The sequence below is a fragment of the Capnocytophaga periodontitidis genome (assembly GCF_016126015.1).
GTDB lineage: Bacteria > Bacteroidota > Bacteroidia > Flavobacteriales > Flavobacteriaceae > Capnocytophaga > Capnocytophaga periodontitidis.
In genome coordinates this window covers 230,686-288,356 of record NZ_JAEFDB010000001.1, presented here as the reverse complement: position 1 = coordinate 288,356, position 57,671 = coordinate 230,686, and the positions used below count along the sequence as shown (strand labels likewise).

Annotated in this window: 53 protein-coding genes and 4 tRNA genes (2 of these 57 only partly in view); 31 read left to right on the top strand and 26 right to left on the bottom strand. The window is 36.6% G+C overall.

Going from position 1 to position 57,671, the window contains the following annotated elements:
* The 10 genes from I7X29_RS01365 to I7X29_RS01320 form a co-directional block, all read right to left on the bottom strand.
* On the bottom strand, nucleotides 1-439 hold the 5' end (the start) of the coding sequence (locus tag I7X29_RS01365; protein WP_088594393.1) for a TolC family protein. Its footprint begins 908 nt before the window's first position; the window shows 439 of its 1,347 coding nt (coding positions 1-439); the start codon lies at nucleotides 437-439; its stop codon lies off the left edge, out of view.
* A 44-nt stretch (nucleotides 440-483) separates the two neighbouring features.
* Complete coding sequence (locus tag I7X29_RS01360; protein WP_198467055.1) at nucleotides 484-1,098, bottom strand: TetR/AcrR family transcriptional regulator; 615 nt, start codon at nucleotides 1,096-1,098, stop codon at nucleotides 484-486.
* A gap of 112 nt (nucleotides 1,099-1,210) precedes the next feature.
* Nucleotides 1,211-2,095: a phospholipase A gene (locus I7X29_RS01355; RefSeq protein ID WP_288869333.1), complete on the bottom strand. Its 885-nt coding sequence runs from the start codon at nucleotides 2,093-2,095 to the stop codon at nucleotides 1,211-1,213.
* 217 nt (nucleotides 2,096-2,312) lie between these two features.
* Nucleotides 2,313-2,386 (bottom strand) — tRNA-Arg (locus I7X29_RS01350).
* 64 nt (nucleotides 2,387-2,450) lie between these two features.
* Nucleotides 2,451-2,525, bottom strand: a tRNA-Pro gene (locus I7X29_RS01345).
* Between the two features lie 30 nt (nucleotides 2,526-2,555).
* Nucleotides 2,556-2,639: transfer RNA gene (locus tag I7X29_RS01340), tRNA-Ser, on the bottom strand.
* Between the two features lie 319 nt (nucleotides 2,640-2,958).
* On the bottom strand, nucleotides 2,959-4,356 hold the full coding sequence (gene lpdA, locus I7X29_RS01335; protein WP_198467056.1) for a dihydrolipoyl dehydrogenase: 1,398 nt from the start codon (nucleotides 4,354-4,356) through the stop codon (nucleotides 2,959-2,961).
* A gap of 178 nt (nucleotides 4,357-4,534) precedes the next feature.
* Nucleotides 4,535-5,611, bottom strand: coding sequence for an AI-2E family transporter (locus I7X29_RS01330; RefSeq protein WP_198467057.1), 1,077 nt, complete (start codon nucleotides 5,609-5,611; stop codon nucleotides 4,535-4,537).
* A gap of 7 nt (nucleotides 5,612-5,618) precedes the next feature.
* Entirely contained in the window at nucleotides 5,619-5,975 is a 357-nt protein-coding gene (locus tag I7X29_RS01325; protein ID WP_198467058.1) for a hypothetical protein, read from the bottom strand.
* Nucleotides 5,976-5,977: 2 nt separating this feature from the next.
* Complete coding sequence (locus I7X29_RS01320; RefSeq protein ID WP_225879506.1) at nucleotides 5,978-6,292, bottom strand: hypothetical protein; 315 nt, start codon at nucleotides 6,290-6,292, stop codon at nucleotides 5,978-5,980.
* Nucleotides 6,293-6,438: 146 nt separating this feature from the next.
* Here I7X29_RS01320 and murB point away from each other — a divergent pair, with 146 nt between their 5' ends.
* From murB to I7X29_RS01300, 4 genes are all read left to right on the top strand, one after another.
* A complete protein-coding gene (murB, locus tag I7X29_RS01315) occupies nucleotides 6,439-7,422 on the top strand; it encodes a UDP-N-acetylmuramate dehydrogenase (RefSeq protein WP_198472536.1) in 984 nt (327 codons plus the stop codon).
* Nucleotides 7,422-8,372 carry a glycosyltransferase family 2 protein gene (locus I7X29_RS01310; protein WP_009412103.1) on the top strand — a complete coding sequence of 317 codons (951 nt, stop codon included), beginning with the start codon at nucleotides 7,422-7,424 and terminating at the stop codon, nucleotides 8,370-8,372. Before murB ends, I7X29_RS01310 begins: the two co-directional genes overlap by 1 nt.
* A 62-nt stretch (nucleotides 8,373-8,434) precedes the next feature.
* On the top strand, nucleotides 8,435-9,907 hold the full coding sequence (gene cysS, locus I7X29_RS01305; protein WP_198467060.1) for a cysteine--tRNA ligase: 1,473 nt from the start codon (nucleotides 8,435-8,437) through the stop codon (nucleotides 9,905-9,907).
* Nucleotides 9,908-9,930: 23 nt separating this feature from the next.
* Entirely contained in the window at nucleotides 9,931-10,959 is a 1,029-nt protein-coding gene (locus I7X29_RS01300) for a quinone-dependent dihydroorotate dehydrogenase (RefSeq protein WP_198467061.1), read from the top strand.
* A 63-nt stretch (nucleotides 10,960-11,022) separates the two neighbouring features.
* Here I7X29_RS01300 and mscL read toward each other — a convergent pair whose 3' ends face one another.
* The 4 genes from mscL to alaS all read right to left on the bottom strand — a co-directional run bounded on the left by mscL (nucleotide 11,023) and on the right by alaS (nucleotide 16,232).
* Nucleotides 11,023-11,400, bottom strand: coding sequence for a large conductance mechanosensitive channel protein MscL (gene mscL, locus I7X29_RS01295; RefSeq protein WP_198467062.1), 378 nt, complete (start codon nucleotides 11,398-11,400; stop codon nucleotides 11,023-11,025).
* A gap of 162 nt (nucleotides 11,401-11,562) precedes the next feature.
* Nucleotides 11,563-12,927 (bottom strand): oxygen-independent coproporphyrinogen III oxidase, encoded by a 1,365-nt coding sequence (hemN, locus tag I7X29_RS01290; RefSeq protein WP_198467063.1) that lies wholly within the window; start codon nucleotides 12,925-12,927, stop codon nucleotides 11,563-11,565.
* Between the two features lie 105 nt (nucleotides 12,928-13,032).
* Nucleotides 13,033-13,599 (bottom strand): acyl carrier protein phosphodiesterase, encoded by a 567-nt coding sequence (locus tag I7X29_RS01285; RefSeq protein ID WP_198467064.1) that lies wholly within the window; start codon nucleotides 13,597-13,599, stop codon nucleotides 13,033-13,035.
* A complete protein-coding gene (gene alaS, locus I7X29_RS01280; protein WP_198467065.1) occupies nucleotides 13,599-16,232 on the bottom strand; it encodes an alanine--tRNA ligase in 2,634 nt (877 codons plus the stop codon). The genes I7X29_RS01285 and alaS overlap by 1 nt, the downstream gene beginning before the upstream one ends.
* Nucleotides 16,233-16,342: 110 nt before the next feature.
* Here alaS and recG point away from each other — a divergent pair, with 110 nt between their 5' ends.
* From recG to I7X29_RS01250, 5 genes are all read left to right on the top strand, one after another.
* Nucleotides 16,343-18,457 (top strand): ATP-dependent DNA helicase RecG, encoded by a 2,115-nt coding sequence (gene recG, locus I7X29_RS01275; RefSeq protein WP_198467066.1) that lies wholly within the window; start codon nucleotides 16,343-16,345, stop codon nucleotides 18,455-18,457.
* 101 nt (nucleotides 18,458-18,558) lie between these two features.
* The gene (locus tag I7X29_RS01270) at nucleotides 18,559-18,906 is read left to right on the top strand and encodes an immunity 22 family protein (RefSeq protein ID WP_198467067.1); all 348 of its coding nucleotides are present in this window, start codon (nucleotides 18,559-18,561) and stop codon (nucleotides 18,904-18,906) included.
* Nucleotides 18,907-19,183: 277 nt separating this feature from the next.
* The gene (locus I7X29_RS01265) at nucleotides 19,184-19,885 is read left to right on the top strand and encodes a transposase (RefSeq protein ID WP_198472535.1); all 702 of its coding nucleotides are present in this window, start codon (nucleotides 19,184-19,186) and stop codon (nucleotides 19,883-19,885) included.
* 179 nt (nucleotides 19,886-20,064) lie between these two features.
* The gene (locus I7X29_RS01255) at nucleotides 20,065-20,373 is read left to right on the top strand and encodes a hypothetical protein (RefSeq protein ID WP_198466425.1); all 309 of its coding nucleotides are present in this window, start codon (nucleotides 20,065-20,067) and stop codon (nucleotides 20,371-20,373) included.
* Entirely contained in the window at nucleotides 20,351-20,785 is a 435-nt protein-coding gene (locus I7X29_RS01250; RefSeq protein ID WP_198466426.1) for a hypothetical protein, read from the top strand. Before I7X29_RS01255 ends, I7X29_RS01250 begins: the two co-directional genes overlap by 23 nt.
* Here the strand turns inward: I7X29_RS01250 and I7X29_RS01245 are convergent.
* Entirely contained in the window at nucleotides 20,760-21,452 is a 693-nt protein-coding gene (locus tag I7X29_RS01245) for an LrgB family protein (protein WP_009412115.1), read from the bottom strand. The genes I7X29_RS01250 and I7X29_RS01245 overlap by 26 nt on opposite strands.
* Nucleotide 21,453: 1 nt before the next feature.
* The gene (locus tag I7X29_RS01240; protein WP_009412116.1) at nucleotides 21,454-21,798 is read right to left on the bottom strand and encodes a CidA/LrgA family protein; all 345 of its coding nucleotides are present in this window, start codon (nucleotides 21,796-21,798) and stop codon (nucleotides 21,454-21,456) included.
* A gap of 127 nt (nucleotides 21,799-21,925) precedes the next feature.
* On the opposite strand from I7X29_RS01240, the gene I7X29_RS01235 reads away from it, so the two are divergent.
* Nucleotides 21,926-22,906 (top strand): hypothetical protein, encoded by a 981-nt coding sequence (locus tag I7X29_RS01235; RefSeq protein ID WP_009412117.1) that lies wholly within the window; start codon nucleotides 21,926-21,928, stop codon nucleotides 22,904-22,906.
* 18 nt (nucleotides 22,907-22,924) lie between these two features.
* Entirely contained in the window at nucleotides 22,925-25,345 is a 2,421-nt protein-coding gene (locus I7X29_RS01230; RefSeq protein ID WP_198466427.1) for a glycoside hydrolase family 95 protein, read from the top strand.
* 58 nt (nucleotides 25,346-25,403) lie between these two features.
* Here I7X29_RS01230 and I7X29_RS01225 read toward each other — a convergent pair whose 3' ends face one another.
* On the bottom strand, nucleotides 25,404-27,059 hold the full coding sequence (locus tag I7X29_RS01225; protein WP_002681210.1) for a ribonucleoside-diphosphate reductase subunit alpha: 1,656 nt from the start codon (nucleotides 27,057-27,059) through the stop codon (nucleotides 25,404-25,406).
* Nucleotides 27,060-27,222: 163 nt separating this feature from the next.
* On the opposite strand from I7X29_RS01225, the gene I7X29_RS01220 reads away from it, so the two are divergent.
* On the top strand, nucleotides 27,223-28,020 hold the full coding sequence (locus I7X29_RS01220; RefSeq protein WP_009412119.1) for an SAM hydrolase/SAM-dependent halogenase family protein: 798 nt from the start codon (nucleotides 27,223-27,225) through the stop codon (nucleotides 28,018-28,020).
* Between the two features lie 91 nt (nucleotides 28,021-28,111).
* On the top strand, nucleotides 28,112-29,164 hold the full coding sequence (locus tag I7X29_RS01215) for an efflux RND transporter periplasmic adaptor subunit (RefSeq protein ID WP_198472533.1): 1,053 nt from the start codon (nucleotides 28,112-28,114) through the stop codon (nucleotides 29,162-29,164).
* 8 nt (nucleotides 29,165-29,172) lie between these two features.
* Here the strand turns inward: I7X29_RS01215 and I7X29_RS01210 are convergent, their stop codons facing one another.
* Nucleotides 29,173-29,730, bottom strand: coding sequence for an L-threonylcarbamoyladenylate synthase (locus tag I7X29_RS01210; protein ID WP_198472532.1), 558 nt, complete (start codon nucleotides 29,728-29,730; stop codon nucleotides 29,173-29,175).
* Nucleotides 29,731-29,766: 36 nt separating this feature from the next.
* On the opposite strand from I7X29_RS01210, the gene I7X29_RS01205 reads away from it, so the two are divergent.
* Nucleotides 29,767-31,959: an FUSC family protein gene (locus tag I7X29_RS01205; RefSeq protein WP_198472531.1), complete on the top strand. Its 2,193-nt coding sequence runs from the start codon at nucleotides 29,767-29,769 to the stop codon at nucleotides 31,957-31,959.
* Between the two features lie 6 nt (nucleotides 31,960-31,965).
* Here the strand turns inward: I7X29_RS01205 and I7X29_RS01200 are convergent, their stop codons facing one another.
* Nucleotides 31,966-32,430, bottom strand: coding sequence for an energy transducer TonB (locus I7X29_RS01200; protein ID WP_198472530.1), 465 nt, complete (start codon nucleotides 32,428-32,430; stop codon nucleotides 31,966-31,968).
* Nucleotides 32,431-32,498: 68 nt separating this feature from the next.
* On the opposite strand from I7X29_RS01200, the gene recO reads away from it, so the two are divergent.
* Together recO and lipA are read left to right on the top strand one after the other, a co-directional pair.
* Nucleotides 32,499-33,215 (top strand): DNA repair protein RecO, encoded by a 717-nt coding sequence (gene recO / locus I7X29_RS01195; protein ID WP_198472529.1) that lies wholly within the window; start codon nucleotides 32,499-32,501, stop codon nucleotides 33,213-33,215.
* Between the two features lie 124 nt (nucleotides 33,216-33,339).
* A complete protein-coding gene (gene lipA / locus I7X29_RS01190) occupies nucleotides 33,340-34,230 on the top strand; it encodes a lipoyl synthase (RefSeq protein WP_009412125.1) in 891 nt (296 codons plus the stop codon).
* A gap of 77 nt (nucleotides 34,231-34,307) precedes the next feature.
* Here the strand turns inward: lipA and I7X29_RS01185 are convergent, their stop codons facing one another.
* The gene (locus I7X29_RS01185; protein WP_198472528.1) at nucleotides 34,308-35,912 is read right to left on the bottom strand and encodes a pyruvate dehydrogenase complex dihydrolipoamide acetyltransferase; all 1,605 of its coding nucleotides are present in this window, start codon (nucleotides 35,910-35,912) and stop codon (nucleotides 34,308-34,310) included.
* 36 nt (nucleotides 35,913-35,948) lie between these two features.
* Nucleotides 35,949-36,947, bottom strand: a complete 999-nt coding sequence (pdhA, locus tag I7X29_RS01180; RefSeq protein ID WP_009412127.1) for a pyruvate dehydrogenase (acetyl-transferring) E1 component subunit alpha — start codon at nucleotides 36,945-36,947, stop codon at nucleotides 35,949-35,951.
* Nucleotides 36,948-37,076: 129 nt separating this feature from the next.
* Between pdhA and I7X29_RS01175 the strand changes: the two genes are divergently transcribed.
* From I7X29_RS01175 to I7X29_RS01135, 9 genes are all read left to right on the top strand, one after another.
* Nucleotides 37,077-39,416 (top strand): beta-N-acetylhexosaminidase, encoded by a 2,340-nt coding sequence (locus tag I7X29_RS01175; protein ID WP_198472527.1) that lies wholly within the window; start codon nucleotides 37,077-37,079, stop codon nucleotides 39,414-39,416.
* 172 nt (nucleotides 39,417-39,588) lie between these two features.
* Nucleotides 39,589-40,590: an AAA family ATPase gene (locus tag I7X29_RS01170; RefSeq protein WP_198472526.1), complete on the top strand. Its 1,002-nt coding sequence runs from the start codon at nucleotides 39,589-39,591 to the stop codon at nucleotides 40,588-40,590.
* A gap of 23 nt (nucleotides 40,591-40,613) precedes the next feature.
* Nucleotides 40,614-41,309, top strand: coding sequence for a plasmid pRiA4b ORF-3 family protein (locus tag I7X29_RS01165; RefSeq protein WP_198472525.1), 696 nt, complete (start codon nucleotides 40,614-40,616; stop codon nucleotides 41,307-41,309).
* A gap of 28 nt (nucleotides 41,310-41,337) precedes the next feature.
* On the top strand, nucleotides 41,338-42,204 hold the full coding sequence (locus tag I7X29_RS01160; protein ID WP_009412131.1) for a DUF58 domain-containing protein: 867 nt from the start codon (nucleotides 41,338-41,340) through the stop codon (nucleotides 42,202-42,204).
* 26 nt (nucleotides 42,205-42,230) lie between these two features.
* Nucleotides 42,231-43,865 carry a hypothetical protein gene (locus I7X29_RS01155; protein WP_198472524.1) on the top strand — a complete coding sequence of 545 codons (1,635 nt, stop codon included), beginning with the start codon at nucleotides 42,231-42,233 and terminating at the stop codon, nucleotides 43,863-43,865.
* 1 nt (nucleotide 43,866) lies between these two features.
* Entirely contained in the window at nucleotides 43,867-44,868 is a 1,002-nt protein-coding gene (locus tag I7X29_RS01150) for a vWA domain-containing protein (protein WP_198472523.1), read from the top strand.
* 5 nt (nucleotides 44,869-44,873) lie between these two features.
* The gene (locus I7X29_RS01145) at nucleotides 44,874-45,503 is read left to right on the top strand and encodes an endonuclease III domain-containing protein (RefSeq protein ID WP_009412134.1); all 630 of its coding nucleotides are present in this window, start codon (nucleotides 44,874-44,876) and stop codon (nucleotides 45,501-45,503) included.
* The gene (bioA, locus tag I7X29_RS01140; RefSeq protein WP_198472522.1) at nucleotides 45,500-46,777 is read left to right on the top strand and encodes an adenosylmethionine--8-amino-7-oxononanoate transaminase; all 1,278 of its coding nucleotides are present in this window, start codon (nucleotides 45,500-45,502) and stop codon (nucleotides 46,775-46,777) included. Before I7X29_RS01145 ends, bioA begins: the two co-directional genes overlap by 4 nt.
* A gap of 136 nt (nucleotides 46,778-46,913) precedes the next feature.
* Nucleotides 46,914-48,605, top strand: a complete 1,692-nt coding sequence (locus I7X29_RS01135; RefSeq protein ID WP_198472521.1) for a L,D-transpeptidase family protein — start codon at nucleotides 46,914-46,916, stop codon at nucleotides 48,603-48,605.
* Here the strand turns inward: I7X29_RS01135 and dapA are convergent.
* Both dapA and I7X29_RS01125 read right to left on the bottom strand, forming a co-directional pair.
* Nucleotides 48,602-49,474, bottom strand: coding sequence for a 4-hydroxy-tetrahydrodipicolinate synthase (gene dapA / locus I7X29_RS01130; protein WP_198472520.1), 873 nt, complete (start codon nucleotides 49,472-49,474; stop codon nucleotides 48,602-48,604). The genes I7X29_RS01135 and dapA overlap by 4 nt on opposite strands.
* 6 nt (nucleotides 49,475-49,480) lie before the next feature.
* Complete coding sequence (locus tag I7X29_RS01125) at nucleotides 49,481-49,999, bottom strand: DUF6913 domain-containing protein (RefSeq protein ID WP_225879469.1); 519 nt, start codon at nucleotides 49,997-49,999, stop codon at nucleotides 49,481-49,483.
* A gap of 64 nt (nucleotides 50,000-50,063) precedes the next feature.
* On the opposite strand from I7X29_RS01125, the gene I7X29_RS01120 reads away from it, so the two are divergent.
* The 4 genes from I7X29_RS01120 to I7X29_RS01105 all read left to right on the top strand — a co-directional run bounded on the left by I7X29_RS01120 (nucleotide 50,064) and on the right by I7X29_RS01105 (nucleotide 52,756).
* The gene (locus tag I7X29_RS01120) at nucleotides 50,064-50,849 is read left to right on the top strand and encodes a 5'-nucleotidase C-terminal domain-containing protein (protein WP_009412139.1); all 786 of its coding nucleotides are present in this window, start codon (nucleotides 50,064-50,066) and stop codon (nucleotides 50,847-50,849) included.
* A 6-nt stretch (nucleotides 50,850-50,855) separates the two neighbouring features.
* Complete coding sequence (locus I7X29_RS01115) at nucleotides 50,856-51,770, top strand: bifunctional metallophosphatase/5'-nucleotidase (RefSeq protein ID WP_198472519.1); 915 nt, start codon at nucleotides 50,856-50,858, stop codon at nucleotides 51,768-51,770.
* An 88-nt stretch (nucleotides 51,771-51,858) separates the two neighbouring features.
* Nucleotides 51,859-51,938 (top strand) — tRNA-Leu (locus I7X29_RS01110).
* A gap of 59 nt (nucleotides 51,939-51,997) precedes the next feature.
* Nucleotides 51,998-52,756, top strand: coding sequence for a Mur ligase (locus I7X29_RS01105; protein ID WP_198472518.1), 759 nt, complete (start codon nucleotides 51,998-52,000; stop codon nucleotides 52,754-52,756).
* A gap of 2 nt (nucleotides 52,757-52,758) precedes the next feature.
* Here I7X29_RS01105 and I7X29_RS01100 read toward each other — a convergent pair whose 3' ends face one another.
* Nucleotides 52,759-53,484: a 16S rRNA (uracil(1498)-N(3))-methyltransferase gene (locus I7X29_RS01100; protein WP_198472517.1), complete on the bottom strand. Its 726-nt coding sequence runs from the start codon at nucleotides 53,482-53,484 to the stop codon at nucleotides 52,759-52,761.
* Between the two features lie 129 nt (nucleotides 53,485-53,613).
* Between I7X29_RS01100 and I7X29_RS01095 the strand changes: the two genes are divergently transcribed.
* Together I7X29_RS01095 and bshC are read left to right on the top strand one after the other, a co-directional pair.
* On the top strand, nucleotides 53,614-53,916 hold the full coding sequence (locus I7X29_RS01095) for a hypothetical protein (RefSeq protein WP_198472516.1): 303 nt from the start codon (nucleotides 53,614-53,616) through the stop codon (nucleotides 53,914-53,916).
* A 15-nt stretch (nucleotides 53,917-53,931) separates the two neighbouring features.
* Nucleotides 53,932-55,533 (top strand): bacillithiol biosynthesis cysteine-adding enzyme BshC, encoded by a 1,602-nt coding sequence (gene bshC / locus I7X29_RS01090; RefSeq protein ID WP_198472515.1) that lies wholly within the window; start codon nucleotides 53,932-53,934, stop codon nucleotides 55,531-55,533.
* A gap of 417 nt (nucleotides 55,534-55,950) precedes the next feature.
* Here the strand turns inward: bshC and I7X29_RS01085 are convergent, their stop codons facing one another.
* Nucleotides 55,951-56,574: a WbqC family protein gene (locus I7X29_RS01085; protein ID WP_198472514.1), complete on the bottom strand. Its 624-nt coding sequence runs from the start codon at nucleotides 56,572-56,574 to the stop codon at nucleotides 55,951-55,953.
* Nucleotides 56,575-57,671, bottom strand: the 3' portion of a protein-coding gene (gene lepB, locus I7X29_RS01080; protein WP_198472513.1) for a signal peptidase I. It continues 457 nt past the right edge of the window; 1,097 of the gene's 1,554 nt are visible here — the last part of the coding sequence; its start codon lies beyond the right edge, outside the window; it ends in the stop codon at nucleotides 56,575-56,577.

Below are 57,671 nucleotides of genomic sequence, written 5' to 3'. Positions count from 1 at the left end.
CATTTTCAGTAAGTTGTTGATTGAGCATATAGAACTCACGGGTAGTACGCGCTGCTTTTAGTCCCATAAATACCGATTGATTGAAGAGTACTTGGGTAAGTTTAGCTTCGGCATTAGCTGTCCATTTTTGTCCCATTTCCATTTTTAATGGTTCATCACTTGCGGGCATACCTGGAAAAGCAAAGGTACTAGCATCAATATAAGTAGCTTGTAGTTTATGATTATAGACCATACCTCCAGAAGCTGAAATATTAGGAAGTGCATTAGCACGTACTTCTTGTATTTGGTATTCGCTTTTCTTTACTTCTAAGCGAGCTTTTTCGGCATCAGCTTTATTTTCTAAAGCATAACGAATAGCATCTTTTAAAGTCAATTCTTTTTGTTGTGCAAAGCTCACAAAACTGAGGCACAACAAAGCACTCGTAATGATTTTTTTCATTGATATTTGTTTTTAGTCATTAGTTGTTAGCAACTGAAATTAGTTTATTTTTTTTGCTTTCTTTCTTGTTCTAATACCCGTTCTAATTCTTTAAGTCCTTTTTCATTGACGAGTATTCTGAAAAAGTACTCTATAATAGTATAGATAGTTTCCCAGAAGGGAAATTCTCTTTCAGGAAAAGTGCGGGTTATAGAACGAAGACGTTGTACACTAGTATAAAAAATCTTATAAAAGTCTACATTAATATCTTTTCTAAAAAGACCTTCTTTCCATCCTTTTTCTAAGAGTTTATCTATAAAAAGTGCATCAGATTTAGCGAACTCACTTTCCATACGTTCGTATGTTTTAGGATAGTATTTTTGTAGTTCCCAGATAGGGCGATCGCTATTGATGTTGAAAACTTCCTGAACCTTTTTTTGGTTGCGGTATACATTTTCTATCACTGAACCTTCTCCTTGTACAAAAGTATCTGCATTTTTACAACTCATCTCTAAAGCGTAATCTAATGTAGCTTCTACCAAGTCGCTTTTAGAGGGAAAATGTTCGTAAAGTGTCTTTTTAGACATCTCCATTTTGTTAGCCAAATCGTCCATTGTAAAGGTTTTAAACCCGTACTGCATAAAGTCGTTTAAGGCTCTTTTCACGATTTCTTCTTTCATACGCTGTTTTCTCTAATTCGGGGGCAAAGGTATAACAAAAAAACTTAATAAACAAAAAAAGTTTCCTTTATTTTAGATAAGAAGTAAGAGGTAAGAGATAAGATTGGTTTATTTAAAGGCTTAAGAAGGTAAATCCTACGCCTACAACTGTTTGTTTATAATTATAATCGATGAGGGAATCGCCATAACCGTGAGATGCTTGCAACAAAATACGCAGGTCGCGACTCAGCGGATATACCCAATTCAGCTCTATGTGTCCGCGATTATGATTAAAATTTAAATTATTTCTCACTCGCAAATTAAAAACATTTTTACGGAATGGATAAGCAATGCCCAATTCACAACGTCCTATATAATTCTCAATATCGGGATTGTCATCTTCTCTTGCTTTTTCTGAAAAACGCCACCAGAAACGGCTATTAATCATTAAATCATTCCATAGGAAAATACCTGATAAAATAATTCTGTTCCAACTGCGGGAATGTGCCGCTTCTTTACCATTAGATTGGTGATTTACGGATAAGCCTATCATTTTCATTTTTAGGTTACCTGCTGAGAAGTTTAGCGGATAGGTAAAGATGAGTTCAGGTTCGTAATTCAGTTCCCTAAACGGACGTGAAAGCTCACCGTTGTACATCTGCCAATACGATTGCTGGGTGAAAGCGACCCACACATCGCCTTTACCAAAAGCGTCTTGCATAATTTTAGCTTTTAGGCTGACTTGGAATTTTGTTTCTACGTGTTGATAATCTCTCCATTCGGGGATGGGGCGGTCGGGGTTAAGACTTATGGGTTGCTCGGTAGGGACATCGGTATAGCGGAAGGGCATTATATACATAGGGAGGTATTCTACGAGTTTAAAAGTACCGCGTTGGTCTTCGCGGTCGAGTTCCCACATTTTTGACAAAGTACGTTCTAATTGTGCTTTTCTATGAGCTTTCTGTTCTGCTTTAGGGAGTTCTTGTAGAGAATCATTTATTGCTTCTTGGGCAAAAATGAAAGGTTATGCTGCTAAAAATAGTATAAATAAGGAGTGTTTCATTATTCTGTTCTTTGTTTTGCGGGTGCAAAGGTATGGATAAAAACTTTATAAACAAAAAAAGTTTTCTTAAATAAAAAAGAAGGTCACTTACTTTTTAAAACAAAATAACGCAGAGCGGAAACTCTGCGTTATTTCGAACATAAATTTTAATACAAAATGAAACAAATTCTCGTGATCACGACAGGATTCGAACCTGTGACCGTCTGCTTAGAAGGCAGATGCTCTATCCAGCTGAGCTACGTGACCCTATATTTCAAAAAAAATATTTCAAAAATGCTACTTAAAGGAACATTAATGAAATATTTTATTGTCGGGGCGGCAGGATTCGAACCTGCGACCTCCTGGTCCCAAACCAGGCGCGATGACCGGACTACGCTACGCCCCGAGAAACTTATCTAATGAGTACATTTAGATGCGGAGAGACTGGGACTCGAACCCAGGCGACGGTTACCCGCCGACAGATTAGCAATCTGCTCCGTTACCACTCCGGCACCTCTCCGTTTATGTATATGAACTTATTATTTCTGTTTTGCGGTTGCAAAGGTATAACGATTTTTCATTTCTTGCAAGTTTTTTGCAAACTTTTTTTAATATTTTTTATAAAATATTTAGTAAACAGTTATTTATCAAACACATAGTATTTACATATTTTTATTTTAGAAAGAATATATCACTTATTTTTCTATACCTTTTCTCTTCCAAAATTGTACTTCGTCATTTATTTATACTAAATGTAACAATCAACAAAATATTAAAAAACTCCAAGCAATTGTATTACTTGGAGTTTTTAGATATTTGTTTAAATTTGTAAGTACTAATTAAATATCAATAGCTTCACCATAAGCAGCGGCTACAGCTTCTTTTACGCCTTCGCTCATAGTAGGGTGAGGGTGTACAGCTTTGATGATTTCGTGACCTGTAGTTTCTAATTTACGAGCTACTACAGCTTCAGCAATCATATCGGTAACACCAGCTCCAATCATATGACAGCCTAACCATTCACCATATTTAGCATCGAAGATTACTTTGATAAAGCCTTCGGTAGTACCAGCGGCATTAGCTTTACCAGAGGCTGTGAATGGGAATTTACCTACTTTTATTTCATAGCCTTTTTCTTTAGCTTGTTTTTCAGTCAGACCTACTGAAGCAATTTCAGGAGTGCAGTAAGTACAACCAGGGATATTACCATAGTTAAGTGGTTCTACGTGCATTCCTTTAATCTTTTCAACGCAAATAATACCTTCAGCAGAAGCTACGTGTGCTAAGGCTTGTCCTGGTACTATGTCACCAATAGCATAATAACCAGGAACGTTAGTTTGATAGAATTCGTTTACTTGAATTTTATCGCGTTCAGTTTTGATACCAACTGCTTCTAAACCAATATTTTCTATATTTGTTTTGATACCCACAGCAGAGAGTAAGATATCAGCTTCGAGTATTTCTTCACCTTTAGCGGTTTTTACGAATGCTTTTACTCCTTTACCTGAAGTATCTACTTTTGTTACCTCAGCAGAAGTCATAATATTAATACCTGATTTTTTGAGGCTCTTTTCGAGTTGTTTTGAAATATCCTCATCTTCTACAGGAACGATATTAGGCATAAACTCTACAATAGTTACTTCGGTACCCATAGCATTGTAGAAGTAAGCAAACTCAATACCAATAGCACCACTACCTACTACAATCATTTTTTTAGGTTGCTCAGGAAGAGTAAGTGCTTGACGATAACCGATGATTTTTTTACCGTCTTGAGGAAGTGCAGGTAACTCACGTGAACGAGCTCCAGTAGCGATAATGATATGGTCGGCACTATATTCAGTTACTTTACCGTCTTTATCTTTTACATCTACTTTTTTACCTGATTTAAGAGTTCCATAGCCCATAATCACGTCTATTTTGTTCTTTTTCATCAAGAACTGTACTCCTTTACTCATTGTAGAGGCTACATCGCGACTACGTTTAATAACAGCAGGAAAATCTTTGTCGAAAGAACCTTCTTTTACTTTGATACCATAGCTTTCAGCGTGTTTAAGATATTCAAACACTTGTGCTGATTTTAGCAAAGCTTTAGTAGGGATACAACCCCAGTTGAGGCAGATACCACCGAGGTTTTCTTTTTCGATTACAGCGGTTTTGAAACCTAATTGAGAAGCGCGAATGGCAGTGACATAACCACCAGGACCACTTCCTAATACAATAACGTCGTATTTACTCATTTCTTTTAAAATTTATCAATTTTGATATTTAGGATACAAAGTTACGAATAATATTTTGATTAGTTGCTATATAAAGTACTTTTTTCTTAGTTATTTTTTTTAGTTGTTTGAAAAATAGCAAATTAAAAGAGTTTTAGGTTTGGTAATTTTTAGAGTTATATTTATAGTTGTTTCATAACTATAGATTTTTAGTGAGTAACTCTACAATCTTATTATTAGGAAAAAATTCTTTTAAAACTACTTTCAGTACGGTGTAAGCTGGGATAGCCACTACCATTCCTACCATACCGAAAAGTGTGCCACTGATAAGCGTGATGAGAAATATCTCTAAGGCAGTAGATTTTACGGAGTTCGAAAATATAAGAGGTTGCGAGAAAACATTGTCTACTAACTGTCCTATTAAGAAACCTACCAATACATAAATAGTTGTAGGCAGACTTACACTCATAAAATCGTTTTGCAGATTACTGCTCATTGTGAGGAGTGCCATTAATACAAAGCCTATCATTGGTCCTACGTAAGGAATAAGGTTGAGCAATGCACAAAGTAGTGCGATAATAAAGGCATTCTCTACTCCAAAGATAAGTAATATAACAGTGTAAATCACAAAAAGTATGGTGATTTGAAGTATCAATCCTACAAAATAACGCGATAAGAGGTTGTTTATTTTGAAAATAGAGGTTTTGAGTTTTCGTTTTCTGTGAGTAGAAAAGGTAGAAAGAAGGGCTATAAGAATTTTTTCACCATCTTTCATAAAGAAAAAGCTGATAAAGAGTACTGAAAAGGCTCCCACTCCAAAATCACTAATGAAAGAGATAAAAGAATTAAGGAAATTAGGAATGTCAATGAAATTTAACATTTCTTGTACTCCAAAAGAATAATCTTCTTTTTGAAGACCTACCTTACTGAGGGTTTGTTGAATAAGGTTGTCTATATTAGTTTTGAGTAAATCGATATTAAGCCCTGATAGGTTCTTGCCTTGTGAAACAAGTAGTGGAATAAACAAGCTAAAAACACTCAAGGCTAACAAGATAAAAATTGTCATTGTAAGGATAACACAGAGGGTTTTGCTCTTTATTTTTAGCCTTTTATAGAAGAACTGAATAAGAGGTTTCCCCATTAGTGTCAGTACCAATGAGACAATAAGATAAACGATAATAGATTGTAGTAAATAAAGGGTGTACAGCCCTAATACTACTAAAACAATGATTGCTACGGCACGAAGTATGCCATTTGCTATTTCTTTTGAGTTCATAATTAATTTATTGATAACCAAAATCCTCTCCGTCTTCATCTTGAAAAACGATAGGGGTTTGCTTTCTTATCCAATTTAAAAATTGTGTAAGGGTTCTCTCTATACTTGGGGGATGTGCACTGATTTCTATAAAAATATAGTCCTCTTGATCTAAAAAGATACGTACACTATATGGCCAATCAGCTGGGGGAGGTTTACTCTCAATACCTTTTAGCCAATATTCACCTTCTTTTATTAGATAAGTGCCTATTAGCATTGGATGACGCACATAAGTATCTAATGAAATAATCTGTTCTTTAATTTCTTCTTTATGCTTTTGATACCAAGTAGTATCTTCAAATATTACATATCCTTCAGCTGCCATAGTTAATGTGTAAAAAATGAAAAACTTACAATTTCTTTATTTGCCCAAGCCGATAGAATATCTATTTGGCAAATGGTATCATTTTCTTCTTTCCAAAAAGAAGAACGTATCTCACTAATATCCTCATTGAGATAATTCTCAAATGATAATGCAATGATATTCTCAAAAAGGTACTTATGTACTGTGTTTTGATAGTCTTTTAATGCTAATTGTAAGGTTCCTTTCTGATAGGACACCTCTACTATTTGTGCATCACTCCAATTATTTTTGAGAATATCAAGCTCCATAATTGCTAATAAAACTATAATACGTTGCAAATATACTTCTTTTAGATTTATAGTTCCAAATTTTTAGTTAGTTTTTTATCTTTTACCATCTTAGCTAACAAGCGAAGAATCAATGTTAAATTTGCTAATTTGCTAATTATCTCTTACCTTTGCGCGGTGATTTTAGATAAGCCGTTATGCAAATACCTAACACTTTCAATATCAATGTCAAAGCAAACATTTACCTCCCTATACACAGCGAAGAGGCTTTAGTTGAGGCTTTGCAACAACACAAAAATCCTTTTGTTTTAGGTGGAGGGAGCAATATGTTACTCACCCAAGATATCACACAACCTGTATTACATATTCTTCTAAAGGGTATTAGCATTGTAAAAGAAAATAATGATAATGTATGGATTAAAGCACAAGCAGGTGAAAACTGGCATCAGTTTGTGCAATATACTTTATCTCAAGGTTATGGTGGACTTGAAAACCTCTCACTCATCTATGGAAATGTAGGAACTACCCCAGTGCAAAATATTGGAGCTTATGGGGTTGAAATCAAAGATGTAATGGAGAGTTGCGAGGCTATGAATATTCACACTTTACAAAAGCGAAATTTTACCAACGCCGAATGTAGTTTTGGCTATCGTGAATCTATCTTCAAAGGAAAAGAAAAAGGCAATTACATTATCTCAGCAGTTACTTTCAAACTCACCAAACGCAATCATCTTTTGCATACCGAATATGGGGCTATCCAACAGCTACTCACAGAAAGAGGGCTCTCCTCCCCTACTCCTAAACAACTCTCGGAAATAGTAATAAGCATACGCCAAAGCAAACTGCCTAATCCTGATACATTAGGGAACTGTGGTAGTTTTTTCAAAAATCCTATCATTTCAAAAACTAATTACGAAGAATTAAAAATTCAATATCCAGATATTCCTTCTTACCCTATTGATGAAACACAAGTGAAAGTGCCTGCAGGTTGGTTGATAGATCGCGCAGGGCTCAAAGGATATAGAAAGGGAGATGCAGGAGTACACAACTTGCAAGCCTTAGTGCTTGTGAACTATGGAAAAGCTACTGGCAAAGAAATTTTAGCTGTAGCTCATTATGTACAAGCAACTGTACTTAAGCAATTTGGCATCACCTTAGAATTTGAAGTAAATATTTTCTAATGAATATATCAATTGTCATACCACTACTCAATGAACAAGAATCATTGCCCGAACTTTATCAGTGGCTACATAAAGTACTTACTGAACATAGTTATTCCTACGAAATTATTTTTGTAGATGACGGTAGTACTGATAATTCTTGGCAGGTAATTGAAGAATTATCAGCTAAAGATAGTAACATAAAGGGTATTCGCTTTTTGCGCAACTACGGTAAATCACAAGCGCTACACGCTGGCTTTAAACAAGCACAAGGAGATGTGGTGATTACTATGGATGCCGACCTGCAGGACAGTCCTGATGAGATTCCTGCTCTTTACAATATGATTACCCAAGGAGGATATGACCTCGTATCAGGCTGGAAGAAAAAGCGTTACGATTCAGTTTTAACAAAGAACTTACCTTCTAAACTTTTCAACTGGGCAGCACGTAAAACCTCAGGTCTCACACTTCACGATTTTAATTGTGGGCTTAAAGCCTACAAACAAGAGGTTGTAAAGAATGTTGAAGTATCAGGAGAGATGCATCGCTATATTCCCGTATTAGCAAAGAATGCGGGGTTCAATCGTATTACTGAGAAAGTAGTGCAACATCAAGCTCGCAAATATGGTGTTACGAAATTTGGTATGAGTAGGTTTATCAACGGATTTTTAGACCTTATCACTATTAGTTTCTTGTCGCATTTTGGCAAACGACCAATGCACTTTTTTGGAGCATTGGGGGTACTGATGTTCTTTATAGGTTTCTTATTCTCAGCTTACCTTGGAATTGATAAATTATTTATCAACCCTAATGGTCGCCTTATTGCTGATAGACCTCAGTTTTATCTTGCACTTACTACTATGCTTATTGGTACACAGTTATTTATTGCAGGTTTTTTAGGAGAAATCATCTTAAAGACTAAAAGTAATGAAGAGAGGTATAAAATTAGAGAAAAGACAAATAACAAATAACGAATGACAAATTACAAGTTACAAAAAAATAGTAAATATAAATAAACTTAAATAACATCAGAATGAATCATCAATTAAAAATATTCAATTCCTTAACAGGAGAAAAAGAAGTATTTGTACCCTTACACGAAAATAATGTAGGGATGTACGTATGTGGACCTACCGTATATAGTAACGTCCACTTAGGTAATGTGCGTACCTTTATGTCGTTTGATTTTGTGTATCGCACACTTAAATTTTTAGGCTACAAAGTGCGTTACGTACGTAATATCACAGATGCCGGTCACCTTACTGATGATGGCGATGTGAACAACGACCGTTTTGTGAAACAATCTCGTCTTGAAAAACTTGAGCCTATGGAAATTGTACAAAAATACACCGTTGATTTTCATAAAGTTTTGGAGATATTCAACTTACTGCCTCCTACTATTGAACCTACTGCTACAGGACATATTTTAGAACAAATACAACTTACCGAAAAACTACTGAAAGACGGCTTTGCTTACGAAAGCAATGGTTCTGTATACTTTGATGTACTTGAATACAACAAACGAGGGCTCAACTATGGAGAACTTTCTCGTCGTAATATAGAAGAACTCTTTGCCAATACTCGAGATTTAGATGGACAAGGAGAAAAACGCAATCCTCAGGACTTTGCGCTTTGGAAAAAAGCTTCTCCAGCTCATATTATGCGTTGGGCATCGCCTTGGGGGGATGGTTTTCCAGGTTGGCACTTAGAATGTACAGTGATGAGCACTAAATATCTTGGCAATCAGTTTGATATTCACGGAGGAGGTATGGATTTGAAGTTCCCACACCACGAATGTGAAATCGCACAAGGAAAAGCAGGACACGGAGAAAGTCCCGTTCGTTATTGGATGCACGCTAATATGCTCACTATGAATGGACAACGTATGAGTAAATCTACTGGTAATTATATATTGCCAATGCAACTCATCAGTGGGGAGAATACTTTCTTTGAAAAACCTTTTGCTCCTGCTGTGATACGCTTCTGCTTTATGCAAGCCCACTACCGTAGTGTGCTTGACATTTCTAATGAGGCAATGCTTGCTGCTGAAAAAGGCTTCTCAAGGCTTATGGAAGCTATAAAAACATTGAATGAAATGTCTACCGATTTAGAACATCCAGGACCTCTTTCATATGAAATTGATCAATGGAAACAAAAATGCTATGATGCCCTTTTAGACGATTTCAATTCACCTATTCTCATAGCTCATCTTTTTGAAATGGTAAAATGGATAAATAGTGATGAGAAAATTTCGATAGATGAACTCAACGAACTGAAAACTCTAATGAATGCTTTTGTTTTTGATGTTTTAGGTCTACAAAGTGAGCAACAAACTGCTAATAACAACGACAAACTCGATGGAGTGCTCCAATTGCTTATTAATATGCGAATGGAAGCTCGTGCTAATAAAGATTGGGCGCTTTCTGACAGGATTAGAGATGAACTCCTTGCAATGGGTATCCAACTCAAAGACGGTAAGGAAGGAACAAGTTACATTGTAAATTAAAAAGAATCTTTAAGCTAACTGCTATGTACAAGTTATTCATACGTCCGTTACTTTTTAGTCTCGACCCCGAGAAGGCACATCATTTTACTTTCAAATATTTGAAGTTGATACACAAAATACCTTTTGTACCCTCTCTCATTCGGGCTATCTATCAAGTAGAACATCCTTCTTTGCACCGAGAGGTTTTTGGATTACACTTCAAAAACCCTGTGGGATTAGCAGCTGGGCTCGACAAGGACGCTACTTTATACCAAGAGCTATCCAACTTAGGTTTTGGTTTTATAGAAATAGGCACCATCACCCCTAAACCACAACCAGGAAACCCTAAAAAACGACTTTTTCGCCTTATAGACGATCAAGGTATTATCAATCGTATGGGGTTTAATAATGAAGGAGTAGCAGCGGCTGTAGAGAGGCTTAAAAAAAACAAAGGTGTATTGATAGGAGGCAACATAGGGAAGAATAAAATTACTCCTAATGAGGAAGCTGTAAATGATTATCTCATTTGTTTTGAACAACTTTTTGATTATGTGGATTATTTTGTAGTGAATGTGAGCTCTCCCAATACTCCTAACCTACGTTCGTTACAAGAGAAAGAACCTCTTAAACAGCTACTAAATACCCTCCAAGATAAGAATTTAGCCAAAGAAACCCCCAAACCTATTCTCCTAAAAATTGCTCCAGATCTCACTGATGAACAGTTGTTAGACATCATAGAAATTGTAAAAGAAACACATATTGCTGGAGTAATTGCTACTAACACTACTATCAGCAGAGAAGGATTACACTCCGATAACAAGAAAGAAACTGGAGGGCTTAGTGGGAAACCACTTTGCAAACGTGCTACGGAAGTAATTCGCTTTTTGAGTAAAAAAAGTGGTAAAGCCTTTCCTATCATAGGTGTAGGAGGTATTTTTAGTGAAGAGGATGCTCTTGAAAAATTAGAAGCAGGAGCTTCATTAGTACAACTTTACACTGGATTTATCTACGAAGGAGCAGGACTTATAAAGCGCATTAATAAAAAACTTATAAAAAAGAACCACGCCTTATAATGGGGCGTGGTTTTAATTAAACAATTGTTGAAGTGTGTAGTGTTGCGGTTACACGAAAATTTTCTATTTATTTTTCAATAAATCTCTAATTTCAGCCAATAGTTCTTCTTGAGTAGGACCTGCAGGAGTTGCTGGGGCTTCTTCTTCTTTTTTCTTCAATTTGTTAATACCTTTTACAAGCATAAACAATACAAAAGCTACAAACATGAAATTGATCACAGCAGCAAGGAACTTACCATAAGCAACCCCATTCCAAATTAGTTTTTCTAATTCTTGAACTTGAGCAGCTTTAAGTGCTGGAGTCAATAACAAAGGAGTAATTACATCAGATACTAATGATGATACAATAGCACCAAAAGCAGCCCCAATGATAACCCCAATGGCTAAATCTACTACGTTGCCTTTTACTGCAAACTCTTTAAATTCTTTTAAAAATCCCATAATAATTCAATTTTTAAGTTAAAAAAAAGATTTGTTTTTATTTCGGGGGCAAAAATAATATTTTTTTCTGAAATACAAAAAAGAAAAGGGACGAATTTCACAACTGTCCCTTTTCATCACTAACTAAAAAACTCAATCACTATGATGGTTAAGTATAACTTTTTAAACTGTCATACTAAATATTTTGGTGTTAGGCATTTTGCGCTGCAAATGCAAATCGAAAGCCATACAGATATTTCTAATAAAAGGTTTTCCTGCATCAGGGACTTCTATATGATTGCCTGCTATATGCAGTAAACCATCGTTTTGCATCTCCTGTAAGTGTGTTATTACTTCGTTTATTTCAGGAAATTGAAGTGCCTCATCACTCCAAGAGGTCTCAAACTGACACATTAGATTAAGAATGTGACGCCTGATAATCAAATCTTCTTTATTGAGAATATGCCCTTTACAAACAGGAATTTCATTCTTTTCAAGACGTGCATAATAGTCGTCTAAATCTTTTTCATTCTGAGCAAAACCATACCAACTATCACTGATAGATGACATTCCTAAACCTATCATCACTTGAGTTTTAGAGGCGGTATACCCCATAAAATTACGATGTAATTGTTTGTTTTTGAATGCGTGATACATACTATCAGTAGGTAAAGCAAAGTGATCCATCCCTATTTCTATATAGCCTGCCTCAAGTAGATGCTGTTTACCCACTTCATACAATTGACGTTTCACTTCTCCTGTAGGTACATCTTCATCTTTAAAACCACGTTGCCCACTACCTTTTATCCAAGGTACATGTGCATAACTATAGAAAGCTATACGATCTGGACGAAGGGTATTACTCTTATCAATAGTAAAGAGTACATCGTCTAAGGTTTGAAACGGCAAACCAAAGATCAAATCGTGGCTTACAGAGGTATAGCCGATAGTTCTGGCTTGTTCGGTAACACGCTGTACATTTTCAAAAGGTTGAATGCGGTGGATGGCTTTTTGTACCTTAGGCGAATAATCTTGTACACCATAACTCACACGTTTAAAACCTAAATTGTAAAGTGTTTGTAAATGAGCTTCAGTGGTATTATTAGGATGCCCTTCAAAGCTAAACTCATAGTTTTTCACTCTATCAGCACGCTCAAAAATACCTTCTATCAATCGGTGTAATTGATAGGGTTGAAAAAAGGTAGGTGTACCACCTCCTAAATGTATCTCTTTAATACGAGGGCGTTCTTTCAAAAAATCAGTATACAATTGCCACTCTTTGAGTACTGCTTCTATATAAGGTATTTCCATTTCGTGACGTTTGGTAATACGCTTATGACAACCACAAAAAGTACAAAGACTCTCACAAAAAGGTAAATGAATGTAGAGACTAATACCTTCAGTACTATTACTCTCAGAATATGATTTGGATAAACTCTCTAACCATTTTTCAGTGGAAAAAGTACTACTATCCCAATAAGGGACAGTAGGGTAGCTAGTATAGCGAGGACCTGCTACATTGTATTTTTGAATAAGAGATATTGGCATTTTTGTACAAAAAACGAGGCAAAGGTATAAAAAAAAGTGAAAAATGAAAAATGAAAAATGAAAAATAAATAGCATCAACAATATAATCTTCTGAAAACCAATACTTCATATAGATTTTTGTATTTCTCCAAAGAAGTTTCCAAACTCTTTTTCATATAACTTTTCGTTTTTACACAAATCGCTGGCAGCATATTGCATTTTGGAAATAAATCCCGTACGACTGTCCATTTGGTAAAGTATTGATGCAATTCCTTCTATAGTTTGATATTTTTCTAACCAATGTTCTGCTATGATATATTTGCTCAATTTCTGTGCTTTTTCACTTAGCAAGTGTTGATATTTTTGTAAAGAGTTGTAAAAACGTTGGGCATATTGTTCTAAAGATATAGTAGAATATTCTTTCCAATGCTTAGCAAGGAAGTAATCGTAGTAAATATCTACTAAAACTCCTGCGTAATGGTTGTAAGTAGGCACCAATCGGTGTTTACTTTTCCGGAAAATGGCGTGTGCATCAGTGAAAGTATCTATTCTGCGATGTAATAAAATACCCCGTTGCATTGCTTCGGGGTATTGTAAGTATTCTTTGCCTCGTACAGTATCAGCGATAAAGTTGCCAATAGTGAGCAGTTCATCGCCTTCGCCCGAAAGGTAAATATGAGCCAAAAAATTCATTATAAATAATCTTTTACCTTAGAAAGTGCTTCGGCAATACCTTCAGTTTTTTTACCTCCTGCAGTTGCGAAGAATGGTTGACCACCTCCACCTCCGTGAATGTATTTACCTAATTCGCGTACTATTTTGCCAGCATCTAATCCTTTGGCTTGTGCCAATTCTTTATTGATATAGCATAACAAGAGTGCTTTGCCTTCTTCGTGAGCTGATGCAAAGAAAACAAAAGCATTTTTTACCTCATTACCCAACTCGAAAGCAAGGTCTTTTAGAGTTGCCACTTCTGCATCTACTTGTTTTACGAGACACTGAACACCATTTACTTCTGTAAATTCAGCTTTTAAACTTGCTTTAAGTTGCTTAGCTTGCTCTTTTTTCAACTGTTCAAGCTCTTTGTGTAAAGCTGCATTTTCTTCTTGCAAGTGCGTAATCGCTTTTACAGGGTCTTGGGCGTTTTTCAGCGTTTCTTTTATTTGTTCTACCAGCTGTTCTTGTTCTGTAAAATACTTCATAGCTCCTCCACGGGTAATCGCTTCAATACGGCGAATACCTGCTGCTACTGCACCTTCTGAGATGATTTTGAAATACCAAATATCGCCTGTGTTCTTTACGTGAGTTCCCCCACAAAGCTCTTTGCTATCACCAAACTGAATCATACGCACACGGTCACCGTACTTTTCACCAAAGAGTGCCATAGCTCCTGATTCCACAGCTTGTTGCATAGGAATATTACGATGCTCTTGCAAAGGAATTTTCTCAAAAATACGTTTGTTTACCAATTGTTCTACCTTTTTGAGCTCTTCCTCAGTAAGTTTAGCAAAGTGAGAGAAGTCGAAGCGCAAAGTTTCAGGAGATACACGAGAGCCCTTTTGTTCAACGTGTGTACCCAACACTTCTCGTAGAGCTTGGTGTAATAGGTGGGTAGCACTGTGGTTAGCTTCTGCCATTTCACGTGATATTGAATGTACTTCTGCTTTGAAAGGGTCGTTTAAATTAGTAGGCAGGTGTTCTGAAATGTGAATGATAAGGTTATTTTCTTTTTTGGTATCTAAAATATAGATAAGCTCACCGTTAGCACTTTGGAGTGTACCTTTATCGCCTATTTGTCCACCTCCTTCCGGATAGAAAGGAGTAGTGTTGAATACTAGCTGAAAATGAGTACCGTCTTTCTGACTTTCCACTCTGCGGTATTTCACCAATCGCACCACGGCCTCTAAGGTATCATAACCTATAAACTCCTCTTCATCGTCGTCGCGAAGTATCACCCAGTCGCCAGCTTTTATTTGAGCTGCTGCACGTGAACGCTCTTTTTGTTTTTGTAATTGTTCTTCAAAACTGGCTTCGTCCATAGTGAGCCCTTTCTCCGAAAGAATGAGCGCTGTCAAATCTTTGGGGAAGCCGTAAGTGTCGTATAATTCAAAGGCTTTACCGCCCGATAGTTGCTTGCCAGGACTATTTTGTATCATCACATCAAGCATCAACAAACCTTGTTCAAGAGTACGCAAGAAAGAAGCCTCTTCCTCTTTTATCACACTCATAATCAAGAATTGTTGTTTCTCTAATTCGGGGAAAGTAGCCCCCATTTGAGCGGCAAGGGTTTCTACTAATTTATAAATAAATGGTTCTTTTTGGTTTAAGAAAGTAAAACCATAACGAATAGCACGACGCAAGATACGACGAATTACATAACCCGCTCCGTTGTTAGACGGTAACTGACCATCGGCTATAGCAAAAGCTACTGCTCTAATATGGTCTGAAATTACACGAATTGCAATATTTACCTGTTCTTGCTCAGGAGTTACACGACCATTACTATTATAATGACTTTTGGTAATCTCTTCTACTTTGTGAATAAGTGGAGTAAAAACATCGGTATCGTAGTTTGATTGTTTGTTTTGGAGTACCATACAGAGGCGCTCAAAGCCCATCCCCGTATCTACATTGCGTGAAGGAAGTTTTTCAAGACTACCGTCAGCCTTGCGGTTGAACTCCATAAACACATTATTCCAAATCTCAATGACTTGAGGGTGGTCGTTATTCACCAAATCACGCCCTGCTACTTTAGCTTTTTCCTCATCGGAACGGATATCTACGTGAATTTCGGTGCAAGGTCCACAAGGTCCTTGGTCACCCATTTCCCAAAAGTTATCCTTCTTATTCCCAAGCAAGATATGATCTTCAGCAATGCGTTCTTTCCAAATATCGAATGCTTCTTGGTCAAAAGGTACACCATCTTCTTCACTGCCTTCAAAAACGGTTACATAGAGATTTTCTTTAGGAATTTTATATATTTCAGTAAGCAATTCCCAAGCCCAGCTAATAGCTTCTTTTTTAAAGTAATCGCCAAACGACCAGTTGCCGAGCATCTCAAACATTGTATGGTGATATGTATCGCGACCTACCTCTTCCAAATCGTTATGTTTGCCCGATACACGTAAACATTTTTGAGTATCGGCTACACGTTTATGTTTAGGTTTTGCATGTCCTAAGAAAAACTCTTTAAACTGGTTCATACCTGCGTTAGTAAACATCAAGGTAGGGTCATTTTTGATTACCATAGGAGCTGAAGGAACAATAGTATGTCCTTTGCTTTCAAAGAATTTTAGGAATTGTTCTCTTATTTCTTGCGAAGTCATATATTTTCGATTAACAGTTGATAATTAACTTTTTCAGGGCGCAAAAGTAACAATATTTTTTTCAATTAGCAAATTTGCTCATTTACTAATTATTCACTACTTTTGCCCTTATGATTCCAGAAAATATCCTACATACTTCTATAAGTCATCTACACGGGGTGGGCACTCAGCGAGCTGAACTCCTGAAAACGGAACTCGGCATTTATGAGTATCAAGATTTGTTGAACCTCTTCCCCAATAGGTATATCGATCGAACTAAGTTCTACAAAATCAATGAACTACAAAACAATAATACTGAGGTACAACTTGTGGGTAAAATAGTAAATCTACGTACTGTAGAGTCAGCTCATCAAAAAGGCACCCGCCTTGTCGCTACCTTTGTAGACGAGACAGGGACTATGGAACTCGTGTGGTTCAAAGGGCTAAAATGGTTGCGTGATTCTCTAAAAATCAACGAGCCTTATGTTATTTTTGGCAAGTTGAATTTCTTTGGAGGAACTTTTTCTATGCCTCACCCCGAAATGGATTTACTCAGCGAGTTCAAAAAAACAGGACATAGCAGTATTCAGCCCGTTTATCCATCTACTGAAAAATTAGCTAAACGCAACATTACCAATAGAGTAATGCGACAATTAGTACAAACCGTTTTCGAAGAAATAGGGTATAATTTTAGTGAGAATCTACCTGACACAATACTCACTACTATGAATCTCATTTCTAAACGAGAGGCAATGCGTAACATTCATTTTCCTACCAACCAATCCTTGCTTACCAAAGCCTCTATACGATTGAAATTTGAAGAACTCTTTTATATACAAGTACAATTAGTACTCAAAAATCTGTTACACAAACAAAAATTTCAAGGGCAGCCTTTCAAAAAAGTAGGTGATGCTTTTATGAACTTCTACAACCATCACCTCCCTTTTCCTCTCACCAATGCCCAAAAGCGAGTACTGAAAGAAATACGTGCTGATGTAGGCTCCAATGCCCAAATGAACCGTTTGTTACAAGGCGATGTTGGGTCTGGAAAAACAATTGTTGCTCTAATGACGATGCTTTTGGCAGTAGATAATCGTTGTCAAGCTTGTTTAATGGCTCCTACCGAAATTCTCGCTAACCAGCATTATCAAACTATTAGTGAGTTACTAAAAAACACTGGGGTAACCGTTGCTCTACTCACGGGCTCCTCTAAAACAAAAGAACGCAGAATATTAGATGAACAATTACAATCTGGAGAACTTTCTATTCTCATAGGCACTCACGCTCTATTAGAAGAGAAGGTACAATTTCAGAATTTAGGACTTGCCATTATTGATGAACAACACCGTTTTGGGGTAGAACAAAGAGCAAAACTATGGCGTAAAAACACTATCCCTCCTCATATTTTGGTAATGACAGCTACTCCCATTCCACGTACTTTAGCAATGAGTGTGTATGGCGATTTAGATGTATCGGTTATTGATGAACTTCCTCCTGGGCGTAAACCTATCAAAACCTTACACCAATATGAAAACCGACGTGCAGAGACTTATGAATTTATCAAAAGAGAAATAGATAAAGGTAGGCAAGCTTATGTGGTATATCCTCTCATAGAAGAATCAGAAGCTTTAGATTTTAAAAATCTTACTGAAGGTTATGAGTATATCACAGCAAGTTTTCCATTACCCAAATACAAAGTATCGATTGTGCACGGGAAACTTAAACCCGCTGAAAAAGATGCTGAAATGGAGCGTTTCCTGCGCAATGAAACACAAATAATGGTAGCTACCACCGTAATAGAAGTAGGAGTAAATGTACCTAATGCTTCAGTAATGGTAATTGAAAGTGCTGAACGTTTTGGTCTTTCACAACTACACCAATTGCGTGGACGCGTAGGGCGTGGTAGTGAACAAAGTTATTGCATATTGCTCACAGGCAACAAAATGAGTAACGAAACTCGCATCCGTATGGAAACAATGGTACGCACTAATGATGGCTTCGAAATTGCTGAAGTAGACCTTAAACTGCGAGGTCCTGGTGACTTGATGGGTACTCAACAAAGTGGAGTACTTGCCTTAAAAATAGCCGATCTCGTGAAAGACCAAGATATACTAAAAGCTGCTCGCTTTCAAGCTATCGACCTACTCAAAGCCGACCCTAATTTAGAATTACCTCAAAACCAACGGATTGCTTATACTCTTAATCAGTTACAACGACACAAGAATTTATGGACATATATTTCGTAATTCTACAAAATATATGAAAATATTCAGCATAAAAGAAACTATTGATAACTAATTTGAAGCACTAAAGATATTTTGAAATAGTTTACCTTATTAAAAAGAAAATGAACAAAATAAAAATTTGGATAGGTACTTTTGAAGGTACTAATGAGGAGTTTCAATCTTATTTTGATGAAGATAATAACTGCCTTTTTTGTAAAGATATTAACGAAGAAGAATATGACCCCGACTTTATAGGTATCATTCCTTTATTTGATAGTGTTTTAGATGTAGAATTCTTAACAAAAGAAACACCTTTAGGATCTAAAAGTAGAGCTTTATTGGTAGAAAAATGTAAAGAAATGGGTATTTATCAAGGGAATGTTGTTTTTTTCTATTCAGGAGATACTCGCGATATTGTAGAAGGTGAAATTTTTAACCAATTGGTATATGTAGGACAGTATGATTTGTAATAAGAAACCTATTAAAATAGAAGAAATTACAAGAGGAAATATTATAGTATCTTACAAAGATAATTACTATAAAATTTTAGGAGAAGGGTTGTTGTTATCAGCAAAAAACATTTACAGTTATGTTATTTATCACAATTCAATAGATAATACCCTCTCTTATATAGAACAAGAAGAAATATTACAAGCTATTATAGAAGTGATTTAAACTTTTAAAAAATTTGAGTAATCCAAATATTTTATGTAATATTGTGGTGAAAATCAAAAATATAACACATATATGGATTACTCGTTTGCAAAGATAGACAAAAATGATTTCACGACCAAATTTTTACCTTACATCCCTACTAATAAAAGAGGCTTTACATCTAAATTTAACATGTATGACATCTTTAGGTGTATTGTTCACAAAGCAAAAACAGGATGTCAATGGGAACACTTATTTGTTGATTTAGAGTGCGTTAAATATCCTTTTTCATGGCAAACTGTTTATTATTATCACTCAAAATGGATAAAAGCAGGAGTTTATGAAAAGGCTTTTTTTGCCATTCTGATAGAATATCAATTGCTATTGGACACTGAGAAATTGAACCTCGACGGCACTCATACATTAGTGAAAAAGGCAGCTGAGAGTGCTAAATACCAACATCGCAAGAAAGGAAGAACTTCTAATGTTCTTGTTCTGACTGATGGGCGAGGATACCCTATAGGAATAGGAGATATTATTAGTGGAAATCATAATGATCTATATGATATAATAGGTCAATTTTCTAAGATAATGAATCAAATAAAAAAATGTGGTATTTGTGTAGAAAATAGCTATCTAAATGCTGACAAAGGATTGATTGTAAGAAACTTAGAAGAGCTATTCATCGTAGAAAGATGTTTCCTAATATCAAAGAGAATCCTAGAAATCGCAAAGGAAATAAACGAGGTAAAAAGCGTTTTTTTGATGAAAAGGTTTACAAAAAAAGATTTGTAAATGAACGTTCTTTCGCCTGGATTGATAGTTTTAGAACTCTACTCATTCGATTTGATGTATTAGATTCTCATTGGTTAAATTGGCATTATCTTGCCTTTGCATTGGTCTTACTAAAAGTTTAAATGAGTTTATAGATTATTTTTCTTACAAAGGACAAAAAATAACAGTTGAATAGTGTAATGAATGTAGATAAATATACACCATTTAAAGACTTTGGTTTCTATCTAATAGTAGCCCTCTTATTATTGCTCACCAGTTATATAACACTCTTTCCTTATCTGCTACAATATGAGGAAAGTAAACATCCTTCCGAAAGAGCTATACTGAGCAACACTATTTTTGAGGTAGTTTTTTTCTCTTATAACTTCTTGGTAAAGATTACTATTTATGCTCTACCATTAGCTTTTACCATCTCTTTGTTTTCAATAGCAACACTACTATCAATCTTAGCAAATCTGATAAAATATGTATATCATAAAAACAACTGATTTCTTTACAGATAAAGGCATAAATAAAGACTTATATGATAAAACTCTTGTTCAAACTATAGCCGATGTGTGGTCTGAAAACCAAAAAATTTTAGCTATCTACAATACTCATTACAAAATAGAGTTTAGCTTTACTGAAAACAACACACTTCGTTATGTAATGATTGAAGAAATAACTCCTCAAGAGCAAAAACAGCCCTTTCAATGTGAATTTATTGACGATATGGATATTTTTAAAAAGAGTTTAAACGATATTAAAACACTTTTTAAACGAACTACTACTGATAACAACATTACTATAGACAAAGTCCTTATCCATTTTGAAGATGAAAAAGTAGATAGTTTGTACTACTTTCCTTATTCTGCAAGTATAACAAACACTGAATTTAGAACAACAAATGCACCACAGTAGGAGCTAATACAGCTGTAAAAATACCATTGAATATCATCCCTAAACTCGCGTATACAGCATATTTTTCACTGAGGTTAAACGCTGCCATTATACCCAGCGCGTGAGAAGCTGTACCTAAAGAAATTCCTTTTGCCATCGGACTCTTGATACGAAACCAATTGAGAAAAGTAATTCCAAAAATATTCCCTAAAAAGCCCGTAGTCATCACTGCCATTACGGTGATAGGTTCAATGCCGTGAAGTACACGCGATACTTCTAATGCAATAGGGGTTGTTACCGATTTTGGTGCTAAAGAAATAGCAATATCATTGGATAGTCCTAACCATTTAGCTGTTAAACATACTGTTATAATCCCCACTAAACTACCTGCAAACTGAGAGACTACTAACGGGATAAGTTGTTTTCTTATCTTAGAAAGTTGAAGATAAAGAGGTACCCCTAAGGCTACAATAGAAGGTTTGAGCCAAAAATCAATATACTGTCCAGCTTCTTCATATTTTTCGGGAGATATTTTAAAGATGATAAGATATGAAACTAATACTAAAACAGTAATGAGTACAGGGTTTAAGAATACTGAATTATATTTTTTTTGTAATAGCAATACCCCATAATAAAGGATAAAGGTAATACCTAATAAAACTACTTGATTTTCTGCGAGTGCTTTCATTTTATTTAAGACGTTTACGGAAAAATTGATATACGTGACCTGTAACTACAATCACCACTATAGTACTGATAATAATAGAAATAAAAATAGCTAAAAAGTTTTCACCTATCTGCTTGAAATAAGCCATAATACCTATGCTAGGAGGAACAAAAAAGAGACCTAAATTAGAAATTAGCAAATCGGAGAGAGCTTTAATCGATTGCAGTTTTATCCATCCGAGTTGTAAAAATAAGGTAAGAAAAAGCATTCCGATGATACTAGAAGGAAAAGGAATATGTGTAAGGGCTACAATCAATTCACCTATACCCAAACAGCCAAAAATAATAGCAAAATAACGTATTAACATAACTTGTTTCCATTAAAAAACGGTGGCAAAATTACAACTTCTTTTTTTAATGTGAATAAAAAAATGTAAAAAATTTGCATTATATACATTTTTATTACTACATTTGCAAGATTTTAAAAAGTGACTTATGAGCAATAACTACGACAAACCCCTTTTTTTAGAACAAGCTAACAACAGTTTAGCTGAAAGAGGAAGCGATCAATCTCTTCCTGCTTATGGACTCCCTGATGACGACAAGCCTAAAGGAGGCGGTGTTTTATCAAAAATACTCATCGCTATATTGGCTATTGCAACTGGTGGTTTAGGATATTACACCTATTCTCTCAATAAAGATAGACAAATTACTGAAAATGAGCTCACCTCACAAAAAAAACAAGTGATGAGTGATTTAAAATTACTGAGAGATAGCTACGACAAAGTTGTAATTGAAAACAAAGATGTAAAAGAAGATTTATTGCAAGCGCGCAATAAAATTGACCAATACATCGACTCTTTACAAAATATGAAAGTGAGTATCTCTTCTTTAGCTCGCTTCAAAAATCAAGCTTTCACTTTAGCTAAAGAACGCGACCTTTTGATAAGAAAGAATGACTCTTTAATGCGTGTGAACTCGGCTATCAAAAAAGATTTGGATAGTGTAAGCGTGAAATTAGATTTAGCAAGTGCTAAAGTAGACTCTCTCGCTCGTCAAACTAATCAACTTAAAAAGGTAGTGGAAACAGGGTCTGCTTTGCAAATTGGCAAACTCATTGCTGAAGCAGTGAAAGGCTCTAAAAACAAAACTACTGATAGAGGTAGAGCTGCCGATAAACTGAAAATATGCTTTACTGTAGGTGCTAATAAAATTGCTAAATCGGGATCAAGATACTTCTACATACAAGTAAATTCACCCTCTGGAACTATTTTAGGTAGCAATGAGAGTTTCTCTTCTGGATCAGAAAGTGTGAACTATAGCACTGCTACTCACTTTATTTACGACAACAAAAGTGTAGATATTTGTGACTTTATTGCCAAAGTAGGTAAAGAGTTTGAAAAAGGTACTTATAAAGTAACTGTTTACGACGATAAACTCAACCAAGTAGGTACTACCGATTTACTTCTGAAATAATACAACCTTTTATAAATTATGAAAACTATTAGTTTCTTTATATCATTACTAATTGGATTATTTCTTTATGCACAACCTCAAGATGTTTCAGTAGTGTTTCACGAACCTGCTAAACATTTTACCGAAAGTTTACCTATTGGCAACGGGCGCTTAGGAGCTATGCTTTTTGGCAAAACTGATACTGATAGAATTGTACTCAATGAAATCTCACTCTGGTCTGGAGGAACACAGGATGCTGATGCTCCTGATGCTCATATACATCTAAAAACCATACAACAATTGCTATTAGACGGTAAAAATTTAGAAGCTCAATCCCTTTTGCAAAAACACTTTATCGCTAAAGGAAAAGGTTCTTGTAACGGTAATGGGGCAAATGGCAACTATGGTTGTTACCAAATATTAGGCGAGTTACAATTAGATTGGAAAACTAACCTCCCTATAAAAAACTATCAACGCATTCTTCGTTTAGACCAAGCTACTGCTTTTACTTCATTCAAACGGGGTGATAACCATATTCAACAAATTGCTTTTGCTGATTTTAAAAATGACCTTATCTGGATAAGAATTACAGCTTCTCAGCCCTTAGATATGGATATTTCTCTACATCGCAAAGAGAATGCTACAACATCTTATAAATCAAATAAAATCATACTCTCAGGTGCCCTCCCTAATAATGATATACAAGGAATGCAATTTGCTTCAGTAATAGATATTCAAACAGATGGAAATCTTCAAAATACAGTCTCTGCTACCTCTGTACAAAAAGCCAAAGAAATAGTATTTAAAATAAGTGCTGCAACCAATTATGATTTTACTAAAGGAGGGCTTACACAAGATGATGTACTACAAAAAGCTAATAATTATCTACAAAAAACAACCATTCCTTTTGATAATGCTATTATAGAAAGCCAAAAGGCTTATCAAGTACTTTTTAATCGTAATCGCTGGTATAGTGATGCTAATACTGACACAAGCTCCTTTAGCACTTTTGAGCGATTACAGCGATTTTACAAAGGTAAAAAAGATGCTTTACTACCTATATTGTATTACAATTTTGGTAGATATTTACTCATCTCTTCCTCTCGTGAAGGTCTCTTACCCGCTAATTTACAAGGCTTATGGGCTGAAGAGTACCAAACCCCTTGGAATGGCGATTACCATTTGAATATCAATCTACAAATGAACTATTGGTTAGCTGAAAGCACAAATCTTTCTGAACTCACAACACCTTTACATCAGTTTACTAAAAACTTAGTTGCTAACGGACGCAAAACTGCAAAAGCTTATTACGATGCTAAGGGCTGGGTGGCACACGTGATTAGCAACCCTTGGTTTTACACCTCCCCAGGTGAATCGGCTGAATGGGGATCTACACTTACCGGAGGTGCATGGCTATGTGAGTACATCTGGCAACATTACCTCTACACCCTCAACACTGATTTTTTAAAAGAATATTATCCCGTACTAAAAGAAGCAGCCGATTTTTTCCAAAGTTTGTTAATCAAAGATTCTAAAACAGGCTACTGGGTAACAGCTCCCTCTAACTCACCCGAAAATGCCTATATAATGCCCCAGCTAAAAGATAGCAAAAAGCAAATAGGTAACACTTGTATTGCCCCTACTATGGATATGCAAATAGTGCGAGAACTCTTTAGTAACACTCTACAAGCTGCCAAAATATTAGGTGTTGATAGTGATCTTTACTCTCAATGGCAAGAAATAATAACACATACTGTCCCTAATCGCATCGGTAGAAAAGGAGACCTCAACGAATGGTTAGATGATTGGAAAGACGCTGAACCCCAACATCGCCACGTATCACATCTCTATGGACTATACCCTTACGACGAGATTACCCCTTGGGATACACCAGCTTTAGCTAAAGCTGCTAAAAAAACACTCAAAATGCGAGGAGATGGAGGTACTGGTTGGTCACGTGCGTGGAAGATAAATTTCTGGGCGCGATTACAGGACGGCAATCACGCTCTAGTGTTATTACGACAATTGTTACATCCTGTAGATCCCAATAGTACCAGCGGACAAAATGGAGGTACTTACCCTAATCTCTTTTGTGCTCACCCTCCTTTTCAAATAGATGGCAATTTAGGAGGAGCAGCGGGTATTGCTGAGATGCTTTTGCAAAGTCACGGAAAGAATTATACCATTCGCTTTTTGCCAGCACTCCCGTCCCACCCCGATTGGGAAAAAGGTACTGTGGAAGGAATGAAAGCTCGCAATGGTTTTGAAGTGAGTTTTAATTGGAAAAAACACCGCTTAAAAACAGCTACTATCACCTCTCTCTATGGCGCTGATTGCAGTGTTTTACTTCCTGCAGGTAAAAGCATTTACTACAAACAAACTTTATTAATCCCCTCTAAAAAGAAATCACAAGTAGTAAGTTTCCCTACTGAAAAAGGAGCTACTTATAGTATTCTATAAAGCAAAAAGGCTGTACAGCAATCCGCTATACAACCTTTTTTGCAAACAAATTAATATGTTATGCTTCGCAACTACTACAGTTCACAAAGTTCATTATCATCTCTTTAGCTACTGATTGACTGCGTTGGTAGTACAAGCTTTTTACTCCTAACTTCCACGCTTCTATCATCACTTTATTCACATCTTTGATAGGCATCACCGATGGAATATTTAAGTTCAAACTCTGTGTTTGATCTATATACGCTTGGCGTTGTGCAGCCTGCGATATAATTTCCATAGGAGATATTTCTTTAAAAGTTTTAAACACATTCTTCTCTTGTTGTGTAAGTTCTTGCAAGTGTTGTACCGAACCATTATTCAAACGAATGGAACGCCATACATCCTCGTTGTTAAGTCCTTTTTCTTCTAACAGTTGAGTGAGGTATTTGTTTTTGCGCATAAAGTTTCCTTTGGAAAGACCTACCTTATAGTAATTACTTGAATAAGGTTCAATACCAGGGGAAACTTGCCCTAAAATAGCCGAACTAGAAGTGGTAGGAGCAATTGCCATAGTAGTGGTATTACGTCTGCCATAACCTTTTAGCACTTCAGGTTCTCCGTAAATATGCGCCAATTCTTTAGTTGCTTTTTCTGCTTCCTCACGAATATATTTAAAAGCACGCGCATTGAATTGAGTAGCTTCAAAACTTTCAAAAGGTATCATATTGCGTTGCAAATATGAGTGATAACCTAATACTCCTAAGCCTAAAGCACGGTGGCGAATAGCAAAGTTGCGCGCTGCCTGCAAATAGTAATTCCCTTTTGTTTTCTCTATAAATTCTGAAAGTACAGCGTCTAAGAAGAAAACTGCCAATTTCACTGCTTTAGTATCTTTCCACTCATCAAAAAGTTCTAAGTTCATTGATGAAAGACAACAGATAAATGATTCATCTTCACTTGAAGGCAGCATAATCTCACTACACAAATTACTTGAGCGGATAATCATATCTTTATCTTTGTACACCTGAGGGCGATTGCGATTAGCATTATCTGTAAAGATAATATAAGGCAAACCTTTTTGTTGGCGAGATTCTAATACCCGAGCCCACAAACGGCGTTTTTCTACATCTCCATCTATCATCTCCTGCATCCAATAATCAGGTACGCAAATCCCGAAGAAAAGGTTTTGAATAGGGAACTCTACATCTTTAATCTGCAAAAACTCTTCAGCATCGGGGTGGTCGATATCGAGATAAGCCGCAAAAGCACCGCGTCTTACCCCTCCTTGTGACACCACATCCATAGCCGAGTCGAACAATTTCATAAAACTCACTGCTCCGCTTGATTTACCATTATCGGTAACTGCCGAACCGCGACTGCGCAATTCACCAAAATAACCAGAAGTCCCCCCTCCTATTTTGGTTTGCATAATCACCTCGCCGAGTTTGTGAGTAATTCCCTCAATGCTATCAGGCACGTGCACATTGAAACACGAAATAGGTAAGCCGCGCTCAGTACCCATATTTGCCCAAATAGGAGATGAGAAACTAATCCAACCTTTGGTGATCATCTCTTTAAAAGCTGGTTGTAATTCAGGTTTGTACAAACGTTGTGCAGCGGCGCGTGTGATACGATCTATTGCTCCCTCCACACTCTCACCTTTTAATAAATAGCCTCTATTGAGGATTTGTTCAGACTCTTCGTTGAGCCACCAAATATCTTTTTCTTCGTTCATAACTTTTTATTTTCGGGCTGCAAAGTAACGGCTTTCTATTCGATTTTCACACCCTCTAACGAATAAGTTATTAACAAAGTTTTCAACAATCCATAAAAATCAGTGATTTTGAGTTGGGTATTTCAATTGAATGCTATACCTTTGCAGTCTCATTCTCACAAATATGAAAATAATCACTCTTACCACCGATTTTGGATTGCACGATTATTCAGTTGCTGCTGTGAAGGGCGCTCTCTACAGCAAGTGCCCTGATGCCACTATTGTAGATATTTCTCATTTCATCTCTCCTTTCAACATCTTAGAAACTTTTTATATCCTCCAAAATAGTTACATACACTTCCCTGAGGGCAGTATTCACATCATAGGGGTAGATACTGAACGTTCTGTTTCAAAAAAACACCTATTAATGTCACTCAACGGGCATTACTTTATAGGTGCTGATAATGGCATTTTCCACCTCCTTTCTGAAAATTATACTAATGTAGCATTGTATGAGTTTAATACCCAACCTCCTACCCCTCTTTTTTCTACACTTTATAGTTTTACTTCAATAGCCGAACAAATTTGCAAAAACACTCCTCTTAACCAAATAGGTACTCCTATTGAAAAGTGTAATCCTGTATCATATTTCAGGCCAGAAGTATCTACCGATGAAGCTTTCATTCACGGAATAATTATCTATATAGATCATTATGGTAATGCTGTGAGTAATATTTCGCGTTCTCTTTTTGAGGAAACAAGAAAAGGACGCAAATTTGAAGTTATATTCAACTTGTATTCTTTTAAAAAAGTATACAACAGCTACAGCGAAATGAACGATGATGGCAATATGATGATTCTCTTCAACGAATTGAATTTTCTACAATGTAGTATTTACAAAAGCGATACTCGTTCAGTAGGAGGAGCATCTTCTTTATTAGGTATCAATTGCCTTGATAGAGTAATTGTTCAATTCAAATAAAAAATATTTTTGGAAACTTTTTTTGTTTATTAAGTTTTTTATCGTACCTTTGCCCCCGATTTAGAACACTTAATATATTATTGTAAGAAAAATGAAAAAAGTAATTACTATAGTTGTAATAGTAGCCCTTATGGGATTAATGGCTTTCCGCCTATATTCTAACAAGCAAAAGAATGCTGAAGAAGTGGCTATCGTTGCCCAAAAAGAAGCCCAAGTAGCCGTACGTGCTGCCAAAGTAACAGAAGAAAAAGTAGCCGACCTTTTTACGGCTAACGGTACTTTTGTAGCGGAACAAGACCTGAATGTATCTTCAGAAGTAGGAGGACAAGTCATAAAAATTTATGTAAAAGAGGGTGATTTTGTGAGAGCAGGACAAGTATTGGCACAAACAAAAGCTGACAGAACTAATGTGCAGTTAGACAACGCTAAAGCAGCACTCGAAACAGCAAAATCGGACTTGAAACGCTTTGAAAGTGCTTTCCAAACGGGAGGTGTTACTGCTCAACAATTAGAGCAAGCGCGCTTGCAACTCAAAAATGCTCAAGCTAATTACAACTCAGCTGCTATTGCCTCAGGAGATACTGCAATCCGCAGTAAAATCAACGGGATTGTAACCAGCAAAGAAGTAGAAGAAGGAACGCTTGTAGCAGCAGGACAAACCCTCTTCAACGTGGTAAATATTGACAATCTGAAATTGAAAATTACGGTAGACGAAAATCAAGTAGGAGAACTAAAAGTGGGGGATGTTGTTAAAATTAAACCCAGCACTTCTTCTGAATTAGTAGAGGGAAAAATTACTTTTATTGCTCCCAAATCTAACAGTGCTCTCAAATTTCCTGTAGAAATATTAGTAGCTAACAAAGATAAAAAGCTAAAAGCGGGAATGTATGCGACTGCACAGTTTGGCAGTGGTAATGATGAGGTTACAGCTCTTGTGGTACCTCATTCTGCTTTCGTGGGTAGTATTAGCCAAAACAAAATTTTCAAAATTGTAAACAACAAAGCTGAAATGGTAAACGTGAAAAGTGGTCGTAACTTTGGCGATAAGGTAGAAATCATCAGCGGACTTACTGTTGGTGAAGAAGTGATTACCAGTGGACAAATTAATATAGATAACGGAACACCTGTGAAAATAGTAGAGTAACTTACTATTTATCTTAATATTTGAATCTCTCCGTCTGTATCAAACCTAATCAGGCGTGAGGGATTTTTTATTTGGGTATCGTCTTGACGGTAAGGTACTACATAATCACATTGCGCAATAATTTGGGGATTAATGAGTTGGTAATACAAAGGTGTTGGCTCTCCACTGATATTAGCAGAGGTAGAGACTATGGGTTTGCCAAAATCGGCAATCATCTGTTGGCAGAAGGTATCTTGCACGACCCTAATGGCTACTGTATTATCAGCAGCTATCACATTCTTAGCCAAATGCAAAGGGTGACTATAAATAATAGTGGTAGGCTCTTGCAAGGTTTGAAGATAGGTAAGCACCTCAGGAGGTATATCTGTTACATAGTGCTGTAACATCACTGTATCACTCACTAAAATGATGAGGCTTTTACTCTCACTGCGTTGTTTTATTTGGAAAATCTTAGCTACCGCTTCAGGATTTGTAGCATCGCACCCTAAGCCCCAAACGGTATCGGTGGGGTATAGAATTACCTTTCCTGCCTTTAATATTTCAGTTATCAGATGGTTATTTGCCATTAGTTTTGTAATTTTGCCCGCAAATATATGTAAAAAATGTATACCTCCATCATATCATTCTTTAAAAGTTTTTCTTTCTTCAAAGGGTGCCTCAAAACCATTGCGGTGCTTATTCCCTTAGGGTTGGGCTATTGCTTTGACCTAATGGATATTGGCATACCTATAGCTTTGAGTGTGATTGCGATTTCGCCCAGCGATATTCCAGGGAATCAAAAACACCTTTACGGAGGTCTTTTGATAGCAACGCTATTAGCGATTCTCAGTTGTGTTTTAATAAATCTCACGGCTCCTTACGAATACTTATTACTGCCTACCATATTTCTACTCACCTTCGGGAACGCTTATATTTCGTTATACGGACATCGCGCTACAATGGTAGCTTTCGCGGGATTATTTGAGATAGCCTCTACTTTAGCCCACTTGCAAACAGGGTGGGGTATTGTTTTGTACAGTGGTTGTGTGTTATTAGGAGGTTTGTGGTACAGTGTATTAGTGTATATATTCCTAAAAATACGTCCGCGTTTGTACAGTGAACAGCTTTTAGGGAAGTGCTTTGCTCTTACGGCAGAGTATTTTTCGGTAAGAGCTGATTTACTCATCGCCAAAGACAGAAGCGAGGGACTCAAAAAGCTCATCAACCTGCAAACAAGCCTCAACGAAAAATATGAAAAGCTCCGTGAAGCCGTACTTGATTCACGGAGCAAATCGGGTAAAACCGATTATCTGCAACGCCAATTTTTGATGTTTATAGAGCTGGTGGATATCTTCGAGTTAGCTTTAGCCAATCCTGTACAATATGAGAAAGTAGACAAGGCTTTTGCCGAGCATCGCGAATATTTACAAACTTATGTAGATTTCCTCAAAGAGCTATCGAGGCAGTTGCAACAAATGTCGGAATACATTGGGTCGCGCAAGAAGATACAATTAGACAACTGTTTAAAAGACTTATTAGCACAAACCAAAGAGAAAAACGAAGCCTTGAAAGCGCTTTCGGAAGTATCGGAAGAAGATAAAGAACGTGCTTTGCTGTTGCGAAATTTTTATATCTATATAGAAAGTCAGTATCATTCTATTGAAAATATCCGACATATTTTTGAGAACTATTATAGCAACGATGCAGGGGTACGCGATGAGAGTACTTATCGCAAGTTTGTGAGTTACCAAAACTACTCGTGGCGACGGCTCAAAGACCATATATCTTTAAAATCTACCTTTTTTAGGCACGCAATGCGCCTATCTATAGTGGTATTTTTGGGTTACCTCATAGGTGATATATTCCCTATCAACAATGCCTACTGGATTATCCTTACCATTTTCATTATTATGCGTCCTGGCTTTGGGATTACCCAAGAGCGCTCACTCAGCAGAGTTTATGGCACTATGATTGGTGGGGTTGCCTCGTTTGCAGTGATTTACCTACTACCCTACCCTAGCTTGTACCTCTATGTCGCTATTTTGTGTATGCCTATTGCTTTTGGGTTGATTCAAGAGAACTATATGTACGCCTCTATATTCATCACTATCAGTGCGATATTTATTTTTGCACTGATTACACCTAATGTTTATAGCCTTATTTATGACCGCCTATTGGATACCGTTATAGGGGTTGGACTATCGTTTGCAGGTAATTATCTCATTTTGCCTACGTGGGAACACAATACTTATAGAGAAGCGGTTACCAAATCAGTAAAAGCTAATATTGGTTACTTACAGCGAGTAAAAGAGATTTTTAATACCGGAGAAGGGATTACCACTGCCTATAAAGTATCGCGCAAAGAAGCTGTGTTGGCACTTTCAAACCTAAATACCACCTTCCAACGAATGTTACAAGAGCCAAAGTTTATGCAGTACAAAAATCCATCAGTATACGGGATTATCGTGATACAGCAAGCCTTCTTAGCCTCTGTGGCTTCGTTTGGCATTAGGTTGAACAGCAAGAAAGTAACCTTCCCTAAAGCGGTATTCAACGAGGCAATTGAGAGTCTTATAGCAGCCTTGCAACACTGTTTGACGTTACTTGTTGAACCTATGGCTACTGTTCAAACCGATTATAAAACACCTATTGAGAAATTCAATCAAGCAATTAAAGAAATTATGGATACCTCTCAAAATACAAATAATTCTTTACCAATTTCAAGGCGTGAGATACAATTCTATGGAGAGCAGTTTAATTATTTATTTGGATTAGCAAAAAACTTAGAACAAAGTATAAAAACAATTAACAATTGATAATTATTAACGGAATTTAAAGATAATACGAGATTGAAAATAAGAAGGTATTGGTCTGCCTCTGTGTTGAGCTGGTATAAACTTAGGAAGTTTTTGAACTGCAAGAATAATCTCTTTACGAGCATATTCAGTAGTACCTATACAATTAAGTACCTTCACAGATCCATCAGTGTTTACACAAAATTGAATAACAGCTTCTCCAGCATCCTCAAAAGGTCTTTCAAGATGTACTACCGATTGCAAATGCCTGTTATAGTATTCATTAAAACACTTATCTTCTTCAGATTCAGGAACAGCTTTACATTCCATAAATCTAACTTTTCGAGTAATCAATGGATAGTTACAAGCTGCCTTTTCAGATACTTCAAAAACAGAAGGATCAACTATAATATTATTAGATATTTTATCTTTTAATTGAGCATAATTTTTAAGACTCAAAAAACAACAACATAAACATATAAAGATTCTCATAGTAAAACATTTTTTAAAACTATGAACAAGGAATATGCCAAGAATTATACAATCATAAAGGAGAATATATGTACGAAAAAGTTGAAGCTATTGTAATATCAAACTTAAAATACAGTGATAACAGTCTCATTGTAAAGTGTTTTACTAAAACACTTGGCACACGTAGTTATCTACAGCAAGGTATACTTTCTGCTAAAAAGAACAGCCAAACCATAGCACTTTTTCAACCTTTTACTCTCTTAGAGCTCGTTGCTACTCATAAGAGTAATGGTTCCTTAGGGCATATCAAAGAAGCAAAAGTAACTACCCCTTATCTCACTCTTCACACCGATATATACAAGAGTACTGTAAGCTTATTCCTCTCTGAAGTATGTGCTCATATATGTACCTCCGAAGCTCCTGATATAGAACTTTTTAACTACTTAGAAGAAAAACTCATCTATTTAGACCGCAATAATTTTTCGGCTAATTTTCATTTAAAATTCTTGCTTGACCTCAGCAAATATCTTGGTTTTTACCCCGATGATAGCGATTCATACCTTCCTTTTTTCAGTTTAGAAGAAGGCCATTTTACAACTACTGAAAATAATACAGCAGTTATTTCAGGAAATGCTCTTTCCTTGTTCAAAACACTTTTAGAAACAGATTATCCAACTCTAAATCAAATTAGAACTAACAAAAACGAACGCAATGCCTTATTGTATCTATTGCTAAAATACTACGAATGGCACTTTCCTAATTTTAAGAAAATAAAATCATTAGAAGTATTACAAGTACTTTTTTAAAATTCTTATCTGCGTTGATTTATAGATCTTTACAATAGAGTATAAAAAGTTTGTATCACTAAAAAATTGTCAGTTTGTAAAAAAGTAGTACTTTTGGAAAATTTTTAGTTTAAAGATTAAAACAATGAATGCAGAATCGCTTGCTATCAATAATATAGAAACTGAAGTAACTTTTACCAAAAAACCTGAATGGATACGCGTAAAGCTCCCTACTGGAAAAAAATACACCGAATTGAGAAGCGTGGTAGATCGCTATAATCTTCACACTATCTGTACTTCAGGTAGTTGCCCTAATATGGGAGAATGCTGGGGAGAAGGTACCGCTACCTTTATGATTTTAGGAAATATTTGTACTCGTTCTTGTGGATTTTGTGGTGTAAAAACTGGACGTCCTGAAAGTTTAGACTGGGAAGAACCTGAAAAAGTAGCACGCTCTATCAAGTTGATGAATATCAAGCACGCCGTACTCACTTCAGTAGACCGCGATGATTTAAAAGATATGGGAAGCATCATTTGGGCAGAAACCGTAAGAGCAGTACGCCGTATGAATCCTAATACTACTATGGAAACCCTCATCCCTGATTTTCAAGGAGTAGAACGTAATTTAAACCGCATTTTAGATGCTGCACCTGAAATTATCTCTCACAATATGGAAACTGTACGCCGATTAACGCGTGAGGTACGCATTCAAGCTAAGTACGACCGCAGTTTAGGAGTATTGCGCTATTTAAAAGAAAATGGCGCTAATCGTACCAAATCAGGAATTATGTTAGGGTTAGGAGAAAAAGAAGAAGAAGTGATAGAAACCCTTCATGACTTAAAAGAAGCTAAAGTAGATATTGTAACTATAGGTCAATATTTGCAACCCTCTAAAAAACACTTACCTGTGAAACGATTTATAACTCCTGAACAATTTGCTAAATACAAAGAAATAGGCTTAGAATTAGGATTCCGCCACATAGAGAGTGGAGCATTAGTTCGCTCGTCCTACCGTGCTCATAAACACTTATTATAATAATAGGTAATGATACAAACAAAAAAGGCTGCCCCATTGAAAGGACAGCCTTTTGTTTATAATAATAACATATTCTCCTATGCGAGCATTGTTACAGGGTTCTCAATGTATGTTTTGAGAGTTTGTAAAAATTGAGCACCTGTAGCACCATCAATAGTACGGTGGTCACAAGCAAGGGTTACTTGCATAGTGTGACCTACTACTATTTGTCCGTTTTTCACTACAGGCTTCTCAACAATTGCACCTACTGAAAGAATAGCAGAGTTAGGTTGATTGATAATAGAAGTAAATACATCTACACCAAACATACCTAAGTTAGACACAGTGAATGTGCTACCTTCCATTTCGGCAGGAGTCAATTTTTTGTTGCGTGCCTTACCAGCCAAGTCTTTTACCAAAGCACCTATTTGAGTAAGCGTTAAAGTATCCGTAAACTTGATAACAGGTACTACCAAGCCATCTTCAATAGCCACAGCCACCCCTACATTCACGTGCTTGTTGTAAAGGGTTGTATCGCCTTTCCAAGAAGTATTTACTTGAGGGTGTTTTTTAAGTGCCATTGCGCAGGCTTTCACTACCATATCGTTGAAAGATATTTTGGTGTCTGGTAAATTGTTGATTTGAGCACGAGATTCCATCGCGTTATCCATATCAATTTCTATTGCCAAATAGTAGTGAGGTGCAGTGAATTTAGACTCTGCCAAACGTTTCGCAATCGTTTTACGCATTTGTGAGTTCTTCACTTCCTCAGTTACTTCTACACCTACAGGAATTACTGTTGGGATAGCTGGATTTGCTGAAGCTGTAGCAGGAGCTGCTGCCGCTTTAGCACTTGGAGTAAAGTTTTCTACATCTTTCTTAACAATACGTCCATTTTCTCCACTTCCTTTTACTTCAGTAAGGTTAATACCTTTATCTTGAGCAATTTTCTTAGCCAAAGGTGAAGCAAACACACGGTCGTTAGCATTAGCTACTGGAGCAGCAGCTGGAGCTACTGTTTCAGTAGGTTTGCTTTCGGATTTAGGAGCTGCTGCTGGAGCACTACCCCCACCTTGTAATGCAGCTAATACTGCATTCACATCAGTACCTGCAGGGCCTATAATAGCCAACAATGAATCCACTGAAGCACTTTCTCCTTCTTTTAAACCTATATACAATAAAGTACCTGAATAAAATGATTCAAACTCCATTGTAGCTTTATCAGTTTCAATTTCAGCTAAAATATCGCCTTCTTTTACTGTATCTCCTACTTTTTTAAGCCAAGAAGCTACAGTACCTTCTGTCATTGTATCACTGAGTCGAGGCATTGTTACCACTTCTACACCTGCAGGCATAGCAACACCTGCAGTGGGAGTATTAGTTACCTCAGCAACTGGTTTTGCTTCTTCAGCTTTAGGAGCTGCTGCAGGAGCTCCACCTCCAATAAGTGCTGAGATATCTTCACCTTCTTTACCTATGATTGCCAAAAGTGTATCTACTTTGGCTCCTTCACCTTCTTGTAACCCTATATATAATAAGGTACCTGAGTGAAATGATTCAAATTCCATTGTAGCTTTATCAGTCTCAATTTCAGCTAAAATGTCGCCTTCGTTTACTTTATCGCCTACTTTTTTAAGCCACTTTGCAACAACACCTTCTTCCATAGTGTCGCTCAGGCGTGGCATAGTAATAATTTCTGCCATTTATGTTCTTGTATTTAATTAGTGTTTTTAGTTTATTTAAAGTCTACTTGGCAAGAAAGGATAATTTTCTTGTTCGTAAACCACATCGTACATAATGTGTTTTTCTGGATAAGGTGATTCTTCAGCGAATTTTTCACACTCTGCCACACGTTCTTTTACACGTTCATCGATAGCTTCTAATTCAGCATCGGTAGCGTATTTTTTCTCTTTGATAACAGCAAGTACATTTGTGATAGGATCTTGTTTTTTGTACTCTTCTACCTCTTCTTTAGTACGGTAGTGTTGTGCATCCGACATAGAGTGACCTCGATAACGATATGTACGGATATCAAGTAAAGTAGGACCATCGCCACGACGAGCTCGTTCTATAGCTTCGTATACAGCTTCTGCTACGGTTTCAGGGTGCATACCATCTACCTCTTGGCTGGGCATTTCATAACCCAAACCAAGTTTCCAAATATTTACGTGGTTTGCAGTTCTTTCTACGGAAGTACCCATTGCATAGTGGTTGTTTTCTACGATGAAAACTACTGGCAATTTCCACAACATTGCCAAGTTAAGTGTTTCGTGGAAAGCTCCTTGTCGCACGGCACCATCTCCCATAAAAGTAAGAGTTACTGCTTCACGATTGAAGTATTTATCGGCAAAAGCTAAACCTGCTCCAAGAGCAATTTGTCCTCCTACGATACCGTGTCCACCATAAAAGCGGTGCTCTTTAGAAAAGATGTGCATAGAACCTCCTAAACCGTGAGAAGTACCTGTGCCTTTACCGTACAACTCAGCCATAATACGTTTAGGGTCTACGCCCAAACCTATAGGATGCACGTGGCAACGGTAAGAAGTAATCATCTTGTCTTTGGTCAAATCCATTGCATGGAGGCAACCAGCAGCTACAGCTTCTTGTCCATTGTAGAGATGCAAGAAACCTCTTACTTTTTGTTGGATATAAACTGCGGCGAGTTTATCTTCAAATTTTCTCCAAAAAAGCATATCCTCGTACCATTTTAGGTACACTTCTTTATCAAATTTTTTCATTTGTTAATGTATATAAAAGTCTATTCGTTTTAAAAATATTTGCAAAGGTGCAAAAAAAAAATAATGTAACCAAAAAATATTTAAAAAAAATTTATACCTTTGTCCCATTAATTCAAATTTATAAACGTAATGAAGATAAAATTAACTTCCGCACTTTTGTTATTGATGACGATGATTTCTTGTAAATCAACGACTACCAATGAGGAGGGGAGTACTGCTAACTACGAAATAGTTCCAGCTCCCGAAATGATTACCACCCTTCAAGCTGATGTCGATAAACCCTTCGTTCTTACAGCTGATACCAAGCTCACTTATCCTGAAAATGATGCTGCTTTGCAACAGTACGCTGGGTTCCTGCAAGAGTACATCAAAAAACAGGCAGGAATAGAAGTGAAAGTAGCTCCTAACCAAAACAACGAAACTAACACTATTTCTCTATCACAAAACTACTCTAACGACAACAAAGAGGCTTACCAAGTAACAATTACTGCTAACAATATTACTATAAACGGAGCTTCTAAAGCTGGCACTTTCTATGGAATACAATTTTTGAGAAAATCAATCCCTGTACAAAAAGTAAATAAAATAACTTTTCCCGCTAAAAAAATCACCGATAAACCTTACTTTGCTTATCGCGGTGCTCATTTAGACAGCGCTCGCCACTTCTTTTCTGCCGACTCTGTGCGCATCTATATAGATATACTTGCTCTTCACAATATCAACAAATTTCATTGGCATCTCACTGATGATCAAGGTTGGCGTTTTGAATCTAAAAAATATCCTGAACTCACTGTGGTAGGTAGTACCCGCAGTCAAACAATGTTAGGTAAAGAATGGGATAAATTCGATGGCAAACCACACGGTGGTTTTTATACCCAACAAGAGATGAAAGAGCTTGTAAAATACGCTGCCGATCGCAATATTACTATCATCCCTGAAATCGATCTCCCTGGTCACATGGTAGCTGTTTTGGCAACTTATCCAAAATTAGGCTGTACTGGAGGCCCCTACAAAGTGAGAGAAACTTGGGGAGTTGCTGAAGATGTACTTTGTGCAGGTAACGACGAAACGTACGATTTTATCAAAAATATATTGGAAGAAGTAACCGATATATTTCCTTCTGAATACATTCATATCGGGGGAGATGAATGCCCTAAAAACAGTTGGAAAAAATGTCCTAAATGTCAAGCTAAAATAAAAGCTTTAGGTATCAAAGGCGACACAAAACACACTGCTGAAGAATATTTACAAAGCCACGTAATCAGCTTTGCTGAAGAAGTGTTAGCTAAAAAAGGTCGCAAGATGATTGGCTGGGACGAAATTCTCGAAGGTGGTTTAGCTCCTAATGCTACAGTGATGTCTTGGAGAGGTATTGGCGGTGCTATTGAAGCTGCTAAATCTAACCACGATGCGATTATGACCCCTATGTCTTTCTGCTATTTCGATTACTATCAAACTGATAAAACTGATAAAGAACCTCTTGCTATAGGTAATTATCTTCCTGTAGAACGTGTATATTCTTTCAATCCTTATCCTGAAGCTCTGAATAAAGAGCAGCTAAAACATATTTTAGGAGTGCAAGCTAATATTTGGACAGAGTATATCAAAACTTTCAAACACGTTGAATATATGGCTTTACCACGTATGGCTGCTTTAGCTGAAGTTCAATGGGCAGACCCTACTAAACCTAAAGATTATCAAGGATTTTTACAACGCTTAATACGCTTACTTCCTATCTATGATGTTGAAGGTTACACTTATGCTAAACATATTTTTGATCTTCGTGCAGAAGTAAAACCTGGTGTAGATGAAATCAATGTTACTCTCTCTTGTTTGCAAGATACTCCTATTTATTATACTACCGATGGTAGTGAGCCCACTAAAAATTCTAATATATACAAAGAACCTTTAAAACTCACTCAAAATACAAATTTGAAAGCCAAAGTATTTGGCAAAGAAGGTGAAAGTGAGTTTAATCAAGAGTTCTTTTTTAATAAAGCAACTGTACGTCCTATAGAGTTTTTGAGCAAACCCACTCAAAACTATGCTTATAATGGTGCTATTACCTTAGTAGATGGAAGAAAAGGAGGTACAAACTCTCGTTCTAGTGAATGGTTAGGTTTTAGTGAAGCTCCTTGTGAAGTACTTATTACCTTAAAAGATAATACTTTAGTAAAAGAAGTGAGTTTCAATGCTTTCATTGAAACTGGTGATTGGATTTATCCTCCTACTAATTTTGAAGTATGGGGCTCTAAGGATGGTAAAAACTACGTGTTACTAGGCAAAGAAAGTTACGCTCTACCTAAAGAACATTTTAAAGAAATAAAAACTTATACTCTATCTTTTCCTGAAAAAGAAGTTACTTATCTAAAAGTAAAAATCAATGAAGTAAACAAGATTCCTGCTTTTCACGAAGGTGCTGCAGGCAAACCTGGTTTCCTTTTTATTGATGAAATACAAGTAAACTAAGTTTTTTATACTCATAAAAAGAAGCTGTCTGAATAGTTTTTAGGTAGCTTTTCTTTTTGTCACAAACAATCAAACTCTATAATTTTTCCCCAAAACCCAAAAAAACACCAACTTTACTTTCGTAACGGCACAATATTTGTACAATAGATAAACACTAAAAATAATTTATACTATGGAACAAAGAACATCTGTAGATATCAGTCAGATAAACGAAAAAATTGAGCGTGAAAGCGTATTCATTGATGCTCTCACCAATGAAATGAATAAAGTAATTGTAGGGCAAAAGCATATGGTTAACGCCCTACTTATTGGTTTATTAGGTAAAGGGCATATCCTTTTAGAAGGAGTACCTGGATTAGCCAAAACGCTTTCTATCAACACTCTTGCTAAATCAGTACACGGGTCATTTAGCCGTATTCAGTTCACTCCCGATTTGCTACCTGCCGATGTGATAGGTACAATGACCTACAACATCAAACAAAATGAATTCTCCATTAAAAAAGGCCCTATCTTCGCAAATTTTGTCTTAGCCGACGAAATCAACCGTGCTCCTGCTAAAGTACAATCTGCCCTATTAGAGGCTATGCAAGAGCGACAAGTAACCATAGGTGACTCCACTTTTAAACTTGATGCTCCTTTTATGGTAATGGCTACTCAAAACCCTGTAGAGCAAGAAGGTACTTACCCACTCCCTGAAGCCCAAGTAGACCGTTTTATGCTCAAAACAGTTATCGACTATCCTAAATTAGACGAGGAACAACAGATTATGCGCGATAATCTTAGCAATAGTTATGCTGTAGTGAATCAAACGGTGAGTTTAGAGCAAATTCTCAAAGCTCAAACAGCAGTACGTGAAGTGTATATGGATGAAAAGATTGAAAAGTATATCTTAAACATCATTTTTGCAACTCGTTATCCTGAAAAGTATAATTTGGCTGAACTTAAGCCTCTTATTAGCTTTGGGGCATCACCTCGTGGTAGTATCAATTTAGCTATGGCTGCTAAATGTTATGCTTTTATCAAACGTCGTGGTTATGTAATTCCTGAGGATGTACGAGCTGTAGTGTTTGATGTATTGCGCCATCGTATTGGTATCACCTATGAAGCAGAGGCTGAAAATATTACCTCAGTGGAGATGATTCACAAAATAGTAAATATAATAGAAGTGCCTTAAAAGTTAAATATCAAGAATTATAAATGGCATACACATTAAAAATTAGTATTGAAGGCTCAAGGAAGCCTATAATATGGCGACGTGTGAAAGTGAATAACAACATCACTTTTGAAACACTACATTATATCATTCAAACCCTTTTTAACTGGGATAATGCGCATTTGTATCAATTTTACAGATTTCCGAAAAACGAACCTCGTTTGTTTATCAAAACTGAAAAGGATATGGAGTTTGGTAGAGAAATGGGCTTTGTAGGTGATGAAGATGAGGACAATAACTTCGATCCTAATGACCCTATGTCTGTTTTCTTGCACTCACGCCGAGATATTTACAAATTGGTAAACAAGACCCTCCTTTCCGATATATTAAAAAAAGAAAAGGATTATATTATCTATGAGTATGATTTTGGCGATTCGTGGGAACACAAAATTGTGTTAGAAGCTATTGATGATGAAACTCTCATCTACCCTATATGCATCAAAGGAAAAGGTAAAACTCCCCCTGAAGATTGTGGCGGTATTTGGGGTTACCAAGCAATGCTTGAAGTACTTAAAGCTGGTAAACCTAAAACTGAAGTAAAAAATTACAAGGAATGGCTCTCTTTCTGTGGTTACAGCTTCCCTTGGGACGAAAATGAGTTTGATATCAATGCTATCAATGAAACTCTCATTATTGATGCTCAAAATAATTACGAAGATTTTCAGTTGGACTTTCAATAATCCCTAACTACATAATTGCTAATTAATTTTGGATACTAAAGAATTATTAAAAAAAGTACGCAAGATAGAGATAAAAACGCGTAAACTCTCCGATAATATCTTCGGAGGGGAATATCACTCTACTTTTAAAGGTCGTGGTATGACTTTCAGTGAAGTTCGCCCCTATCAATTTGGTGACGACATTCGCAATATCGATTGGAATGTAACAGCTCGCTACAACGAGCCTTTCGTAAAAGTATTTGAAGAAGAACGTGAACTTACCCTTATGTTGATGATAGATGTGAGTGGTAGTGAGCTCTTTGGTACCGAACAGCAATTCAAAAGTGAACTCATCACTGAAATAGCAGCTACTTTAGCTTTTTCTGCCCTACAAAACAACGACAAAACAGGTTTGATTCTCTTCTCCGACCAAATAGAACTGTATATACCTCCTAAAAAAGGAAAATCTCACGTATTACGTATTATCAGAGAACTTATAGAGTTTCAACCCAAAAGTTTAAGAACAAATATTTCTGAGGCTCTACAATTTCTCAGCAGAGTGAGCAAGAAAAAAGCTATTGTGTTTATGCTCTCCGATTTTATGGATAAAGGTTATGAGAAACCTATACAAATAGCCGCTAAAAAGCACGATATTACAGGGATTCGAATTTACGACAAAAAAGAAACTGAATTACCTAATTTAGGCTACATAATGGTAAAAGATGCTGAAACTGGAACATTGATGCGTGTCAACACTTCTTCAGCTGCTGTGCGAAATGAGTACACCAAACAATATCGTGAAACGGTGAACTACTTTGAAGCTCTTTGGCAGAAATCGGGTGCTGGCGTAGTGAGTTGTAGAGACGATGAGAGTTACACCCAAAAACTATTAGGATACTTCAAAAATAGGAGTTAGGATTTAGAAAGATAAAGGACTAAAAAATGAAACGAATATTATATTTCATACTAACATTATTTGTATTGCCTACTCTTCACGCACAAGAAGTGAAAGTAGCAACTAGTACAAAAAACATAAAGATAGGAGAACAAATAGAGTATAAAATATCCGTACAAGCTCCTGCCGATGCAGTCGTGGTATTCCCTGAAGGTCAAACTTTTGGAGCTTTGGAAATGGTAAAAACTAATCCTACCGATACCTTAAAAGAGAAAGGTAAATTCCGTTTGGAAAAAGCCTATTACCTCACTCAATTCGACGAGGGTAAATACACCATTCCACAACAAAAAATACAGATTAGCCATAAAGATTTTTATACTGATTCACTACTTGTAGAAGTACATAATGTAGCCGTAGATACGCTCAAACAGCCTTTATATGACGCTAAACCTATTGCCGAAGTAACCTCTCCCTCCTCTTCTCACCTTTGGTTATGGATTGTTTTAGGTATAGTTGCTCTTCTTTTAACTGCTGCCGCTTTATACTTTTTTGTATTTCGCAAGAAAAAACTATCTGCTGAAGAAAAACGTAAAAAACTACCTCCTTTTGAACGCGCTATTCAGGATTTAAAAGATTTACAGAACTCCAAATACCTTATAGAATCACAACATAAAGCCTATTACACACGCCTTACGGATATTGTAAAAGAATATTTGGAAGACGAGGTACATATTTTAGCTAAAGAAAGTACTACTGATGAACTCTTAGCTAAAATCAACAACTTACAAAAAACTGGAAAATTATACTTATCGACAGAAACTATCAATAATCTCAAACGTGTATTACAAAATGCCGATTTAGTGAAGTTTGCTAAGAGCAAACCTTCAGATAACAACGCTGAATACGACCGTGAAACTATTGAAAATGTAGTCATTAAAACTAAAGAAGCTATCCCTATTGTAGAAACAGAAGCTGAAACAAATCAAATAGCAGAAGAAGCGAAGGTTACACGCCCTAATAGAAAATTAAGTCGTTGGCAGAAACGCTTAATTATTGGTCTATGTTCATTAGTATTATTTCTCATTTTTATATTTGGCTACAATAAGATACGATTAAAATATTTCAGTATATATGCTCAATATAATAAAGTGGAGTGGGTAACAAGTGATTATGGCTATCCTATTACCGAGCTTACTACCCCCGAAGTACTCATTCGCAAGCAAATAGTAGATATAGTTGAGTATAAATCGATTATAGACAAACAATACACTTTCTATTACGGTAGTCTCAATTCACCACTCTATATAATGACTAATATCATTACCTTCAAGAAAGATGCCCAAAATACAGCATCTCAGCAAGAAGGACAAGACGGTGGACTTACTTTAGACCCCAAAAAAGTGAATGAAATTGTACTTTCACAATTGGATAAAGCCAAAGCAAAAAACATCACTACCTTAACGGAAGAATATACTTCTCCGAATGGAGCTAAAGGTATGAAAGTATTTGGTAAAATGAGTATCCCTAATGAAAAAGGTAAGTATTTTAATGCTTCGTATGAGCTCTATAGTTTTACTGAAAACAATGCACTCCAACAAGTACTTATTACCTACATCAACGAACCTAATGCTAATAAAATAGCTCAAAGGGTCATCAATTCTATAGTTTTTAAAACAGAATAATATGCTTAAAAATATTACATTTGCCAATCCTCAGTTCTTTTGGTTGCTGTTAGTTTTACCGCTAATGGTAGCTTGGTACATGTATTGGAATAAAAAATCTAAACCAAATGTTACACTATCGTCTACCATCGCTTTTAGAAAGATAAGTTCGTGGAAGGATTACTTATACCATTCTCTTTTTGCTTTGCGTCTATTAGCCGTTGCCTTAATTACTATAGCTTTAGCACGCCCTCAAACACATTCTGAAAATGCACAAACTAAAATTACTGATGGGATAGATATTGTGATGGCAATAGATGTTTCATCAAGTATGCTTTCTCAAGACTTGAAACCTAACCGCTTTGAAGCCTTGAAAAAAGTAGCCTCTCAGTTTGTTAAAGATCGTCCTAATGACCGCATTGGATTGGTAGTATACGCTGGAGAAAGCTATACCAAAACACCTGTAACTACCGATAAGAGTATCATTCTTAACTCATTAGCTGAACTTACTTATGGACAAGTAGAAGATGGAACTGCTATAGGTATGGGGTTAGCAACTGCTGTAAATCGACTCAAAGAGAGCAAAGCTAAAAGTAGAGTGATTATTCTCCTTACCGATGGGGTAAACAACACTGGGGTAATCGACCCGCTTATCGCTGCCGAATTAGCTGCCGAATATGGTATCAAAGTGTATACCGTAGGTATTGGTACTAATGGTATGGCGCTTTCGCCTTACGCTCTCAACCCCGATGGTAGCATAATGTACCGAATGCTACAAGTAGAAATAGATGAATCGTTGATGAAAAAAATTGCACAAATAACTCACGGACGTTATTTCCGCGCTACTAACAACCAAAAACTCCAACAAATTTACGACGAAATCAACAAATTAGAAACCTCTAAAATTGAAGAGTTTAAATACACTGAAGTAGACGAAAAATTCCGCTTATTAGTAATCATTGCTACTGTACTATTGTTACTTGAATTCCTTTTAAAACACACTGTTTTTAGGAATGAAATATAATACAAATGAAAAAAAAAGAAAAAGTAAAATTCATCATTGATACACTTGAAAGTATCTATCCTGAAATCACTATACCTCTACAGCACAAAGACCCTTATACCTTACTAATAGCCGTACTCTTATCGGCTCAAACTACCGATGCACGGGTGAACCAAATCACGCCTATTCTATTTAGCAAAGCGGACAATCCGTATGATATGGTACTACTTTCGGTGGACGAAATACAGGAAATTATCAAACCCTTAGGGCTTGCTCCTATGAAATCTAAAGGTATTCACGGGCTTTCCCAAATACTCATAGACAAATACAACGGTGAAGTTCCTCAGACCTTTGAGGCTTTAGAGGCTCTCCCCTCAGTAGGACATAAAACTGCCAGCGTTGTTCTTGCACAAGCCTTTGGCATTCCGACCTTCCCCGTTGATACCCATATACACCGACTGATGCACCGCTGGAAGCTTTCCGACGGTAGCTCGGTAGTGCAAACTGAGAAAGATGCCAAACGACTCTTCCCCAAAGAAAAATGGAACAAACTGCACGTGCAAATCATCTTGTACGGGCGCGAATACAGTCCGGCGAGAGGCTGGAATATGGAAAAAGATATCATAACCAAAACCATTATACAATCGAAAAAATGAATTTACAACAGCGAGACGAAAAACATTTGTGGCACCCGTATACCCAACATCAAACGGCTGCCAAACCTATTGGAATTGTGAAAGGAAAAGATGCTCTCCTTTGGGACGAGGACGGCAAAGAATACATAGATGCCATTGCCAGTTGGTGGGTGAACCCCTATGGGCATAGCAACGAGCGATTAGCGCAAGCTGCCTACAAACAACTCACTCAATTAGAGCACGTGCTCTTTGGTGGCTTTACACACCGACCTGCGGTAGAGCTTGCTGAAAAGCTTATCAGTATCCTGCCTAAAAACCAACAGAAAGTATTCTTCTCGGACAACGGGTCGACAGCAGTGGAAGTAGGTATCAAGATGGCGTTACAGTACTTTTTCAATAAAGGCGAGAAACGCTTTACGGTAGTTGCTTTTGAAGATGCATTTCACGGAGATACCTTTGCCGCTATGGCAGCTTCGGGTATTTCATTCTTTACTGATGCTTTTAAAGAACACTTGTTGAAAGTAGTGCGCATACCGTTACCCAAAAAAGGAAGCGATGCAGCTGCTAAAAAACTAAAAGAAGTGATTGCCGAACATCACCCTGCCGCCTTTATATTTGAAGCCTTAGTACAAGGAGCTTCAGGAATGCAAATTTATGAACCAGAAGCCTTAGACAAGCTGATTCATATCGCACAAGAAAATGGTGTGATTACCATTGCCGACGAGGTAATGACAGGCTTCGGGCGTACAGGGCGCACTTTTGCTTCGGACTATCTCACTCACAAACCCGATATTATGTGCTTATCGAAAGCTCTTACAGGAGGAACGATTCCGCTTGCAGTAACTACTGCTACCCAAGAGATATTCGACGGTTTTTACAGTGAAGACGTGAACAAAGCTCTTTTCCACGGACATACCTTTACGGCAAACCCCACGGGCTGTGCGATTGCCTTAGAAGCTATTCGCATATTGGAAAGTGACGAAATGCAAGCCAACTTAAAACGTATTGCACGTCGTCATCAGGAGTTTTTAGCCCGTATTGCGAAATATCCATCGGTAGAGAATGCACGTACCTTAGGTGTTATTTTGGCATTCGACCTCAAAACCTCTCAAAATACTGACTACTACGGCTCATTCAGAGATAAACTGTACAACTTCTTCATCTCAGAAGGCGTAATACTGCGTCCGGTGGGAAATATTATCTACATTTTGCCCCCTTACATCATCACAGATGCTCAATTAGACCGAGTGTACGATGTTTTAGAAGAAGCAATACAGAAGTTCTCTAATTTGTAAAAAACATAACCTTGCCAAAGATTTGATTATCTCTCCACAAGGTATATATCTTTAGCAAGGTCATTTTATTATCATTTGTTTAAGTGGAAAAAAAAAGAGTACTTTTGCCGCTTAATTGTAACATTTTTTTTATACAATGAAATTTAAACTCTACTTTTTAATAGCTGCTCTTGCTATACTCCAAAGCTGTAAGAAAAATCCTGCTTCACACCCTGATTCATCACTGAGAGAAACTGGTGAAGAAATTTATGCCGAAGCTCTTACTATAGCAGTAGATACTACGGCTGCTACTTTTGAAAATCTTCCCATCTTGGACACTCACAACAAAAAAGGTATCCAATCTGAAACTTACACCTATTATATACAAAATGGTGGCAAAACACGTTGGCTCTACCAAGATATTCCTTCACGCTTATTTAAAGAGTATCTTTCTGTTTTAGACAGTGTTGCTAACGATGGCTTGGCACCTGAAACTTATAGGCGTACTGCTCTGAAAAAAGCAGTGGATAGTAGTTATGCTCACCAGTTATCCGATGATTACAAAGCTTCCTTAGACAAGGAAATTACTGCCTCGTTCTTATTGTTTACCAAACACCTTACCAGCGGTAGATTTACAAGAATTGCTTATGGCAAACACACTTGGATCAAGCCTAAATATGATGCTCAGAAAAATATTGACCTATTATTGTATATAGGTGATAAAACTTCTTTAGCAAGCGTTATTATACCACTGTTTCCTCAAAACAAGCAGTATGAGCAGATGAAAGCACTCTATCTACAACTCAAAAAACAAGCGGTAGATACTTTTATTACCATTGATTTTCCCGCAAAGGATTTTGTATATGGCTATACTTCCCCTATAGTGGTACATTTGCGCAATGGACTCAAACAGAAGGGTTTTTATGCTACTCCTGAAATTGAGGCTCAAATGGTAGATAGTACCCTTATCAAAACAGTACAACGTTTCCAAAAAAGCAACGGACTTACAGCTGATGGCTTGTTAGGAAAACAAACACTTTACTTCCTGAATATGAACAAAAGTCGTAAACGCGATTTGTTACAACTGAATATGGAACGTATGCGCGTGTTCAATAACGATTTAGGCGAACACTACGCTTTGGTGAACATCCCCGATTTCAAATTATTGCTCTTTCACAAGGACTCGTTACAATTTCAAACACGTGTAGTAGTAGGTAGAACAGAAACCCCTACACCTATTTTTACCGATACCATTCGCTATGTAGAATTCCGCCCTACGTGGTCGGTTCCACAAAGTATTATAAAAAAGGAAATGCTCCCACAGATTATATCACAAGCCGATCCCGAAAAATACCAAAAAAGAGGTTATACTATGTATGAAAAGGGCAAAAAGGTAGACCCTACTACCATTGATTGGACAGACCCTTCTGTACACAAACGCGGTTTCCACTTTGTAGAAGCTCCATCAGCCTATAACTCCTTGGGGTTAGTGAAGTTCATACTCACTAATGGTATGAGTATTTACCTGCACGACACTCCTTCTAAATATTTCTTTCAGCGTGATGATCGCGCCTTAAGTCACGGTTGTGTGCGTGTGCAAAACCCTAATGAATTAGCTTATCAGCTATTGAAAAATGAAGCTACTGAAACACCTTGGACTTTAGAAAAAGTAAATGAAGCTATGAATGGCAAGCGATCTCAATATCGCATTGCTTTAAAAACGAAGTACAAAATAAATATTCTTTACTACACCGCTTTTATAGATGAAAACGGCGAATTAACTTTAAAAAACGACATCTATGATCTCGATAACGAACAGTTAAAAGAAATAAAGCGATTTGAAAGTTAATCTTTCAAATCGCTTATTGCTTTTTTCAATTCTTCTGATGCCTCTACTAAAGGCAAACGCACATAAGGTTCGCACAAACCTTTAGCCGCTAACATAGCTTTAATTCCTATAGGATTTCCTTCTTTAAAAGCTAATGCTGTTCTAGGAAGCAATTTATATTGAAGTTTGTTAGCCTCAACTGTTTTTCCTTGTCGTCCTAAATGCACCATTTCTGAAAATTCTTTAGGATAAGCAATTCCTATCACAGAAATTGCTCCACTTCCTCCCATATACACCGCAGGCAAAGTAGTAGCATCGTCACCAGAGAGCAAAATAAAATCTTTAGGCATATCTTTGATGATATTCATATCGAGCAGCAAATTGCCCGATGCTTCTTTAATTGCTACAATATTCTCAAAATCATTTGCTAAACGCACGACAGTTTCAGTCGTCATCGATACTCCTGTACGTCCTGGTACATTATACAAAATAATAGGGAGTGTACTTTCTTTCGCAATGGCGGCAAAGTGTGCATATAAGCCGTTTTGCGAAGGCTTGTTGTAATAAGGTGTTACTGATAAAATTGCTACAAACGGAGACAAATCGGTCTGTTTGATTTCGTCAATTACATTTTGGGTATTGTTACCACCTATACCTAAAACTAAAGGCAAACGTCCTTTATTAGCCTTGATAATTGTCTCGCGTACGATGCGTTTTTCATCTTTAGTAAGCGTAGGGGATTCACTGGTAGTACCTAAGGCTACTATAAATTCCACTCCGCCTTCGGTTACATAGTCCACAATGCGGGCAAGTGCTTCAGTATCCACCTGATTGTTTTTTGTAAAAGGTGTAATGAGAGCTACACCAGTTCCTGTTAGTTGGTTTGTCATAACTTCTTATTTATGAATAATGGTTCCTAATACTTTTTTTACTTCTTCAGTAAAAACTCTTTCTTCAGTAAGTGGGCAAGCAATAGTAATATCGTTATACTGCATATCAATTCCTTGAAACCCTATTCTCAATTTTGCTTTTATTGATGAGGATAGTAAGAGCAAGGGCAATTTAGGTTCATTGAAATAGTTGATGAGCAAATCATATTCCTGTTCTGCTAAACGATCAGCATGATAATTTCTCACCTTTCCTTGCCAATTAATTTCTTTATCTACTAAAAAAGGAACTCCATTAGCGTGAGTTTCTTCTGAAGTGTGCTTATATCCTAAAACAATATAGTTTTCAGGACGTATGGAATAGTATTTCATTAACTCTAACAGAGGGTTAACTTCCTTCACTACATCCATATCCACAATACAGCCTACTTTCACTAAGTCGCTGTCTAACCTTTTGTTATACTTTTCTAAGGCTTTAAAATTCTTGCGAATTTTATTTTTTAGGTAAAAATTCTTTATGATGTCCAAAATATATTGTAATTTTGCGTGTGATTGCAAAGGTAAAAATAATTTTTAAAATAAAAACATATTTATGAGAAAGTTTGATATAATGAAGCATTATTTTTTTGTATTATTTGTAACATTTGCCTTTTTAGCCTCTTGCACCCCTGCTAAATACACTGTTACAAAAGAGCGTAGCAAAAATATTCCCGTTACCGAATCTATATCACAAAAAACTGATATAGAAAATTTTATAAGTCCGTATAGAGAGCGTATCAAAGCAGAAATGTCTACCGTTTTAGCTGAAAATGCTCGTGATTTAGTAAAGGATAGGAAAACCACCTTGCTTAACACAGGAATCAGCAATTTTATGGCTGATGCTACCTTTGAAATTGTATCCGAGGCATACAAAAAGCGCACAGGCAAGGAGGTTGATTTTGTGATGCTCAATTGGGGAGGTATCCGCTCCGATTTGCCTAAAGGCACCATTACAATGGAATCAGCTTTTAATTTGATGCCTTTTGAAAATGAGGTAATTGTACTCACTATGCCAGGAACTAAAGTAAAAGAACTCGCTGATTACCTCATACAGCACCGTCTCCCCCACCCTCTTTCTAAACAAGTGTCGTTACAAATCACTAAGGATGGTAAAATCACGCACTTCACCATTAATGGAAAGCCTTTTGACCCTAACAAAACTTATGTAGTTGTCACTTCCGATTACCTATACAATGGAGGCGATGAAATGTACTTTTTTAAAGGCGCTTTAGACGCTGATAAAATAGGCTATAAACTCCGCAACGTACTTATTGATTACTTCAAAAAAATAGATATTTTAAACGCTACTGAAGACCATCGTTTTGAATATAAACCTTAATATATTATGGAAAGAAGAACTTTTTTAAAACATATAGGCGCTTCCTCTCTATTGGTAGGGATGGGAGGATTGGGTTCCTTATCAATGAAACCCGCTAATACCAAGCAAATTACTATCTTGCACACTAACGATGTGCACAGCCATATCGACCCACTACCTGCTACCGCCCCCTTTAATCCTAACAAAGGAGGGGTAGCACGCAGGGCTGCACTCATAGACCAAATACGTCAAGAAAACCCTTATACTCTCCTCTTTGATGCGGGAGATATTTTTCAAGGTACTCCTTATTTCAACTTCTACGGAGGTGAATTAGAGTTCAAACTGATGTCTATGCTCAAATACGACGCGGCAACTCTCGGCAATCACGATTTTGACAATGCTCTCGAAGGCCTCTATGCTCAATTACCTCACGCTAAATTCGATTTTATCATCTCTAATTATGATTTTAGCAATACTATTTTAAACGGACATACACTCCCTTATAAAATTTACTATCTTAATGGTATCAAAATAGGTGTTTTTGGTATAGGAGTAGAGTTAGAAGGCTTAGTTAACAAACAGATGTACGGTGAAACTGTATATCTCAACCCTATAGAAATTGCCCAAGATATGGAATGCAAACTGCATAACGAAGAACATTGCGACCTCATTATCTGTCTTTCACACATAGGCTATGAGTACAAAGATAATCCTAACAAGGTGTGCGACTTAAAAGTGGCAGATCAAACATCGTATATCGATTTGATTATTGGCGGACATACGCACACTTTCTTGCCAAAGCCTACTTTGGTAACCAATCGCCGTGAAAAAACAACTTTAGTAAACCAAGTGGGATGCTATGGTATCAATTTAGGGCGTATTGACTTCTTTTTTGAAGATGAAAAGCTGGTGAAAAATAAATCTGTTAGCATTGAAGTTTAATAAGTTAAAAAATATTTAGCAAAAAAGTTAGGCTTTTTTTTGCATATTCAAAAAACTTATGTACCTTTGCACCCGATTTAAAAAGCAAGCCTGAGTGGCGGAATTGGTAGACGCGCACGACTCAAACTCGTGTTCTTCGGAGTGAGGGTTCGATTCCCTCCTCAGGTACAACAAAAAAAGCTATCCTAATAGGATAGCTTTTTTTATAACAATTAACTTTCAATACAATGAATATCCATTTTATAGTAGCCCCCAGCACTCACTTGCGCCCCTTGATGATGGCTCTAAATGAACAGCACCACATCACTACCTTGCCAGAAGAATTGTCTTCTGAAACTCATTATGTAATTGCTGATCCTCACCTCTCACCTACTCACCCCGATTTGTTATTGGCTCAAAACTTAGGGCTTTCACCTATATCACCTAATGCTTTTCTATACGAATATTTCAAAAATAAAACCCGTGTAGTACTCAGTGGTGATAAGGGTAAGAAAGAGTGTTTGGCACGTGTGCTACACACTATGGATTTTTATAACCAACCTTTGAGTTATTGTTTAGAAACTCCTATTAATGGCAAACAAGTACATTTTGTAGATACCGAATTTGTTCTTTTTGAAGGAGGGGACAACAGTGCCGCACTACATCCTACCATTGCCCTCATCAGTGATATTAACAATGAAAAAGTAGAAGAATATCAAAACTTTATAGAATCCATTACTAAAGGAGGCATCCTTATTTACAACGAAGAAGATGAAGCTCTCAAAACAATTATAGAAAACAACGAGAGGGCGATACGTAAAATGGAATACCGCACCCCTCTATTTGAAACGCACAATGGCGAAACTTTTCTTATTACTCCCGAAGGAGAATTGCCCTTAGGCGATGCGTCGGCTACCCAAATAAGCTATATTGAGGCTGCCAAATGGGTATGCCAAAATATAGGCATTGATGAAGCCGATTTCTATGAAGCTATGGTGAGTTTCTAATCCTATTGGAGTTCATTAAGTACGGCTACTGTATGGCAAGCTACTACGGCTGCTGTTTCGGTACGCAAACGCGTATCACCCAATGATATAGGCACAAACGCCTGTTGTAAAGCGGTGTTGAGTTCAGTTGTTGAAAAATCACCTTCAGGTCCTATTAGTACTGTGATACGTTCAGGGAACGGAGTGAGTGTTCTTGAAAACAACCGCTTCTCATTTTCGTAACAATGGGCTATATATTTAGCTGAAGTATCTGTCTTCATCGCTTTAAAAAACTGACTTGAAGCAATAGGAGTATTGAGTTTAGGCAAATAACATTGCAGCGATTGTTTCATCGCCGAAAGAAGTATCTTCTCAAAACGCTCTACTTTAATAGTCGTACGATCAGAATGTTCACAAATAATAGGTGTAATTTCATCTACCCCTATTTCAGTAGCTTTCTCTAAAAACCATTCATAACGTTCATTCATTTTGGTAGGAGCTACTACCAAGTGTAAATAATAAGAACGCGATGATTGGGTAGTGCATTTCAGTATTCTTACTTCGCATTGTTTAGGAGACGCAAAATCTAATTGTGCTTCAAAAAGTTGTCCCTTACCATTAGTAATATGTAACACATCACCCGATTTTTTGCGCAATACCTTTACTATATGCTGACTTTCTTCCTTATCAAAAAAGCAATTTGTACTATCTAATTGCAGTGCTGGGTGATAAAATAATTGTATACTCATAGTTTAATTTTCTTAGAAATCATAAGCATTTTTCGAGGGCAAAGATACTACAAATTAAAAAAAAATACGTTTTTTATTTTGTAATTATAAAATTTAACTTACTTTCGCCCCGTGAAAAGTAATATTAATATGAAACGCGTAATAGTAGACTACAACAAACTAACTAATGAGATTCTCTCTATGTTAGTAGAAAAATACCCTGATGGGTATACTGATGCAGATGTAATTCGTTTTAAAAACGCCAAAAATGAGACCGTTGATGCCTTAGAAGTACGCACCGAGGACACTATCTATTTAGTGAAAGTAAGTACTCGTTTAGCCGATACAATGGAAAACTTCGACGAGGACGACGAATTTATGAACAATAATGACGATGAAATAGGGGTAGGCGGTTTAGACATCCCCGACGATTCTTCATTAGACGACGAATAAAAATACTCCAAGCGTATGATTTCCGCTTATATTCCTTACTCCAATATTCGGTTTTTCTCTACGCTCATCACCGATTATGTAGATGAGCAAGAAAAACTACGCCCTTTCTACAATCACTTTCCTTCAATAACAGAATTTGAAAAGCAAATAACTGAAAAAGAAGCTGATTTTAGTCAAGAAAAACGCAATGTTTTAGTAAGTAGCTTAAAAGCACAATACGCCGAGCTAAAAACGACCCCTAAAGTACTCAAAAATATAGAACTTTTAGCTCAAAGTAATACGTTCACAGTTACTACAGGACATCAGTTGAGTCTTTTTACAGGGCATCTTTATTTTATTTTCAAGATAATTTCAGTAATTAATACTGTTAGACAGCTCACTGAAAAGTACCCCAATAAACATTTTGTTCCTGTGTATTGGATGGCTACAGAAGACCACGATTTTGAGGAAATCAACCATTTTCACCTCAGCAATCGCACCATCTGTTGGAATAGCGACCAAACAGGAGCAACGGGCAACTTTTCCACCAATACACTCGAAGCGGTATTTCAAACGTTTGATAGAGCAATAGGATTGGGTAAAAATGCTGATGAATTGCGAGCTCTCTTCCGCGATAGTTATCTAAAAAACAATAATTTAGCTGAAGCTACTCGCTATTTAGTAAATGCCCTATTTGAAGATTATGGAGTGGTGGTAATCGATGGTAACGACAAATCTTTAAAAAAGGAATTTATCCCCTATATAAGCAATGATTTGTTACACAGTGTTGCTCATCGTGAAGTAACTAAAAGTATTGAGGCCTTACAAAAGGTGAATAGCACTTATCTTGTGCAAGTAAACCCACGTGAGGTGAATATGTTTTACCTTACCCCTAACGGCAGACACCGCATCATACGTACCACCGAAGGTTTTGAGGTACACGATACAAATATTCACTTCTCTAAAGAAGCTATTTTAGAAGAACTCAATACCTATCCTGAACGGTTTTCTCCTAACGTTATCTTGCGCCCTTTGTATCAAGAGGTGATATTGCCTAATTTGGCTTATATAGGTGGTGGTGGAGAAATAGCTTATTGGTTAGAATTAAAAGGATTTTTTAATACGGAAAAAGTACCCTTCCCCATACTGATGTTGCGCAATTCGGCAATGCTCGTTTCACAACGACAAGCTGAGAAAATTGAAAAACTACAGCTTTCTCTAAACGATTTATTCTTAAAACCAGAAGAGTTAAAGAATAAAAAAGTACGACAACTCAGTGAATTTCCTATAGATTTTACTCCTGAAAAGGAATTACTCCAACAGCAATTCACTCATCTATACCAATTAGCTGAACGTACTGACATTACCTTTAAGAATGCCGTAAAAGCCCAAGAAGTCCGACAGTTAAAAGGTTTAGAAAAACTTGAAAAACGACTTTTAAAAGCCCAAAAAAGGAAGTTTAGTGAGGAATTAGAGCGCACTACTATTTTGCAAAGTGAACTATTCCCTAATAACATCTTACAAGAACGTTTTGCTAACTTCACCGATTTCTATTTGCTGAAAGGTAAGGAATTCATCCCTGAATTAGTAAAAGACTTCAATCCCTTTGATTTTAGATTTGTAGTCATACAATACTAACGATACGAAAAAGACGCCCTTTGGCGTCTTTTTTTGTTATAAATAGGCATAAAAAAAGCTCCCTAATTTCTTAGAGAGCCTTTTTCACAATGCATATAAATACTACTACTAACTCCAAAATGAAGAAAATTTTTCCAGTTTAGAAAAATGTTATTTTATTACCATTGAGTAATAAAGTCTTTTTCACAAGATTTGTTTTAATGAGTATCACACTTAGGGTGATGATGTTTAATTTAGCATTTTTCTGTTTAGTATATGGAAAAATCTGTGCCAAACTTTTTGTTTAATTCATTAAAACATTCAATACACTGATTATCAATAACTAAAATAAAAATTAACTATAACACTTATTTCAAAAGCCTATAACAAAACGTGTAATTATACACCTTTAAATGTATAGTTGCACACTTTATTACACTATACTATTACCTTCGACAAATAGTCTTGGGTATTAGGCCCTTCGTGGAACAATAAATCCAATATTGATAAGTTAGGAATAAACCCATATTTATCTGAGAATATTTGATGATATGGAGGCATTGTTATAGGGTATTCTTTTTTAGCACTACTTAAAAAGCGATAGTCTTTTATTCCTTGAGGATCGGCTTCATACCCTTTTGTTTTATCAAAGTTGATATGTACCAATAGGCACGCTAAAATAGTTTCAATAGTATCAAGGTTTACATCGAGTAAATAAGTATATTGTTTTTCAAAAATACGTACCAAATCGTCCTCGTAATACTCAAAATAAGGTGAAGTGCGATAGGCAGTTTCTAAGCTCTTCCAATGCAATCGTTGCCAAGGAAAATTATTTTCTACCTTTACATCTTTAAACAGCTGTCTGCCAGTATCCCCTCCTACGTGTTTGATAGGTAAATTAAGAGCTTGTTTACCATTCGCACCATAAATATAAGCCCTATTGCGCAAAGTTTGCTTCTGATAGTTATCCGAAACTTCTAACACACAAGGGTTGTTCAATATCAAATGAAATTGAGCTATTGAAGGAAAATAAGTGGGGTGCAATAATACTTGTGTTACCATTTATTCTTTTTCTTTTTTCTTTTTCAGCAAACTATAAGCTAACCACAAACCGAGCAAAGCAAACACGATATAACGATACGATACGGGTTCTCCATCACCATTCACAGTGGTGAATAGACGATTCCAACGTATTTTCTTAAAGCCTGAAGCGTTTTGGTCTAAACTCATCCAAACGAGTACTGGTTTTCCTAATACGTGATCTTCAGGTACAAAGCCCCAAAAACGGCTATCTTCGGAATTATGGCGGTTGTCACCCATCATCCAATAATAGTCTTGTTTAAAGGTATAGCTATTAGCTTTTTGTCCGTTGATATAAATCTCATTACCTTTTACTTCCAATTGGTTGTGTTCATACACGCTGATAATGCGTTTATACAAAGGTAAATTCTCAATAGTAAGTGTTACACTTTTTCCTTTAGCAGGGATGGTAATGGGACCGTAATTATCCTCATTCCAAGGGAATGCAGGACTATGAGGGAAGATAGCCTTGTTGTACACTCCAGCCTTATTCACATTGCGAGTTACAGATACTATATTAGGATTGGCAGCTAATGCTTTTGCCACATCGTCAGTAAGAGAAGAAAAAATATAGGTATCGTTATTGATAGGATAAGCGCGATCGGTCACACCAAATTGTTGGTACATAGCACTCCAAACTTCTTCTATAGAGTTAAACAAATTAGGCTGTGTCACCACTATATACGATGTTTGTAGTTTAGCACGTACAGGGTAAATTTCTTTTTTGCCATTGATCCATACATCACCATCTTTTATCTCAAGTACATCACCTGGGATAGCTACCGTGCGTTTCACATAGTTTGATTTCTTATCAATAGGTTTATCAACGTGAATACCCGAATTATCGCGGAAGTATCTTACCGTATCAGTAGGCCAGTTGAATACAGTAATATCATTTCGTTGTACTTTTTGCAAAGCAGGCAAGCGCAAATAAGGTAATTGTGGTGTTTTGATGTATGATTTTGTACCTATTACAGGAATAGAATCGTGTACCATAGGTAATGATAAAGGTGTCATAGGCACACGCACTCCGTAATGGAACTTGCTCACAAAGAGGAAATCACCTACTAACAGTGTTT

Bases quoted from the DNA above. Each gene is read 5' to 3' on its own strand.
- I7X29_RS01360 (WP_198467055.1), bottom strand. From the start codon at position 1,098: ATGAAAGAAGAAATCGTGAAAAGAGCCTTAAACGACTTTATGCAGTAC.
- lpdA (WP_198467056.1), bottom strand. From the start codon at position 4,356: ATGAGTAAATACGACGTTATTGTATTAGGAAGTGGTCCTGGTGGTTAT.
- I7X29_RS01330 (WP_198467057.1), bottom strand. From the start codon at position 5,611: ATGAACTCAAAAGAAATAGCAAATGGCATACTTCGTGCCGTAGCAATC.
- I7X29_RS01325 (WP_198467058.1), bottom strand. From the start codon at position 5,975: ATGGCAGCTGAAGGATATGTAATATTTGAAGATACTACTTGGTATCAA.
- murB (WP_198472536.1), top strand. From the start codon at position 6,439: ATGCAAATACCTAACACTTTCAATATCAATGTCAAAGCAAACATTTAC.
- I7X29_RS01310 (WP_009412103.1), top strand. From the start codon at position 7,422: ATGAATATATCAATTGTCATACCACTACTCAATGAACAAGAATCATTG.
- cysS (WP_198467060.1), top strand. From the start codon at position 8,435: ATGAATCATCAATTAAAAATATTCAATTCCTTAACAGGAGAAAAAGAA.
- I7X29_RS01300 (WP_198467061.1), top strand. From the start codon at position 9,931: ATGTACAAGTTATTCATACGTCCGTTACTTTTTAGTCTCGACCCCGAG.
- mscL (WP_198467062.1), bottom strand. From the start codon at position 11,400: ATGGGATTTTTAAAAGAATTTAAAGAGTTTGCAGTAAAAGGCAACGTA.
- hemN (WP_198467063.1), bottom strand. From the start codon at position 12,927: ATGCCAATATCTCTTATTCAAAAATACAATGTAGCAGGTCCTCGCTAT.
- I7X29_RS01285 (WP_198467064.1), bottom strand. From the start codon at position 13,599: ATGAATTTTTTGGCTCATATTTACCTTTCGGGCGAAGGCGATGAACTG.
- alaS (WP_198467065.1), bottom strand. From the start codon at position 16,232: ATGACTTCGCAAGAAATAAGAGAACAATTCCTAAAATTCTTTGAAAGC.
- recG (WP_198467066.1), top strand. From the start codon at position 16,343: ATGATTCCAGAAAATATCCTACATACTTCTATAAGTCATCTACACGGG.
- I7X29_RS01270 (WP_198467067.1), top strand. From the start codon at position 18,559: ATGAACAAAATAAAAATTTGGATAGGTACTTTTGAAGGTACTAATGAG.
- I7X29_RS01265 (WP_198472535.1), top strand. From the start codon at position 19,184: ATGGATTACTCGTTTGCAAAGATAGACAAAAATGATTTCACGACCAAA.
- I7X29_RS01255 (WP_198466425.1), top strand. From the start codon at position 20,065: ATGAATGTAGATAAATATACACCATTTAAAGACTTTGGTTTCTATCTA.
- I7X29_RS01250 (WP_198466426.1), top strand. From the start codon at position 20,351: ATGTATATCATAAAAACAACTGATTTCTTTACAGATAAAGGCATAAAT.
- I7X29_RS01245 (WP_009412115.1), bottom strand. From the start codon at position 21,452: ATGAAAGCACTCGCAGAAAATCAAGTAGTTTTATTAGGTATTACCTTT.
- I7X29_RS01240 (WP_009412116.1), bottom strand. From the start codon at position 21,798: ATGTTAATACGTTATTTTGCTATTATTTTTGGCTGTTTGGGTATAGGT.
- I7X29_RS01235 (WP_009412117.1), top strand. From the start codon at position 21,926: ATGAGCAATAACTACGACAAACCCCTTTTTTTAGAACAAGCTAACAAC.
- I7X29_RS01230 (WP_198466427.1), top strand. From the start codon at position 22,925: ATGAAAACTATTAGTTTCTTTATATCATTACTAATTGGATTATTTCTT.
- I7X29_RS01225 (WP_002681210.1), bottom strand. From the start codon at position 27,059: ATGAACGAAGAAAAAGATATTTGGTGGCTCAACGAAGAGTCTGAACAA.
- I7X29_RS01220 (WP_009412119.1), top strand. From the start codon at position 27,223: ATGAAAATAATCACTCTTACCACCGATTTTGGATTGCACGATTATTCA.
- I7X29_RS01215 (WP_198472533.1), top strand. From the start codon at position 28,112: ATGAAAAAAGTAATTACTATAGTTGTAATAGTAGCCCTTATGGGATTA.
- I7X29_RS01210 (WP_198472532.1), bottom strand. From the start codon at position 29,730: ATGGCAAATAACCATCTGATAACTGAAATATTAAAGGCAGGAAAGGTA.
- I7X29_RS01205 (WP_198472531.1), top strand. From the start codon at position 29,767: ATGTATACCTCCATCATATCATTCTTTAAAAGTTTTTCTTTCTTCAAA.
- I7X29_RS01200 (WP_198472530.1), bottom strand. From the start codon at position 32,430: ATGAGAATCTTTATATGTTTATGTTGTTGTTTTTTGAGTCTTAAAAAT.
- recO (WP_198472529.1), top strand. From the start codon at position 32,499: ATGTACGAAAAAGTTGAAGCTATTGTAATATCAAACTTAAAATACAGT.
- lipA (WP_009412125.1), top strand. From the start codon at position 33,340: ATGAATGCAGAATCGCTTGCTATCAATAATATAGAAACTGAAGTAACT.
- I7X29_RS01185 (WP_198472528.1), bottom strand. From the start codon at position 35,912: ATGGCAGAAATTATTACTATGCCACGCCTGAGCGACACTATGGAAGAA.
- pdhA (WP_009412127.1), bottom strand. From the start codon at position 36,947: ATGAAAAAATTTGATAAAGAAGTGTACCTAAAATGGTACGAGGATATG.
- I7X29_RS01175 (WP_198472527.1), top strand. From the start codon at position 37,077: ATGAAGATAAAATTAACTTCCGCACTTTTGTTATTGATGACGATGATT.
- I7X29_RS01170 (WP_198472526.1), top strand. From the start codon at position 39,589: ATGGAACAAAGAACATCTGTAGATATCAGTCAGATAAACGAAAAAATT.
- I7X29_RS01165 (WP_198472525.1), top strand. From the start codon at position 40,614: ATGGCATACACATTAAAAATTAGTATTGAAGGCTCAAGGAAGCCTATA.
- I7X29_RS01155 (WP_198472524.1), top strand. From the start codon at position 42,231: ATGAAACGAATATTATATTTCATACTAACATTATTTGTATTGCCTACT.
- I7X29_RS01150 (WP_198472523.1), top strand. From the start codon at position 43,867: ATGCTTAAAAATATTACATTTGCCAATCCTCAGTTCTTTTGGTTGCTG.
- I7X29_RS01145 (WP_009412134.1), top strand. From the start codon at position 44,874: ATGAAAAAAAAAGAAAAAGTAAAATTCATCATTGATACACTTGAAAGT.
- bioA (WP_198472522.1), top strand. From the start codon at position 45,500: ATGAATTTACAACAGCGAGACGAAAAACATTTGTGGCACCCGTATACC.
- I7X29_RS01135 (WP_198472521.1), top strand. From the start codon at position 46,914: ATGAAATTTAAACTCTACTTTTTAATAGCTGCTCTTGCTATACTCCAA.
- dapA (WP_198472520.1), bottom strand. From the start codon at position 49,474: ATGACAAACCAACTAACAGGAACTGGTGTAGCTCTCATTACACCTTTT.
- I7X29_RS01120 (WP_009412139.1), top strand. From the start codon at position 50,064: ATGAGAAAGTTTGATATAATGAAGCATTATTTTTTTGTATTATTTGTA.
- I7X29_RS01115 (WP_198472519.1), top strand. From the start codon at position 50,856: ATGGAAAGAAGAACTTTTTTAAAACATATAGGCGCTTCCTCTCTATTG.
- I7X29_RS01105 (WP_198472518.1), top strand. From the start codon at position 51,998: ATGAATATCCATTTTATAGTAGCCCCCAGCACTCACTTGCGCCCCTTG.
- I7X29_RS01100 (WP_198472517.1), bottom strand. From the start codon at position 53,484: ATGAGTATACAATTATTTTATCACCCAGCACTGCAATTAGATAGTACA.
- I7X29_RS01095 (WP_198472516.1), top strand. From the start codon at position 53,614: ATGAAACGCGTAATAGTAGACTACAACAAACTAACTAATGAGATTCTC.
- bshC (WP_198472515.1), top strand. From the start codon at position 53,932: ATGATTTCCGCTTATATTCCTTACTCCAATATTCGGTTTTTCTCTACG.
- I7X29_RS01085 (WP_198472514.1), bottom strand. From the start codon at position 56,574: ATGGTAACACAAGTATTATTGCACCCCACTTATTTTCCTTCAATAGCT.